This window comes from Kitasatospora phosalacinea, from assembly GCF_000716545.1.
GTDB classification, from domain to species: domain Bacteria; phylum Actinomycetota; class Actinomycetes; order Streptomycetales; family Streptomycetaceae; genus Kitasatospora; species Kitasatospora phosalacinea.
In genome coordinates this window covers 55,716-112,868 of record NZ_JNWZ01000002.1, presented here as the reverse complement: position 1 = coordinate 112,868, position 57,153 = coordinate 55,716, and the positions used below count along the sequence as shown (strand labels likewise).

46 protein-coding genes and 1 tRNA gene (1 of these 47 cut by a window edge) are annotated in these 57,153 nt (G+C 74.6%); 15 read left to right on the top strand and 32 right to left on the bottom strand.

Annotation, left to right across the window (positions count from 1 at the left end; all coding sequences use genetic code 11):
• The 6 genes from OO48_RS01620 to OO48_RS01595 all read right to left on the bottom strand — a co-directional run.
• Positions 1-488, bottom strand: the 5' end (the start) of a protein-coding gene (locus tag OO48_RS01620) for an HD-GYP domain-containing protein (protein WP_051731607.1). Its footprint begins 850 nt before the window's first position; the window shows 488 of its 1,338 coding nt (coding positions 1-488); the start codon lies at positions 486-488; its stop codon lies beyond the left edge, outside the window.
• Positions 485-1,843: an HD-GYP domain-containing protein gene (locus OO48_RS01615; RefSeq protein WP_245194487.1), complete on the bottom strand. Its 1,359-nt coding sequence runs from the start codon at positions 1,841-1,843 to the stop codon at positions 485-487. Before OO48_RS01615 ends, OO48_RS01620 begins: the two co-directional genes overlap by 4 nt.
• Positions 1,844-2,068: 225 nt before the next feature.
• Complete coding sequence (gene rsrA, locus OO48_RS01610) at positions 2,069-2,434, bottom strand: mycothiol system anti-sigma-R factor (protein WP_033212024.1); 366 nt, start codon at positions 2,432-2,434, stop codon at positions 2,069-2,071.
• Positions 2,431-3,177, bottom strand: coding sequence for a sigma-70 family RNA polymerase sigma factor (locus tag OO48_RS40540; protein WP_033212168.1), 747 nt, complete (start codon positions 3,175-3,177; stop codon positions 2,431-2,433). Before OO48_RS40540 ends, rsrA begins: the two co-directional genes overlap by 4 nt.
• 254 nt (positions 3,178-3,431) lie before the next feature.
• Positions 3,432-4,067 carry an alpha/beta hydrolase family protein gene (locus OO48_RS01600; RefSeq protein ID WP_033212022.1) on the bottom strand — a complete coding sequence of 212 codons (636 nt, stop codon included), beginning with the start codon at positions 4,065-4,067 and terminating at the stop codon, positions 3,432-3,434.
• Between the two features lie 36 nt (positions 4,068-4,103).
• Positions 4,104-4,841, bottom strand: coding sequence for an SOS response-associated peptidase (locus OO48_RS01595; protein ID WP_033212021.1), 738 nt, complete (start codon positions 4,839-4,841; stop codon positions 4,104-4,106).
• Between the two features lie 132 nt (positions 4,842-4,973).
• On the opposite strand from OO48_RS01595, the gene OO48_RS01590 reads away from it, so the two are divergent.
• The 5 genes from OO48_RS01590 (at position 4,974) to hisN (ending at position 9,340) form a co-directional block, all read left to right on the top strand.
• On the top strand, positions 4,974-5,678 hold the full coding sequence (locus tag OO48_RS01590; RefSeq protein WP_033212019.1) for a M50 family metallopeptidase: 705 nt from the start codon (positions 4,974-4,976) through the stop codon (positions 5,676-5,678).
• A 28-nt stretch (positions 5,679-5,706) separates the two neighbouring features.
• The gene (gene aroA / locus OO48_RS01585; RefSeq protein ID WP_033212012.1) at positions 5,707-7,041 is read left to right on the top strand and encodes a 3-phosphoshikimate 1-carboxyvinyltransferase; all 1,335 of its coding nucleotides are present in this window, start codon (positions 5,707-5,709) and stop codon (positions 7,039-7,041) included.
• Between the two features lie 14 nt (positions 7,042-7,055).
• On the top strand, positions 7,056-8,111 hold the full coding sequence (gene rsgA / locus OO48_RS01580) for a ribosome small subunit-dependent GTPase A (RefSeq protein ID WP_033212010.1): 1,056 nt from the start codon (positions 7,056-7,058) through the stop codon (positions 8,109-8,111).
• Between the two features lie 88 nt (positions 8,112-8,199).
• Positions 8,200-8,523, top strand: coding sequence for a DMT family transporter (locus tag OO48_RS01575; protein WP_033212008.1), 324 nt, complete (start codon positions 8,200-8,202; stop codon positions 8,521-8,523).
• A 19-nt stretch (positions 8,524-8,542) separates the two neighbouring features.
• Positions 8,543-9,340 carry a histidinol-phosphatase gene (gene hisN, locus OO48_RS01570; protein WP_033212007.1) on the top strand — a complete coding sequence of 266 codons (798 nt, stop codon included), beginning with the start codon at positions 8,543-8,545 and terminating at the stop codon, positions 9,338-9,340.
• Positions 9,341-9,345: 5 nt separating this feature from the next.
• Here the strand turns inward: hisN and OO48_RS01565 are convergent, their stop codons facing one another.
• The 4 genes from OO48_RS01565 to OO48_RS01550 form a co-directional block, all read right to left on the bottom strand.
• Positions 9,346-11,268: a tetratricopeptide repeat protein gene (locus tag OO48_RS01565; RefSeq protein WP_033212005.1), complete on the bottom strand. Its 1,923-nt coding sequence runs from the start codon at positions 11,266-11,268 to the stop codon at positions 9,346-9,348.
• Between the two features lie 353 nt (positions 11,269-11,621).
• Positions 11,622-13,631: a glycosyl hydrolase family 18 protein gene (locus OO48_RS01560; RefSeq protein ID WP_051731606.1), complete on the bottom strand. Its 2,010-nt coding sequence runs from the start codon at positions 13,629-13,631 to the stop codon at positions 11,622-11,624.
• A 273-nt stretch (positions 13,632-13,904) separates the two neighbouring features.
• Positions 13,905-13,978: transfer RNA gene (locus OO48_RS01555), tRNA-Met, on the bottom strand.
• Positions 13,979-14,035: 57 nt separating this feature from the next.
• Positions 14,036-16,972 carry a UPF0182 family membrane protein gene (locus tag OO48_RS01550; RefSeq protein WP_081951853.1) on the bottom strand — a complete coding sequence of 979 codons (2,937 nt, stop codon included), beginning with the start codon at positions 16,970-16,972 and terminating at the stop codon, positions 14,036-14,038.
• A gap of 163 nt (positions 16,973-17,135) precedes the next feature.
• Between OO48_RS01550 and OO48_RS01545 the strand changes: the two genes are divergently transcribed.
• Complete coding sequence (locus OO48_RS01545) at positions 17,136-17,696, top strand: PPA1309 family protein (RefSeq protein WP_033212002.1); 561 nt, start codon at positions 17,136-17,138, stop codon at positions 17,694-17,696.
• A gap of 42 nt (positions 17,697-17,738) precedes the next feature.
• On the opposite strand, the gene OO48_RS01540 is transcribed toward OO48_RS01545, so the two are convergent.
• From OO48_RS01540 to OO48_RS01530, 4 genes are all read right to left on the bottom strand, one after another.
• Entirely contained in the window at positions 17,739-18,821 is a 1,083-nt protein-coding gene (locus tag OO48_RS01540; RefSeq protein WP_033212001.1) for a YlbL family protein, read from the bottom strand.
• 77 nt (positions 18,822-18,898) lie between these two features.
• Positions 18,899-19,066, bottom strand: a complete 168-nt coding sequence (locus OO48_RS38775) for a hypothetical protein (RefSeq protein ID WP_167346414.1) — start codon at positions 19,064-19,066, stop codon at positions 18,899-18,901.
• A gap of 171 nt (positions 19,067-19,237) precedes the next feature.
• Entirely contained in the window at positions 19,238-19,678 is a 441-nt protein-coding gene (locus OO48_RS01535; protein ID WP_245194486.1) for a molybdenum cofactor biosynthesis protein MoaE, read from the bottom strand.
• An 87-nt stretch (positions 19,679-19,765) separates the two neighbouring features.
• Positions 19,766-20,863 (bottom strand): NAD-dependent epimerase/dehydratase family protein, encoded by a 1,098-nt coding sequence (locus OO48_RS01530; protein WP_051731605.1) that lies wholly within the window; start codon positions 20,861-20,863, stop codon positions 19,766-19,768.
• 242 nt (positions 20,864-21,105) lie between these two features.
• Between OO48_RS01530 and OO48_RS01525 the strand changes: the two genes are divergently transcribed.
• Together OO48_RS01525 and OO48_RS01520 are read left to right on the top strand one after the other, a co-directional pair.
• The gene (locus tag OO48_RS01525) at positions 21,106-22,773 is read left to right on the top strand and encodes a zinc-dependent metalloprotease (RefSeq protein WP_081951848.1); all 1,668 of its coding nucleotides are present in this window, start codon (positions 21,106-21,108) and stop codon (positions 22,771-22,773) included.
• A complete protein-coding gene (locus tag OO48_RS01520) occupies positions 22,770-23,333 on the top strand; it encodes an NUDIX hydrolase (RefSeq protein ID WP_033211998.1) in 564 nt (187 codons plus the stop codon). Before OO48_RS01525 ends, OO48_RS01520 begins: the two co-directional genes overlap by 4 nt.
• Before the next feature lie 95 nt (positions 23,334-23,428).
• Here OO48_RS01520 and OO48_RS01515 read toward each other — a convergent pair whose 3' ends face one another.
• A complete protein-coding gene (locus tag OO48_RS01515; RefSeq protein WP_245194485.1) occupies positions 23,429-24,160 on the bottom strand; it encodes a M48 metallopeptidase family protein in 732 nt (243 codons plus the stop codon).
• A gap of 218 nt (positions 24,161-24,378) precedes the next feature.
• On the opposite strand from OO48_RS01515, the gene OO48_RS01510 reads away from it, so the two are divergent.
• The 3 genes from OO48_RS01510 (at position 24,379) to OO48_RS39480 (ending at position 28,494) form a co-directional block, all read left to right on the top strand.
• Positions 24,379-25,488, top strand: coding sequence for a hypothetical protein (locus OO48_RS01510; RefSeq protein WP_033211997.1), 1,110 nt, complete (start codon positions 24,379-24,381; stop codon positions 25,486-25,488).
• Between the two features lie 351 nt (positions 25,489-25,839).
• Complete coding sequence (locus OO48_RS01505) at positions 25,840-27,180, top strand: ABC1 kinase family protein (protein ID WP_033211995.1); 1,341 nt, start codon at positions 25,840-25,842, stop codon at positions 27,178-27,180.
• Between the two features lie 153 nt (positions 27,181-27,333).
• Complete coding sequence (locus tag OO48_RS39480; protein ID WP_051731603.1) at positions 27,334-28,494, top strand: barstar family protein; 1,161 nt, start codon at positions 27,334-27,336, stop codon at positions 28,492-28,494.
• 48 nt (positions 28,495-28,542) lie between these two features.
• Here the strand turns inward: OO48_RS39480 and OO48_RS01495 are convergent, their stop codons facing one another.
• From OO48_RS01495 to OO48_RS01475, 5 genes are all read right to left on the bottom strand, one after another.
• Positions 28,543-29,613 carry an aminoglycoside phosphotransferase family protein gene (locus tag OO48_RS01495; RefSeq protein WP_033211994.1) on the bottom strand — a complete coding sequence of 357 codons (1,071 nt, stop codon included), beginning with the start codon at positions 29,611-29,613 and terminating at the stop codon, positions 28,543-28,545.
• A gap of 228 nt (positions 29,614-29,841) precedes the next feature.
• Positions 29,842-30,240 (bottom strand): hypothetical protein, encoded by a 399-nt coding sequence (locus OO48_RS40925; protein ID WP_342449621.1) that lies wholly within the window; start codon positions 30,238-30,240, stop codon positions 29,842-29,844.
• Between the two features lie 11 nt (positions 30,241-30,251).
• Complete coding sequence (locus OO48_RS01485) at positions 30,252-30,620, bottom strand: WhiB family transcriptional regulator (RefSeq protein ID WP_081951847.1); 369 nt, start codon at positions 30,618-30,620, stop codon at positions 30,252-30,254.
• A gap of 171 nt (positions 30,621-30,791) precedes the next feature.
• Positions 30,792-31,208 carry a hypothetical protein gene (locus tag OO48_RS01480; protein WP_033211992.1) on the bottom strand — a complete coding sequence of 139 codons (417 nt, stop codon included), beginning with the start codon at positions 31,206-31,208 and terminating at the stop codon, positions 30,792-30,794.
• Between the two features lie 159 nt (positions 31,209-31,367).
• On the bottom strand, positions 31,368-33,656 hold the full coding sequence (locus OO48_RS01475) for an ATP-dependent DNA helicase UvrD2 (protein ID WP_033211990.1): 2,289 nt from the start codon (positions 33,654-33,656) through the stop codon (positions 31,368-31,370).
• Between the two features lie 168 nt (positions 33,657-33,824).
• On the opposite strand from OO48_RS01475, the gene OO48_RS01470 reads away from it, so the two are divergent.
• Positions 33,825-34,076 (top strand): mycoredoxin, encoded by a 252-nt coding sequence (locus OO48_RS01470; RefSeq protein ID WP_033211988.1) that lies wholly within the window; start codon positions 33,825-33,827, stop codon positions 34,074-34,076.
• Between the two features lie 129 nt (positions 34,077-34,205).
• On the opposite strand, the gene OO48_RS01465 is transcribed toward OO48_RS01470, so the two are convergent.
• From OO48_RS01465 to OO48_RS01440, 6 genes are all read right to left on the bottom strand, one after another.
• A complete protein-coding gene (locus OO48_RS01465; RefSeq protein WP_033211986.1) occupies positions 34,206-34,997 on the bottom strand; it encodes a GntR family transcriptional regulator in 792 nt (263 codons plus the stop codon).
• A 224-nt stretch (positions 34,998-35,221) separates the two neighbouring features.
• Positions 35,222-36,163 (bottom strand): NAD(+) diphosphatase, encoded by a 942-nt coding sequence (nudC, locus tag OO48_RS01460; RefSeq protein ID WP_033211983.1) that lies wholly within the window; start codon positions 36,161-36,163, stop codon positions 35,222-35,224.
• A gap of 34 nt (positions 36,164-36,197) precedes the next feature.
• The gene (locus tag OO48_RS01455) at positions 36,198-37,595 is read right to left on the bottom strand and encodes a dipeptidase (RefSeq protein WP_033211982.1); all 1,398 of its coding nucleotides are present in this window, start codon (positions 37,593-37,595) and stop codon (positions 36,198-36,200) included.
• Positions 37,596-37,672: 77 nt separating this feature from the next.
• Entirely contained in the window at positions 37,673-40,501 is a 2,829-nt protein-coding gene (locus OO48_RS01450; RefSeq protein ID WP_033211980.1) for an FtsX-like permease family protein, read from the bottom strand.
• On the bottom strand, positions 40,498-41,262 hold the full coding sequence (locus OO48_RS01445; RefSeq protein ID WP_033211978.1) for an ABC transporter ATP-binding protein: 765 nt from the start codon (positions 41,260-41,262) through the stop codon (positions 40,498-40,500). The genes OO48_RS01450 and OO48_RS01445 overlap by 4 nt, the downstream gene beginning before the upstream one ends.
• A gap of 16 nt (positions 41,263-41,278) precedes the next feature.
• Entirely contained in the window at positions 41,279-41,893 is a 615-nt protein-coding gene (locus OO48_RS01440) for a PadR family transcriptional regulator (RefSeq protein ID WP_033211976.1), read from the bottom strand.
• A gap of 77 nt (positions 41,894-41,970) precedes the next feature.
• On the opposite strand from OO48_RS01440, the gene OO48_RS01435 reads away from it, so the two are divergent.
• A complete protein-coding gene (locus OO48_RS01435; protein ID WP_051731602.1) occupies positions 41,971-42,879 on the top strand; it encodes an endonuclease/exonuclease/phosphatase family protein in 909 nt (302 codons plus the stop codon).
• A gap of 6 nt (positions 42,880-42,885) precedes the next feature.
• Here the strand turns inward: OO48_RS01435 and OO48_RS01430 are convergent, their stop codons facing one another.
• The 4 genes from OO48_RS01430 to OO48_RS01415 all read right to left on the bottom strand — a co-directional run bounded on the left by OO48_RS01430 (position 42,886) and on the right by OO48_RS01415 (position 51,165).
• Positions 42,886-44,073: a PP2C family protein-serine/threonine phosphatase gene (locus OO48_RS01430; protein ID WP_051731601.1), complete on the bottom strand. Its 1,188-nt coding sequence runs from the start codon at positions 44,071-44,073 to the stop codon at positions 42,886-42,888.
• Positions 44,074-44,271: 198 nt separating this feature from the next.
• Positions 44,272-47,463 carry an ATP-dependent DNA helicase gene (locus OO48_RS01425; RefSeq protein ID WP_033211974.1) on the bottom strand — a complete coding sequence of 1,064 codons (3,192 nt, stop codon included), beginning with the start codon at positions 47,461-47,463 and terminating at the stop codon, positions 44,272-44,274.
• Positions 47,450-50,722 carry an ATP-dependent helicase gene (locus tag OO48_RS01420; protein WP_081951846.1) on the bottom strand — a complete coding sequence of 1,091 codons (3,273 nt, stop codon included), beginning with the start codon at positions 50,720-50,722 and terminating at the stop codon, positions 47,450-47,452. Before OO48_RS01420 ends, OO48_RS01425 begins: the two co-directional genes overlap by 14 nt.
• A gap of 113 nt (positions 50,723-50,835) precedes the next feature.
• The gene (locus OO48_RS01415; protein ID WP_081951845.1) at positions 50,836-51,165 is read right to left on the bottom strand and encodes an MGMT family protein; all 330 of its coding nucleotides are present in this window, start codon (positions 51,163-51,165) and stop codon (positions 50,836-50,838) included.
• 142 nt (positions 51,166-51,307) lie between these two features.
• On the opposite strand from OO48_RS01415, the gene OO48_RS01410 reads away from it, so the two are divergent.
• Positions 51,308-54,067, top strand: coding sequence for a lysylphosphatidylglycerol synthase transmembrane domain-containing protein (locus tag OO48_RS01410; protein WP_245194484.1), 2,760 nt, complete (start codon positions 51,308-51,310; stop codon positions 54,065-54,067).
• A 21-nt stretch (positions 54,068-54,088) separates the two neighbouring features.
• Here the strand turns inward: OO48_RS01410 and OO48_RS01405 are convergent, their stop codons facing one another.
• Complete coding sequence (locus OO48_RS01405) at positions 54,089-55,000, bottom strand: NAD-dependent epimerase/dehydratase family protein (protein WP_033211970.1); 912 nt, start codon at positions 54,998-55,000, stop codon at positions 54,089-54,091.
• Between the two features lie 153 nt (positions 55,001-55,153).
• On the opposite strand from OO48_RS01405, the gene OO48_RS01400 reads away from it, so the two are divergent.
• Positions 55,154-55,858: a TetR/AcrR family transcriptional regulator gene (locus OO48_RS01400; protein WP_033211969.1), complete on the top strand. Its 705-nt coding sequence runs from the start codon at positions 55,154-55,156 to the stop codon at positions 55,856-55,858.
• 81 nt (positions 55,859-55,939) lie between these two features.
• On the opposite strand, the gene moeZ is transcribed toward OO48_RS01400, so the two are convergent.
• Positions 55,940-57,118 (bottom strand): adenylyltransferase/sulfurtransferase MoeZ, encoded by a 1,179-nt coding sequence (gene moeZ, locus OO48_RS01395; protein ID WP_033211968.1) that lies wholly within the window; start codon positions 57,116-57,118, stop codon positions 55,940-55,942.
• Positions 57,119-57,153 lie beyond the last annotated feature (35 nt).

Sequence of the window (57,153 nt, the reverse complement as noted above, 5' to 3'; positions counted from 1 at the left end):
GCCCCGTACGCGGGCCCGGACATCCGGTCGGTGGTGCCGGAGCCGTACAGCGGCTGGAACAGCAGCGCGGCGAACGAGACGGTGACCAGCCGGCGGGCGGCGGCGTCCAGGCCGGAGAGCGGGGCGGGCGGCCGGTGCCGGGCGGCGGCCAGCAGGCGCTGCCCGGCGAACCGGACGCCCAGGCCCGTCAAGGTGCCGGCCGTGGTGACGACGGCGACCTGCAGCACCCCGTGCGCGGTGGGCAGCCCGTGCAGCGGCCCGAGCAGGGCGTACGCGAGCGCGACGGCGGTGGCGACGGGGGCGGGCTCGCGGTCGCCGGGCAGCGCGGGCCCGGCGCACTGGCCGAGCGCGACCAGCCCGGCGAAGGCCAGCGCCACGTTGCCCTGGGTGACGCCGTCGGTCAGGGCGTGCAGGACGGCGGCGGCGCCGAGCGCGACGGCCGCGACCAGCAGCAGGTCGGCCGGGACGGGGCGGCGGCGGGTGTTCACGCCGCTCCCCCGGTCGGCAGGCCGGTGCTGCCGGACTGCTGCGGCAGCCGGGCCGGCTCGGGCACGCCCAGCGGGATGTCCGGCACCTCGCCGTCCCAGCCGCCGGGCGGCGGCGGTTCGGGCTGCCAGCCGTGCTCGGCGACGGCCGCGACCAGCGCCGTGACCATCACCGGGTCGAACTGGCTGCCCGCGCAGCGCTCCAGTTCGGCGACCGCCTCGGGGACGGGTCGGCCGCGCCGGTAGGAGCGGGTGGAGGTCATCGAGTCGAAGGCGTCGGCGACCGAGATGATCCGGGCGAACTCGGGGATCCGCTCCCCCGCCAGCCCGTACGGGTAGCCGCGGCCGTCCATCCGCTCGTGGTGGTGCAGGATGCCCTCGCGGCCCTCGCCGAGGAAGTCCAGCTGCCGCACCAGCTCGTGCCCGAACACCGGGTGCACTTCCACCGCGCGCCGCTCGGCGTCGGTCAGCGGCCCGTTGCGGCGGAGCAGTTCGGTGGCCACGGCGAGCTTGCCGACGTCGTGCAGCGTCCCGGCGAAGTGCAGGGTGCGCACCCGGTCCTCGGCCAGCCCGAGCTGGCGGGCGATCAGCACCGAGGCCCGGCCGACGCGTTCGCTGTGGCCGCGGGTGTACGCGTCCTTGATCTCCACGGCCTGCACCAGCGCCTGCACGGTGGCCCGGTGCGCGACCCGCTCGCGGTGGCCCTGCGCGGACAGCCAGGCGGTGATGGTCAGCGGCAGCAGCCCGAGCACCGCGGCGAACGCCCCGTACGGGCCCTGCCACAGCACCGCGATCATCAGGCCCCCGGCGCCGTGCAGCAGCGCCGCGGGCGCGGCCCGGCGCAGGGCGCGCAGCGCGCCGGGGCCGGAGCGGGCGCAGGTCAGCCGGACCATGCCGGCCACCAGCACGCCGTTGACCAGGCAGAACGTCAGGATCGCGGCCAGCGCGCCGAGCGCGGCCCCGGGGAAGCGGGTGCCGAGCAGCAGTCGCACCCCGCCGAGCAGCCGGAACACCTCGGCGGCGGCCGCCGCGGCCAGCGCCAACTGGGCGCCGTTCCACGCCCGGCGCAGCCCGCGCGGGGGCACGGCGGGCCCGAGCAGCGCGCCCGGCAGGGCGACCAGGGCGGCGGCGGCGGGCGGCAGCATCAGCACGCCCGCGAACAGCACCGGGAAGAACCCGCTGCCGCGCGGGTCGGCGGGGGCCTCCTCGGCGGGGCGGCCGCGCAGCCGGCGCCAGACCCGCGCGCACGGGGTGCGGGCGCCCCGGGCCAGCGACTCCAGGCACATGTGCAGCAGGGCCAGCAGCCCGATCCTGGGCCAGTCCAGCTCCGGCCCGGCGACGGCCAGCGGCAGCAGCACCGCGGACGCGGCCGCCAGGACGGCGGCCAGGTAGCCCGCGGCCCGCCCCGGCAGGGCGGCGCGGTGCTCGCGTCCGCTGGAACTGGCGATCTCGGCCTCCCCCGCCCGTACCGGGCCCTCCGACGTGAGGACTCGTCAGAGGATAGGGCCCGCCCGGACGGACACGGCGCACGATCGCGCGTTGCCGCAGCCGGAGCAGCGACAGCTCACCCGATCGAGTGAGCGCTACTCGGCGGTCGCGACCGCCGAGCCGTGCCCGGCCGTTCCCTCGACCGACACTTCCACGCTCACCGAGGACACCTCGATCACCGAGGTGTCCACCTCCTCGCCGGAGCGCTGGGTGCGGATCGAGTCGATCCGGGCCAGCACCTTGGCCCGCAGGTCGGTCGGGGTGTCGTCGCACCCGCAGGAACGCTTGATCAGCGCCTTGATCGCCTGCTCCAGGCCGTACTTCTCCAAGCACGGCGAGCACTCGTCGAAGTGCACCCGCAGCTTGGCGCAGTCGCCTTCGGGCATCTCGTTGTCGAGGAATTCGTAGAGGTGGTCGAGCACCTCTCCGCACTCGGTCTCGTGCGGATCGCCGCAGCTCATGAGCCCGCGCCCTTCGCTTCCTGCCCTGCACCGGTACCGGCCGGGACCAGCCCCCGCTCGCGGGCGTAGTCCTCCAGCATGCCGCGCAACTGACGGCGACCACGGTGCAGTCGGGACATCACCGTACCGATGGGTGTACCCATGATGTCCGCGATCTCCTTGTACGCAAAGCCCTCGACGTCCGCGAGGTACACCGCGATCCGGAATTCCTCCGGGATCGCCTGCAGCGCGTCCTTCACGTCGCTGTCCGGCAGGTGGTCGAGCGCCTGCGCCTCGGCCGACCGCAGGCCGGTCGACATGTGCGACTCGGCGCGCGCCAGCTGCCAGTCCTCGATCTCCTCGGCCGCGGTGCGCTGGGGTTCGCGCTGCTTCTTGCGGTACGAGTTGATGAACGTGTTGGTGAGGATGCGGTACAGCCAGGCCTTGAGGTTGGTGCCCTCGCGGAACTGGTGGAACGACGCGTACGCCTTGGCGAACGCCTCCTGGAGCAGGTCCTCCGCGTCGGCCGGGTTGCGGGTCATCCGCAACGCCGCCGAGTACATCGGGTCCAGGTAGCCGAGCGCGTCGCGCTCGAAGCGCTCGCGCCTGGCTCCTTCGCTCTCGTTCTCGGACACCCGGAAGGTGTCCTCGCCGATCGCCTCGGCCAGTTCGTCGCCGGTGAGCTGTTCACCCTCCGGACGGCCCTGGTCGGCGCCAGCAGCGCCCGACACGGCCGCGTCATCGGTCCCGACGACCGGACCCACCTCCTCGGAAACCCGCACACGGCCCACCTCGGGCCGACCCGCAAGCGAGGATATCGGGCTGACCGGCTTCTCGCCCGCGACAACCCACTCCGACCAGTCCGGCAGGAGCGCGGACTGCGCTGCCCGCTCTTCCGGCCGCTCGCGGCACGCGATCGAACCCATGGGCGCTGCCTTTCCACCGGGGCATGTCCTGACGCCTCGTGCAACCCCGTCCGCCGCCCCGGCATTCCCCGCGCCGCGCCCTGAGGCGCAGCTCACCCTCCGGGTCGCGGGATCCAGTCGGCGACCGTTCCGGCGATCAGGTCCAGGGCGGCTTCCTGGGTCAGCGGGGCCCTCTTCGGGACCGCGAAGCCGTGCGAGGCGTGCGGGACCTCCACCAGGCGGTGGGTGGCCGGCAGGGCGGGGAACTCCGGCGGGGTGCCGAAGGTGTCCGCGCCGCCCTGGAGCACCAGCGTGGGCAGGCCGGTCTCCAGCAGTTCGCCGGTCCGGGCCCTTTCCGGCTTGCCCGGCGGGTGCAGCGGGAAGGCCAGCGCGAGGACGCCCGCCGCGCCGAGGGCGGCGGAGGTGCGGCAGGCGACCCGGGCTCCGGCGCTGCGGCCGCCCGCGTACACCGGCAGGCCCTCCTCGGCCGCGGCGGCGAACTGCGCGGGCCAGGACGCGTCGAGCGCGGCGGGGGCGGGGGCGAGCCGGCGGCCGGCCACCCGCCAGGGCTGCTCGGCGAGCACCACGGTGACGCCGCCGGCCGGCAGCGCGGCCGCGAGCGCCCGCAGGTCCCGCGCCTCGACGCCGCCGCCCGCGCCGTGGCCCAGGAGCAGGACGGCACGCGGCTCCGCGGCCCGGAACCAGTGGAGCCGGGCGTCCCCGGCGGGGGTGTCGACGGTCTGCTGCATGCTGCCGAGCGTATAGAGGCCCGGCGCCCGGGCGGCTCAGAACAGCGTGGTGCGGTCGTCCTCGGTGAGCGGCCTGGTCAGGCCGGGGTGGTTGTTGCGGATCTTCCCGACCTCGTCGGGGACGGCGTGGACGCGCAGGTCGCCGGGCGGGGGCGGGGTGAGGTCGGCGGTCCCGGCGTGCGGGTCGAGCCAGGCGTCCCAGCGGTCGGGGCCGAGGTAGAGCGGCATCCGCTCGTGGACGGGGGCGAGCAGCGGTTCGGCGGCGGTGGTGACGATGGTGCAGGTGACCAGCCAGGCGTCGGGGTGGCCGCCGGGGTGCTCGCGGTCGCGCCAGAACTCGTACAGCCCGGCCAGGGCGAGCGGGGCGCCGTCGGCGCGGTGCACGAAGTAGGGGCGGCGGGGCGGGCGGGAGAGGTCGTCGGTGGGGGCGGTCTGCCACTCGTAGTAGCCGTCGACGGGTATCAGGCAGCGCCGGGAGGCGTACGCCTGCCGGTAGGCGGGCTTCTCGTGGACGGTCTCCGCCCGGGCGTTGATCATCTTGACCGCGGTGTCGGGGCTGCTCGCCCAGCCGGGCACCAGGCCCCAGCGCAGGACGTGCAGTTGGCGCACGGGGCGGCGCTGTCCGCGCGGGACCCGGTCGAGGACCGCGTAGGTCCTGGCGGTGGGGGCGACGTTCCAGCTGGGGGCGATCGTCTCGGTCGGGTCCCACTGCCGGACGCCGAACAGGCGGACCAGCTCGGCGGGGTCGGTGGAGGAGGCGAAGCGTCCGCACATGGCTCCCAGCTTGCCAGAGCGGTGCGGGCCGGGCGGGCGGTCCGCAGAACCGACGGCTTCCGGCGGCCCGTCCTCCCGTGGGAGGCTGCCCGCCCGGGCAGGGGGGACGACGGTGATCGGAGGTCGGCGGCGATGGACTTCGCGCAACTGTGGGACCGGGTGACGGCCGTGCAGCCGGACCCGCCGCACTGGCTGGTGTGGGGCGCCGCGGCGGCGGCGCTGCCGGCGGTGGCGGTGCGCCCGGTGTGGGCGTGGACCCGCACGGTGGTGACGATCGCGCACGAGGGCGGCCACGGGCTGACCGCGCTGCTGACCCGCCGCCGGCTGTCCGGCATCCGGCTGCACTCGGACACCTCCGGGCTGACCGTCTCCTCCGGGAGGCCGACCGGCCCGGGCATGGTGCTGACCGCGGCGGCCGGGTACCCGGCGCCCTCACTGCTGGGCCTGGGCGGGGCGGCGCTGCTGGCGGCGGGGCGGATCACCGCGCTGCTGTGGATCGGGATCGCGCTGCTGGCCGCGATGCTGCTGACGCTGCGCAACCTGTTCGGCGTGGCCGCGGTGCTGGTGACCGGCGGGACGTTCGTCGCGGTGTCCTGGTACGGGACGGCCGAATGGCAGGGGGCGTTCGCCTACCTGGGGGTCTGGTTCCTGCTGCTGGCGGGGGTGCGCCCGATGCTGGAGCTGTGGGTGGCCCGGCGGCGCGGCGGCGCGCCCGGATCGGACGCGGACCAGCTGGCGCGGCTGACGGGCGTTCCGGGGGCGCTGTGGCTGGCGGTGTTCCTGGTGGTGGCGCTGGCCTGCCTGGGGCTCGGGGCGGCCTGGCTGCTGCCCCGGTAGCGGGGCGGTGCCTCATAGACTTGGCGCCATGACCGACTCCCTGTGGCCCGCTCCCGTCGCCACCGCCGCCGTGGACGCGACCGTGACCATCCCCGGCTCGAAGTCCGCGACCAACCGCGCGCTGGTGCTGGCCGCCCTCGCGGACGGCCCGGGCTGGGTGCGCCGCCCGCTGCGCAGCCGTGACTCGCAGCTGATGGCGGACGGCCTGCGGGCGCTGGGCGTGACGGTCGAGGAGACGGTGAACGCGGCGTCCGGGGGCACCGGCGGCGGCGAGGCGTGGCGGGTCATCCCGGCCGAGCGGCTGCTCGGCCCGGCACGGGTGGACGTGGGCAACGCCGGGACGGTGATGCGCTTCCTGCCGCCGCTGGCCACCCTGGCGGACGGCCCGGTGCACTTCGACGGGGACCCGCGCAGCCACGAGCGCCCGCAGCACGGCGTGATCGACGCGCTGCGCGCGCTGGGCGCGGTGATCGAGGACGGCGGCCGCGGCGGCTTCCCGCTGACCGTGCACGGCGCGGGCGGGCTGGACGGCGGGGCGGTGGAGGTGGACGCCTCGTCCTCCTCGCAGTTCGTCTCGGCGCTGCTGCTCTCCGGTGCCCGGTTCAACCACGGCGTGGAGGTCCGCAACACCGGCGGTCCGGTGCCCTCGCTGCCGCACATCCGGATGACGGTGGACATGGTCCGCAAGGCGGGCGGCCAGGTCGACGCGCCGGAGGACGGCGGCGAGAAGGACGTCTGGCGGGTCACCCCGGGCGCGCTGATCGGCCGCGACCTGGTGGTCGAGCCGGACCTGTCGAACGCGGCCCCGTTCTTCGCGGCGGCGCTGCTCACCGGCGGCCGGGTGACCGTCCGGGACTGGCCGGAGCACACCTACCAGCCGGGCGACCAGCTGCGCGAGATCTTCACCGCGATGGGCGGGTCCTGCGAGTTCGTCAACAAGCACAGCACCGACGAGGGGCTGCGGTTCACCGGCACCGGCAAGGTCCGCGGCATCGAGGCGGACCTGCACGACGTCGGCGAGCTGACCCCGGTGATCGCCGCGGTGGCGGCGCTGGCCGACTCCGAGTCCCACCTGTACGGCATCTCGCACCTGCGCCTGCACGAGACCGACCGGCTGGCCGCGCTGGCCAAGGAGATCAACGCCCTGGGCGGTGACGTCTCGGAGACCGAGGACGGCCTGCGGATCCGGCCCCGCCCGCTGCACGGCGGCGTCTTCCACACCTACGAGGACCACCGGCTGGCCACCGCCGCCGCCGTCCTGGGCCTGGTGGTCGACGGCGTGCTGGTGGAGGACGTGGCGACCACCGCCAAGACGCTGCCGGACTTCCCGCGGATGTGGGCCGACCTCCTCGGCCAGGGCTGACGGGGGAACACAGCATGCGCCGCTACGACAAGAACGCCGACGAGGACGACATCCGCAGCCGCCCGGGCCGCCGGGGCTCCCGCCCCCGCACCCGGATCCGGCCCAAGCACGAGGACGCCGCCGAGGCGATGATCCTCACCGTGGACCGGGGCCGGATGACCTGCCTGGTCGACGGCGGCACGAAGGACGAGCGCCAGGTCGTCGCCATGAAGTCCCGCGAACTGGGCCGCAAGGGCGTGGTCGTGGGCGACACCGTCAGCGTGGTCGGCGACCTGTCCGGCGAGCCGGACACGCTGGCCCGGATCGTCCGGGTCGAGGAGCGCAGCTCGGTGCTGCGCCGCACCGCGGACGACGACGACCCGTACGAGCGGATCGTGGTCGCCAACGCCCAACAGATGGCCATCGTCACCGCGCTGGCCAACCCGGAGCCCCGCCCCCGGCTGATCGACCGCTGCCTGGTGGCCGCGTACGACGCCGGGCTGGAGCCGCTGCTGGTGCTCACCAAGTCCGACCTGGCCTCCGCCGACGAGCTGCTGGAGTCGTACGCGCCGCTGGGCATCCGCTACGTGGTGACCCGGGCCGACGAGTTGGAGACGGCCGGCGCGGAGGCCGTCCGGGAGCACCTGCGCGGGCGCACCACGGTGTTCATCGGGCACTCCGGCGTCGGCAAGACCACCCTGGTCAACGCGCTCGTCCCGGAGCACCAGCGGTCCACCGGCCGGGTCAACGCGGTCACCGGCCGGGGCCGGCACACCACGGTCTCCGCGCTGGCCCTGCGGCTGCCCCCGCCGCCCGGTGCCAGGCCGGGCTCGAAGAAGGCGCTGGACCCGGGCTGGGTGATCGACACCCCGGGCTTCCGCTCCTTCGGCCTGTCCCACATCGACCCGTCCCGGGTCATCAACGCCTTCCCCGACCTGGAGCCGGGCACCGCGGACTGCCCGCGCGCCTGCTCGCACGACGAGCCGGACTGCGCGCTGGACGCCTGGGTCGCCGACGGACACGCGGACCCGGCCCGGCTGTACTCGCTGCGCCGGCTGCTGGCCACCCGCGAGGCGCCCGAGGTGGAGTGAGAATCAGCGCGATCACGAGTCGCTGGGGCCGATCCACTGGGTAACGATAGGAAGGTCACGCCGTCTTACCTGACAGGGAGTCAACCCGATGGCATGGGCCATGGTGATCCTCGCCGGTCTGCTGGAAACGGGATTCGCGGTCAACCTCAAACTCAGCCACGGCTTCACCAGGATCTGGCCCACCATCAGCTTCGCGCTCTTCGCACTGGGCTCCTTCGGGCTGCTCACCCTCTCCCTGAGGACGCTCCCGGTCGGCAGCGCCTACGCGGTGTGGACCGGCATCGGCGCGGCCGGCACCGCCGTGTACGGGATGGTCTTCCTCGGCGAGTCCTCCTCCACCCTGAAGCTGGTGTCCATCTCCCTGGTCATCGCCGGCGTGATCGGTCTGCAGCTCAGCGGCTCGGGACACTGAGTCCGCTAGGGTTTCGCGCATGGCCGATTACCACGACGACCTCCGACTCGCCCACGTCCTCGCCGACTCGGCCGACTCGATCACCATGGAGCGCTTCCGCGCGCTCGACCTGAAGATCGAGACCAAGCCGGACCTGACCCCGGTCAGTGACGCCGACAAGGCCGCCGAGGAGCTCGTCCGCTCCGTCCTGCAGCGGGCGCGCCCGCGGGACGCCGTGCTGGGCGAGGAGTACGGCCTGCACGGCTCCGGGCCGCGCCGCTGGGTGATCGACCCGATCGACGGCACCAAGAACTACGTCCGGGGCGTCCCGGTCTGGGCCACCCTGGTCGCCCTGCTGGAGGAGCAGCCCGACGGCGAGCACGTCCCGGTGGTGGGCATCGTCTCCGCCCCGGCGCTGGGCCGCCGCTGGTGGGCCGCGAAGGGCCTGGGCGCGTTCGCCGGGCGCAGCCTCGCCAAGGCCCAGCGGATCCACGTCTCCAAGGTCTCCCGCCTCGCCGACGCCTCGCTCTCCTTCTCCTCGCTCAGCGGCTGGGAGGAGCGCGCCCGCCTCGACGCCTTCCTCGACCTCACCCGGATCTGCTGGCGCACCCGGGCCTTCGGCGACTTCTGGTCCTACATGATGGTCGCCGAGGGCGCCGTCGACATCGCCGCCGAACCCGAGCTCTCCCTCTGGGACATGGCCGCGCCCTGCGTCATCGTCCAGGAGGCCGGCGGCCGCTTCACCGGCCTCGACGGCATCGACGGCCCCACCGGCGCGGACGCGGTCGCCACCAACGGCGTCCTGCACGAGGCGGTGCTGCGCTCGCTCAGCGTGTAGGACCCCTACGCCGAGAGCTCCGCGTTCAGCGCCCCCAGCAGCCGCCCCGCGCGTTCGGCGACCTCGGCCGGGCCGTACTCGGCGGCGCGCCTGCACCAGTTCTCGGCCTGGACGGCCTCGCCGCGCCGCAGGGCCAGCAGGGCCAGGCGCAGGGCGGCGCGGCCGTGGCCGGCGTCCGCGGCGCGGGTGTACCAGAGCATGGCCTCGGCCTCGCGGTCCTGGCGGGCCAGCAGCAGGCCGAGGTTGAACGCGGCGCTGCGGCTGCCGCCCTCCGCGGCGCGGCGGTACCAGCTCTCGGCGATCTGCGGGGCGCCGCGCTCGGCGGCGCGCACGCCCATCCGGACCTGGGCGCGGCGGTGGCCGGCGTCCGCGGCGGTGGCGTACCAGTGCTCGGCCTCGGTGTCGGCGTCGCCGCGGCGGTCGAGCAGCGAAGCGAGCCGGAAGGCGCCCTCCGCGGAGCCGCCGTCGGCGGCCTGCCGGTAGCGTTCCAGGGCGCCCGCCAGGTTGCCGCGCTGTTCCTGGGCGACGGCGAGCTGCAGGGCGGCCTCGCCGTGGCCCTCGGCGGCGGCGCGGGCGTACCACTCCTGGGCCTGCCCGGTCTCGCCGCGCCCGGCGTGCAGCACGCCGAGGTTGAAGGCGCCGTCGACCGAGCCGGCCTCGGCGGCCTTGGAGAACCAGGGCTCGGCCCCGGACTCGTCGCCGCGCTGGAGCAGCACGATGGCGAGCGCGTTGCAGGCTTCGCGGTGGCCGGCGTACGCGGCGCGGCGGTACCACTGCTCGGCCTGGGCCTCGCGGCCGGCACCGGCGCACAGCAGGCCGAGGTTGAAGGCGCCGTTGTGGTCGCCGGCGTCGAGCGCGGCGCGGTACCAGCGTTCGGCGACGGCGCTCTCGCCGCGGCCCGCGTGCAGGGCGCCGAGGGCGTTGGCGGCGGTGCCGTCGCCGGCTTCGGCGGCCTCCTGCCACCACTCGGCGGCGGCGGAGAGGTCTCCGGTGTCGCGGAGCAGGAAGCCGAGGGCGCAGGCGGCGCGGGCCTCGCCGTTCTGGGCGGACTGCCGGTACCAGCGGGCGGCCTCGTCGAGGTCGCCGCGGGCTTCGAGCAGGACGCCCAGGCGCAGGGCGGCGCGGGCGTGGCTGCGGGCGGCGGCGGTGCGGTACCAGGTCTCGGCGGTGTCCTTGTCGCCGGCGGCCTCGCGCATCCGGGCGAGCCGGTAGGCGGCCTCGCGGTGGCCGGAGTCGGCGGCGGCCTTGAACCAGCGTTCGGCGCGGACGTCGCGGCGGTGCTCCATCAGGTCGCCGAGGGCGTAGGCGCCGAGCGGGTGGCCCTGTTCGGCGGCGAAGTGCAGCCAGTACTCGGCGGCCTCCTCCTCGCCCTGGTCGCGCAGTTGCAGGCCGAGGGCGTGGGCGGCGGGGGCGGAGCCGGCCACGGCGGCCTGCCGCCACCACTGGGCGGCCTCGGTGCGGTGGCCCTGCTGGTGGAGCAGGACGCCGAGGTTGTTGGCGGCGGCGCGCAGCCCGGCGGCGGCGGCGGAGCGCAGGTACGGTTCGGCGTCGCGCAGGTCGCCGCGGCGCAGCAGCAGGGCGCCGAGCTGGCTGGCGGCGCCCGGGTCGCCGGCGTCGGCCGAGCCGCGGTGGCGGGCTTCGAGGGCGGCCTGTTCGCGGGCGGCGAGGGCGGTCTCGAAGCTGTCGTCGCCGTCACCGGTGTCCGGTTCGAGGTCGCGGGCGGAGGCGGCGGCGACCTGGTCGGCCGACAGGTGGACGAGCCGCTCCGGGCCGTAGCCGGTCACGTCGACGGCGCCGCCCGCGGTGGTGCGCTGGGCGGGCAGGCCCCCGCCGGTGGCGGGTTCGGTGGGCCGGGCGCCGGTTTCGGTGTCCGTGCTGGGGCCGGTGGCCAGTCGTTCTCCCGTCCCGTTGTTGCCGATGAGCTTCATGCCGACTCCCGCTCCCCCCGAGTGACGCGGCATTCGCCCCGGGCCGTCGGCCGGGGGCCAGTCCCCCAGGGGGCACGTCGGACCGGACGGCCCGTCAGCGGCACCGCCGCGTCCCCCTCGTGGTCCATCGTCGCATCACCCGCACACCGCGTACACCTGCTCCGTCCGTTTTGGCGGAGCGGGGCCGAAGCGCGGCGAGATCGCTTCGGCTCTTTGTCGATTTCCCGACACTTGAGCCCCACAAACCCCGGCCACGCATCGTACCGGAGTCGATCAACTCCGCGCGCCCGCAAGGGGGAAGGCCCGGAGGGGTCAACCCTCCGGGCCTTCCTGGAAAGGATGTTGACTCAGGATCAGCTGACGCTGAAGTCGTCGGCCTGGTAAGCGCCCTGGCCGTACCAACCGTGCACCCAGACGGTCACCGAGGTGACCGAGGCGCCGGTGGTGAACTTGGTGGACAACTGCGTCCACGCGCTCCCGCCGGGGGTCCAGGTCGAACTGTCCGCACCGGAGCCGGTGACGCCCAGGTAGGTGTAGTTGCCCTTGACCCAGGCGGACAGCGTGTAGGTGGTGTTCGGCTTGACCGTGATCACCTGCTGGCACTGCGCGGTGTCCCCGGCGCTGACGTTGCCCTGCAGGGCGTACGAGCCGGTGTGGCCGCCGCTGACCGCCGCGCCGCCGCTGCCCGCGCAGGTCCACGGGCTGAGCGCGCCGGACTCCAGGCCCGGGTTGGCGACGGTGCCGCCGCCGGGCGAGGTGGGCGAGGAGGAGGGGCTGGTCGACGGGCTGGTGGACGGGCTGGTGGACGGCGAGGTCGACGGCGAGGTCGACGGCGACGGGGAGGAGGACTTCGTCGGCGAGGCGCTGGCGCTCGGCGAGCCGGTCGGCGGGGCCGGGCAGGAGGCGGCCGAGCCGCCGGTGGCCGTCATCAGCGGGTTGAGCAGCGCCGCGTTCGGGTCGTCGTACAGCGAGAACACGAACGATCCGCCGAGTCCGTTGCAGTGCGCGTAGTCCATCTTGGCCTGGATGGACTTGGCGTTCTCACCGGACCAGAAGTTGTTGCCGTCGTAGAAGTACGCGGCCTGCGAGGCGGCGTCCCAGTACGTGTAGCCGGGGTTGTCCACCGTCCCGAGCAGTTCCTTGTACATCCGCACGCCGTTGACGTTGCCGGAGTTCGGCGCGCCCTGGGCCGGTCCGCCGGCGGGCTGGAACAGCCCGTGGTTGGCGCCGGCCGCCACGCCCGTCCAGCCGCGGTAGTACAGCGGGACGCCCATGTTCAGCTTGTTCGCCGGGAACCCGCCGGGGATGCCGTACGAGGAGTCGCCGACCGTGTACGCCTTGATCGCCTCGTCGATCGAGTACTTGGCGTTGCCCGGTGGCACGTTGTTCATCGGGTCGTTCGGGTTCTGGTAGACCGGCGTCTGGTGGTTGGTCGGGCCCTGGGCCTCCCAGCCGCCGTGCATGTCGTACGTCATCGGGTCCGCGAAGGTCAGGTACTGCCCGATCTTGTCGGTCTCGATGTACTGGATCTTGTCCTGGCCGGCCGGCAGCGCCGCGCTCAGCGCGTAGGTCCTGCCGTCCGCGCCGCCCTGGGTGTTGAGCTGGTTGCGGAACTCGGCGAGCAGGGCGGTGAAGTTCTGCTTGTCGTTCGGCGAGGCGTGGTTGCCGAGGTGGCCGCCGCCGCCCGGGTACTCCCAGTCGATGTCGAAGCCGTCGAAGATGCCCTTGCCGGTGCCGGGGCCGCCGTAGCCGCCCTGGGCGGGCAGGTTGCCCTTGATGAACATGTCGACGCAGGAGGAGACGAACTTCTTGCGCGCGGCGTCGCCGGCCGCCACGTCGGAGAAGTACTTGGAGTACGTCCAGCCGCCGATCGACATCAGGACCTTGAGCTTCGGGTACTTCGCCTTCAGCTCCTGGAGCTGGTGGAAGTTGCCGGCCAGCGGCTGGTTCCAGGTGTCGGTGGAGTTGTCGACGCTGTTGCCGTTGGCGAAGGTCTTGGCGTAGTCGGCGTAGTAGTCGCCCGCGCCGTCGCCGGCGTTCGGGTTGTTCTCGTCCTGGGAGGCCGCCGAGTTCGGCTCGAAGCAGGTCAGGTTGTTCGGGTCGATGTTGGCGAAGTCGTACAGCAGGTAGTCGAGCTTCCCGGCCATGCCGTTGGTGTCGACGTTCTTCAGGTAGAAGGCGTTCTGGTAGATCGACCACTGGTCGAAGTACGCGACCTTGATGCCGCCGCTGGTGGCGGGGGCCCCGGTGGTGTTGCCCGGTCCGGCGCTCGCGCTGGGGGCTCCCAGCAGCGACACCGCCCCGGCGAGCAGCGTGGCGGCCGCGGCCGTGACGGCCCAGGCCCTGCGGTTGTTCCGATGCATGCGGATGTGCCTCTCTCCTGTCACGTGGGGATGCAGGAACGCCGTCCGACACCCGGTCGGGGAGAGCGGCAGACGGAGCCAGAACGTGATCAACTCCCGTTACTGGCAAAGGACTTGCAGCGCATCAGGACGGGCGGTGGGGCCGCCCGCCATGGGCATGACTCAGGTTGGACTAGACCACATGACGTGTCAATCGACCGGACGCCCAAGGAATGGCAAAGGGAACGGCGAAGGCCCGGAGGCTGATGCCTCCGGGCCTTCGTTGCCACTGAGTAGCGGGGACAGGATTTGAACCTGCGACCTCTGGGTTATGAGCCCAGCGAGCTACCGAGCTGCTCCACCCCGCGTCGGTGAAACCACTGTATCACGATCACGGGGTGGACCAACAAACCGGTTCCCGCAGCTCAGCCGGTGGGCGAGGGCGAGGGCGATCCGCTCGGCTGGCCGCTCGGCTGGCTGCTGGGCGCGGGGGACGCCCCGCCGCCCTTCTGCTCGGCGGCCACCGCGTCGGCGATCGCCTTCTTCAGCGCCTCCTGGGCCTTGCCGTACGCCGCCCAGTCGCCGTTCTTCATCGCCGTCTGGCCCTCGTCGAACGCCTTCTGGGCGTCCGCGAGCGCCTTCTGCACGTCCGGGTTCTCCGTGCCGGGCGTCGTCGGACCCGTCGGGGTGCCCGGGTTGTCCGGCTGGGCCGGGGCGGTGGGCGTGGTGGCGCCGGCCGCCGCGCCGCCGAGCACCTTGGTCAGCACCTCGCTCAGGCTGTCCCCGATCGCCACGTTGCCGGTGCCGTACACGGCCAGCACCTTCTTCAGCGCCGGCACCTTGGCGCCGCGGGCCACCAGGTACACCGGCTCCACGTTGAGGATGCCGCCGCCGACCGGCAGGGTCAGCAGGTTGCCGTACACCAGGCCGGACTCGTTGTTGTTGCTCAGCAGGGTCAGCTGGTGGGCGACCTCGGAGTCGGAGTTGAACTTCGCCTGGGTCAGCTCCGGGCCGAGCGCGCCCGAACCGGACGGCAGCCGCAGGATCCGCAGCTTGCCGTAGTCCTCGCCCGGGTCGGCGTCCACCGTCATGAACGCGGCCAGGTTCTTGCGCCCCGAGGGCACGAAGGAGGTGGTCAGCGAGAAGCTGGCCGCCTTCGCGTCCGGCGTCCGCACCGTCAGGTAGTACGGCGGCTGGACCTCCTGGGTGTTGACCGTCGGGTCGAGCGGCACGTCCCAGATGTCGGTGCCGCTGAAGAACGCGGTGGCGTCGGTGATGTGGTACTGCCCGAGCAGGTCGCGCTGGACCTTGAAGAGGTCCTGCGGGTAGCGCAGGTGCGGCAGCAGGGTCGACGGGATGTCCGCCTTCGCCTTCACCGTGCCGGGGAACGCCTTCATCCAGGTCTTCAGCACCGGGTCGGCCTCGTCCCACTGGTAGAGCGTCACCTCGCCGGTGTACGCGTCCACGGTGGCCTTCACCGAGTTGCGGATGTAGTTGACCTGGTTGGCGGCGGTCAGGGTGCGCCCGCGCTGGTCGGTCATCGAGTCCTTGGTGGCGTCACCGAAGGTGGTCTTCGAGGAGAACGGGTAGCCGTCCGAGGTGGTGTAGCCGTCCAGCACCCACACCAGCCGCCCGCCCTGCACCACCGGGTACGGGTCGGCGTCGATCGACAGCCACGGCGCGACCTTCTCGACCCGCTCCTTGGGGGTGCGGTCGTACAGGATCCTCGCGCCGTCCTTGATCGCCCCCGAGTAGAAGATCTGCGGCTCGGCGAACTTCACCGCGTACGCGGCCCTGGTCAGCGGGTTGTCCAGCGAGACGCCGCTGCCGCCGTCGTACTTCCAGGTCTGGTCGGGCTGGCCGTCCCGGGTGTAGTCGATCTCGTCCATGCCGGGGCCGACGATCGAGTACATCGTGGACTTCTCGCCGTAGTACACCCGCTGCTGGTACTCGCCCAGGTCACCGGTGGTCGGCAGCGAGTGCTCGGTGTAGACCGGGTTGCCGTTGGCGTCGACCTGGTTGCCCTTGGCGGACACCACGCCGTACCCGTGGGTGTACTTGAAGTGGTCGTTGATGAAGTTGCGCTGCTGCACGCCCGACATGTCCAGCTCGCGCACGCCCAGCACGGTGTCCTGGTCGCCGTAGCGGTCCACGTCCAGGGTCTTCGGAAAGGCGTAGTAGTTGCGCAGCGCCTGGTTCTGCTGGAACGTCGGCGAGACCACGTTCGGGTCCAGCAGCCGGATGTCGGTGACAGTCTGCGCGTCCGGCTTGAGCCGGTCGGCGTCGGTGGAGTCGTCCGGCTCGTACTGCTGCACGGCCGTGTCCGCGATGCCGTACGCCTGCCGGGTCGCGTCGATGTTCTTCTGGATGTACGCGGTCTCCTTGGCCTGCTCGTTCGGCTTGACCTGGAACTGCTGCACCAGCGCCGGGTAGAGGCCGCCGACCAGCAGCGCCGACAGCGCCATCAGGCCGAAGCCGATCAGCGCCGGCGCCCAGGTCCGCCGGATCGGGGTCAGGAAGAACAGCAGCGCGCAGATGATCGCCACGAAGAACAGGATCGTCTTGGCCGGCAGGAACGCGTTCGCGTCCACGTAGCGCAGGCCGGTCCAGCCGTCGACCTTCTTGTACGACCCGCTCTTCACCGCCAGCGCGTACCGGTCCAGCCAGTACGCCACCGCCTTCAGCAGCACGAACACGCCCAGCAGCACGGCCAGGTGGCCCTGCGCCCCGGCGCTCGCCCGCCGCCCGGGCCCCTGCAGCCGCAGGCCCCCGTACAGGTAGTGCACGGCAGCCGAGGCCAGCAGCGAGACGAGCACCGCGCTGAACGCGAAGCCCAGCACGAACTGGTACCAGGGCAGGTCGAACGCGTAGTAGGAGACGTCCTTGTGGAACTGGCTGTCCTTCACCCCGAACGGGGTGCCGTTGAGCCAGAGCATCCACGTCCGCCACTGCGCGCCCGCGGCCGCGCCGGCCGCCAGGCCGACCAGCAGCGACAGGCCGACCAGCAGCCACCTGCGGTACGGCGCGACGCCCATCCGGTAGCGGTCCAGGCTCTGCTGCTCCACCGACATCGCGGCCAGCGGCGGCCGCAGCCGGTACGCCAGCCACAGGTTGGCCCCGACCACCAGCGCCATCAGCAGCCCGAACACCGCGAACAGGCCGATCTTGGCGCCCAGTTGGGTGGTGAACACCGAGCCGTAGTGCATCGAGTCGAACCACAGCCAGTCGGTCCACAGCCCCGCGAACAGCGCGAACAGCACGAACAGTGCGGCCAGCACGCCCGCCGTCAGCAGCAGCACCTTCGCCCGGCGCGACGGCGGGCCGACTCTCGCTCGGGAACCCGGACCTGAGCGGTCCGGCATCTGGAAGGTCAAGGCGCCACCTCAGCTGTCGTCGTTGCGAGTAGGTGCTGCCGCGCCGACGGCGGACAGCAATCTCCCATGCAACTTAATCAGTCTTTACCTGAGTTCCCGGAGACTGCGTCGGAGTTGGAGACGGCCCCCCGGGACGTGTGAGGATGACCCCATGTCCGACTCCCCTGACCTGACCGCCGGCGCCGCCGGCCTCCCCGCGGCCACCCCCCTCACCCGGGCCGCCCTGGAGATCGACGAGCACGCCGCGACCCTCGGCTGGGACCTCCCGGCCCGACTGTTCGCCCTGGTCGACAACGCACAGATGCGCAAGGCCAACCCGCGGCTCGCCTCGCAGCTCGGCCTGGACGACAACCCGACCGGTCTCACCCCGGTCGAGCAGGAGGAGATCCCCCCGGGCACCGAGCTCGACCGCTTCCTCGGCACCATCGCCTGGCCGGACGGCGTGGTCGGCTGCGCCCTGGTGGTCGAGCGGCTGATGCTCCCGCCCGTCGCGGAGGCCTCCCGGCCGAAGAACGCCACCGAGAAGGAGATCAACGACTGGGTGGCGACCCACCCGCAGCGCCAGGAGGTCCGGATCACCGCGGCCGTGCTGCGCGACGGCTCCAAGGAGGTCGCGCTGCGCCTGCGCGAGAAGGACGTCGCCCGCGAGGTCCTCACCGGCCCCGAGCTCGTCCCCAACCTGACGGACGCCCTGCTCGCGACCTTCTCCTGAACTCCCGGGGGCCGGCCGGGGCCGGGGAACCGCCCGGCCCGGCTACTTGCAGCTCGGCAGGGCCGCCTTGTCGCCGCTGCGGATGCCGTCCAGCGCCTTCATCGCCCCGTCCAGGTTCTCGACCTTGACCAGGGTGAGGCCGGACGGGGTGCCCTTGACTGCCTCGGCGCAGTTGTCCGCGGGAGTGAAGAAGTACTCGGCGCCCTTGTCGCGGGCGGCGATCAGCTTCATCTGGATGCCGCCGATCGGGCCGACCGCGCCGTCGTCGTCGATGGTGCCGGTGCCGGCCACGAACTTGCCGCCGGTGAGGTCGGTGGGGGTGAGCTTGTCGACGATGCCGAGGGCGAACATCAGGCCGGCGCTGGGGCCGCCGACGTCCTGCAGGCCGATGTCGATCTTGAACGGGTAGACGTGGTCGACGCTGGGCGTGATGCCCACCACGGCCCGCTCGGGGCCGTCGTCGTCGGACTTGGCGGTGACCACGGACACCTGGACCTCGTTCGCCGGGTCCGGCGTCGCACTGGACTTGGCCTGCGGGACGACGGTGAACACCACGCTCTCGCCCGGCTTGTGCTTGGTCACCTGCTCGGCGACCTGGAGCCGGTCGCCGATGGCGACGCCGTCCACCGCGACGATCTGGTCGCCGGCGTGCAGCCTGCCCTCGGAGGGCCCGCCGGCGGCCACCGCGGCGACGACGACCTCGGTGCCGACCGGGATGTCCAGCTGCTTGAGGGCCGCGGTCTTGGCGCTGTCCTCGGAGGAGGCGAACTGCTCGGCGTTCTCCTGCTGGGCCTCCTGGTCGGTCTGGCCCTGCGGGTAGACGTTGTCGTGCGGGACGACCAGCACGTCGTCCCGGACCCAGCCGACGATCGCCGAGACCAGGCTGGGCTGGTAGTTCGCCCCGGTGACCTGGACCGTGGTCATGTTGAGGTGGCCGCTGGTCGGGTAGGTCTCGTGGCCGGTGATGGTGATCACCGGGGTGCCCGTCTTCTCCTGCACGCCGAGGGTGTTGTACGTCGGCCCCGGGCTCATCTCGGTGAACGGCACCTTGAACAGGACCGAAGCGCAGAGCAGGCCTATCAGCAGCAGGGTGGCGGCGAGCATCGTCGCCGATCGGCGTGGCATGGCACGACAGTACGGGAAGTGCGGGGCCCGATGTAGCTCCGGTCCGGGCCCCGCACCGCCGATCGGGGCGGGGGCCGTCAGTCCCGGGCGCCGGTACTGCGCTCCATCGCGGCGCGGAACCGTTCGTGCTCGGCGAGCGAGCTCGGATCGGTCATCGCACGGGGCGGACGGGCCGCCCAGGTGGCCCACACCGTGGCCAGCACACCGGCCACCACGGGAATACTCAACCAGGCGAGCACAGCCATTTTCGAACTCCCCACAGGCTCGTCGTGCGTATCAGCAGATTAGCCGCCTGCCAGGGGAACGGCGCGGGCGGCATCCGGGTTACGGGCCGGGGCCCGGTCTCCACCGCCGGGGGTACCGCCGAACGGGAACGGACCCCGTCCGGGGGCGGTTCCGCAGCCGGTACCGGGGGCTCAGCAGGACCCCGCGCCGACCCACTCCTCCTCGCCGTCGGCGAAGACCTGGTGCTTCCAGATCGGCACCTCGTGCTTGAGGTCGTCGATCAGCCGCCGGGAGGCCGCGAACGCCTCGCCGCGGTGCGGGCAGGACACCGCGACGATCACCGCGACGTCGCCGATCTCCAGCCGGCCGGTGCGGTGCACCGCGGCCAGCGCCCGGACCGGGAAGTCCGCGCAGACCTTCTCGGCGATCCGGCGCAGCTCGCGCGGCGCGGTCGGGTGCGCGCTGTACTCCAGCGCGGCGACCGGCTTGCCGCCGTCGTGGTCGCGCACCGTGCCGACGAACAGGGTGGTGCCGCCGGCCGCGTCGTCGCCGACCGCGGCGTGGACCTCGTCCAGCGAGAGCGGGGTCTCGCGGACGGCGAGCAGGCGGATCGGGTCGTGGTTCTCGGACATGGCCACCATCATTCCGCATCCCCGCGGACGGACCGCAAGGACTTTCGTATCACGATGAGGTAATTCCGCGATGCGAAAGTCGGGCGGTCAGATCCGGCGGTGCTTGCGGGCCCGGCGCACCAGCGCGGCGGTGCCGATCAGCGCGACCGTCGCCCCGGCCGCGCCCAGGCTGGTGGCGGCCTCCTTGCCGCCGAGCCGGCGGCCGGCCACCGCGTGCTTGCCCGACACCTGGGCGAGCAGCTCGGCCAGCACCTCCTCGTTGGTGTGCCGCGGCCGCCAGCCCGCCTCGTGCAGCCGGCTGCCGGACACCACCCACGGGTACATCGTGTAGGCCAGGTCCCCGGCCGGGGCCGGGGTCAGGCCGAGCCGGTGCAGCCGGGCCGCGGTGCCCAGGGCCAGCGAGGCGGGCAGTTCCATCCGGCGGATCCCGGACAGCTCCTCCACGTCCTCCTGCTCCAGCCAGCCGTCGCAGCCGACCGTCACCTCGCCCTCCACCAGGCCCAGCGCCGCGTACTCCAGCGCCGAGGCCAGGTCGTCCAGGTGGCAGAACTGCCAGCACGGGCGGGAGCCCGCCACCACCAGCAGCCGCGGCGCCTCGAAGTGCCTGGTCAGCACGGTGTCGATGCCGGGCCCCACCACCACGGCCGGTCGCAGCACGGTGATCTGCAGCCCGGGGTGGGCGCGCGGGGCGCGCCGGGCGAGGCGCTCGATCTCCAGCAGGTCGCCGACCAGCGAGGCCTCCTCGGTGGCCCGCAGCTCGGAGTCCTCGGCCAGCGGGACGTCATTGTCGGGCAGCGCGCCGTAGACCATCGCGGAGGAGCACAGCACCACCCGGTGCACCCCGGCGGCCGCGGCGGCGGTCACCACCGTCTGCGCGCCGCGCACGTTGTACGCGCTGCGGGTGCGCGGGTCGGACTCCATGCCGAGGTCCATCGCCAGGTGGACCACCACGTCGACGCCGACCAGCCGCTCGGCCACCGCCGGGTCGCGCACGTCCAGCACCCGCCACTGCACGCCCGGGACGTCGCCGCGCCGCTCGTCCACCGCCAGCACCCGGCGCACGTGCGGGGAGTCGACCAGCCGACGCGCGACACGCTCACCGAGCACGCCCGCCGCGCCGGTGACCGCCACGGTCAGCGGCTTGCCGCCGTAGGCTGGAACCGGCGAAACGGCGTCGGTCGGCACGCCCTCGCCCTCGGTCAGCCCAGAGCGAACGTCCGAAGGCGGGGAACTCACCGGCCATCCTCCACGGTTAGCTTAAGTGCGGACGTACGAGTGTCACGCACTTGACCATCCTGCCCGAGGCTCGGCCCCGGCGGTGCACCCGGCGCGGTCGCCGCGAGACCATTGAAACCGCTCGGAGCCCCCGGGCGGCAGACTTTCCCGCCACACCACCCGCGTGACGGCCGATCAGATCGAGGACCCCCGTGAGCGACCTCCCCTTCGGATTCGGCGTTCCCCCCGAGGAGCCCGAGGACGGCGAGAACAAGGGCAAGAAGGACGGCGAGCAGGGCGACTCGACCCCGCAGTCGCCGTTCGGCTTCGGCACCGGAAACCCCTTCGGGGCGCTCTTCGGCATGGGCGGCCCCGGCGGCGGGCAGGGCGGGGACAACCCGTTCGCCGCGATGATGGGCGGCTTCAACCCCAACGACCTCGGCGCGGCGTTCCAGCAGCTCGGACAGATGCTCTCGTTCGAGGGCGGCCCGGTGAACTGGGACCTGGCCAAGAACATCGCCCGGCAGACCGTGGTCGCCGAGCAGCCCGAGGGGAAGACCAAGGACCGCTCGGTCGGCGCGGCCGAGCGCACCGCCGTCACCGAGGCCGTCCGGCTGGCCGACCTGTGGCTGGACTCCGCCACCGAGTTCCCGTCCACCTCCTCCGCGGCGGTGGCCTGGAGCCGCGCCGAGTGGATCGAGGCCACCCTGCCGGTCTGGAAGGACCTGGTCGACCCGCTCGCCGAGCGGGTCGGCAACGCCATGGGCGGCGTGCTGCCCGAGGAGATGCAGGCGATGGCCGGGCCGCTGATGGGCATGATGCGCTCGATGGGCGGCGCCATGTTCGGCACCCAGATCGGGCAGGCGCTCGGCGCGCTGGCCGCCGAGGTGCTCGGCTCCACCGACGTCGGCCTGCCGCTCGCCCCCGCCGGGAAGGCCGCGCTGCTGCCGCAGAACATCGCCGAGTTCGGCGAGGGCCTGAACGTGCCCGCCGAGGAGGTCCGGCTCTACCTGGCCCTGCGCGAGGCCGCCCACCAGCGCCTGTTCGCGCACGTGCCGTGGCTGCGGGCGCACCTGTTCGGCGCGGTCGAGGCGTACGCGCGCGGCATCAAGGTCGACACCTCGCGGATGGAGGAACTGGTCGGCCAGCTCGACCCGGCCAACCCCGAGGCCCTGCAGGAGGCGCTGGCCGGCGGCCTGCTGCAGCCCGAGGACACCCCCGAGCAGAAGGCCGCGCTGGCCCGGCTGGAGACCGCGCTCGCCCTGGTCGAGGGCTGGGTCGACGCCGTGGTGCACACCGCCGCCGCGCCGCACCTGCCGCACGCCGCCGCGCTGCGCGAGACGCTCCGCCGCCGCCGCGCCTCCGGCGGCCCCGCCGAGCAGACCTTCGCCACCCTGGTCGGCCTCGAACTGCGCCCGCGCCGCCTGCGCGACGCCTCCCGGCTGTGGGCCTCGCTCGCCGACGCCCGCGGCGTCGAGGGCCGGGACGCGCTGTGGAGCCACCCCGACATGCTGCCCACCGCCGCCGACCTGGACGACCCGGACGGCTTCGTGCACCGGGACACCGCGGCGGTGGCCGAGGGCGGCTTCGACTTCGACGCGCTCGACAAGCTGCTGGGCGAGGCGGCCGGCGGCGGCGGGGGCGGGACGGCCGGGGGCGCCGGCGGCGCGAAGGCGGACCTGAGCAAGGACGGCGGCGCTTCTCCGGAGGCCGCCGAGTCGTCCGACGCGCCCGAGTCGTCCGACGCGCCCGACGCGTCTGGTTCGCCCGACGGGTCCGGCGCCGAGTCCGAGTCCGGGTCCGAGGAGGACGGCAAGGGCGGCGACGGCAAGGGCGGCGAGCAGGGGCCCGAGCAGGGGCCGGAGGGCACCGCCAAGTGACCTCGCTGCACGCGGACGCCGTCCGCGCCCTGACCGACTGGGCGCCCGACGGGGACGGCCAGCACGAGCTGCGCCGCGACTACCTGGCCCACCTCGCCGAACGTCCCGACGGCATGTGGCGGGCCTGCCTGCCCGGGCACATCACCGCCAGCGCGCTGGTGGTCGACCCGGCGGGCGGGCGGGTGCTGCTCACCCTGCACCCGAAGGTCGGGCGGTGGCTGCAGATGGGCGGCCACTGCGAGCCCGGCGACGAGACGCTCGCCTCGGCGGCGCTGCGCGAGGCGGTCGAGGAATCCGGCATCGCGGACCTGGCGCTGCTCGCCGTCGACGGCCGCACCGCGCCCGTGAAGCTGGACCGGCACCAGGTGCGCTGCGCCGGCAAGGACCGGCCGGAGAACACCCACCTGGACGTGCAGTACGTGGCGCTGGCCCCGGCCGGCGCGCGCGAGCTGATCAGCGAGGAGTCGCTGGACCTGCGCTGGTTCGACTGGGACGGGTTGCCGGCCGACACCGACCGCTCGGTGCGCGACCTGGTGGCGCGGGCCCGCACGCTGGTCTGACCGTTCCGCCGCCGGGCCCCGGTCGTCCCCCTGCGGGGAGCGGCCGGGGTCCGGTGCGTTCCCCGGGCGTTCCCGGGCGTTCCGGCCGGGTCGCGTCAGGTGAGGCGGGCGGGCGGGATGTGCGGGAGCCGGGCGGCGGAGGCGACGCCCTCCAGGTAGCCGCGGGCCCGCTCGGTGCGCGGGTAGGCCTCCAGCAGGGCCCAGAACCGGGGGCCGTGGTCGGGGACGAGCAGGTGCGCGAGCTCGTGCAGCAGGACGTAGTCGACCACGTACTCGGGCATGCCCTGCAGGCGGTGGGAGAGCCGGATGGTGCGCTCGCTGGGGGTGCAGGAGCCCCAGCGGGAGTTCTGGTTGGTCACCCAGCGGACCTGCTCGGGGACGGCGCGGCCGTCCAGGTAGAGCAGCGAGAGCTCGCGGGCGCGGGACTGCAGCGCCTCGTCGCCGAGCATCCGGCGGCTCTCCTGCGCGGCCAGCTTGTCGAGCATCTGCGCCACCCAGCGCTGCTCCTCGGCGTGCGACATCCGGGCCGGGATCAGCACCACGGTGCGGTCGCCCTCGCGGTAGGCGGAGACGGTGCGGCTGCGGCGGGCGCTGCGGCGCACCTCGACCTTGCTGCGGTCGATGCCCGCCCGGTCGGCGCCGACGCGGTCGGACGCGCGGTTCGGGTCGGGGGTGCGGCGCGGGTCGGGCGCGTGCTCGCGGTCGGATGTGTACTCACGGCCGGCTCCGGCGCTGGCGTGCGCACCCGGCGCCGCGACCGCCGGTCCGGAGGCTGCCCGGGCACGCCGACGCGACGCCGACCGGAGGGAGTCCCGTTCGGCTGCCATGGCACAGGACGTTACCCCGTCCCCGTGACAGAAGTCCGGCACCGTGGCCGCGCGGCACCGGGGACCACCCGGGCGCGTTGTCCACAGGCTGTGCACAGTGATGAGCAGATCGTCCTACCGGGGCTGTGGACAACGGATTTCCGCCCGCCGGGAGGGGCGGGCAAGCTGCGGTCACCAGCGATCCCGACGCCGGGATCCCGACCGTGGGAGGTACCCGCATGCGCCCAGTGATCAAGCCCGCCCTGTCCCGGCTCTGGCGGGAGAAGCAGACCCTGCAGTTCGGCACCGTGCGACGGCACGCCCGGGTGATCGAGGGCGTCGACCGCAGGCTGGCCGGCTTCCTGGAGCTGGTCGACGGCAGTCGGGACGGCCCCGCGGTGATCGCCGCCGGGCAGAAGCTCGGGCTGAGCGCCGAGTACTGCCGGGCGGTGCTCGACTCGCTCGGCAGCAGCGAACTGCTGGACGACGCCCAGGCCCTGCGGGACGTACTGGAGCTGTACCCGCCCGCCCGGCGCGAGTTGCTGGGCCCCGACCTGGCCTCGCTCTCCCTGGTGCACCCGGCGCCGGGCGAGGCGGCGGCCGTGCTGCGGGGGCGGGCTGGGGCCCGGGTCGAGGTGCGCGGGGCCGGGCGGATCGGGGCCGCCGTCGGGGCCGCGCTGGCGGCCGGCGGGATCGGCGAGGTCGCGGTGCTGGACCGCGGCCGGGTCACCGCCCGGGACTGCGCGCCCGGCGGCCTGCCACCGGGCGACATCGGGCGGCTGCGCACCACCGCCGCCCGCGAGCTGGTCCACCGCGCCGCCGGCGCCCCGGTCGGCGAGCGCTACCGGCGCCCGCCCGCCGCTCCCCCACCGCCCACCCTGGTGGTGCTCGCCCCGAGGGACGGCTCCGCCGCGTACACCGGGGCCGCCGTCGACGCCCAGGAGCTGATGCGGGCCGGCATCCCGCACCTGTACACCGGGGTGCTCGAACACCTCGGCGTGGTCGGCCCGTTGGTCGTCCCCGGCGCGTCCGCCTGCGGCAGCTGCGCGACGCTGGCCCGGCGGGACGAGGACGAGGCCTGGCCGCGGCTGCTGGCCCAGCTGATCGACGGGGGCCCGGGCCGGGCCCGCCAGCCGGCCTGCGACGGCGCGGTGGCCGCCGCCGTCGCGGGGCTCGCCGCGCTGCACGTCCAGCTGTACCTGGACGGGTCACCGCCGCCGAGCGTGGACGGCTGGTGCGAGCTGTCCGCCGCCGACGGCATGGTGCGGCGGCTGCGGCTGCGCAGCCACCCGGACTGCGGTTGCCTGTGGCAGTCCTCCGCACCGGGACGAGCGGGCACAATGGCCTAGGGCGGGTCTGACGGTTCCCGCCGCGCCGCTGATGCGACGCGGATCGTCAGACGAACCCCAGGACGCGCCCGGGGCCCGTCCGGCAGCCCCCGCCCGCCCCCGCCCAGCCACCCGCCCGGTGCACCGCCTCCGGGTCGGCGGCCGGCGGGCGCCGACGGGGCGGGCCGGGCTGGTGCCGGGGGCACCGCTGCACCGACCGCCGGCGGGGCGCCGGTCGGTCCGGAGGATCAGGAGGTCCGGTGAGCGATCTACCGCGCAAGGCAGGAACCGGCACGGCTCGGCCGGTCGCCCACCCGCGAGCCGGGGCGGCCCCGGCCGGCACCGGCCGCGCCGTCCGGACGGGGGCGGCCGATGTCTGAGATGCCACGCAAGGCGGTCTCCCGGACGGCCCGGCTGGCGGCCCTGCCGCTGAGCTTCGCCGGGCGGGCCACCCTCGGCCTGGGCAAGCGCCTGGGCGGGCGGCCGGCCGAGGAGGTCGCGGCCGAACTGCAGGCCCAGACCGCGGAGCAGCTCTTCGCGACGCTCGGCAAGCTGAAGGGGGGTGCGATGAAGTTCGGGCAGGCCATGTCGGTCTTCGAGTCCGCCCTCCCGGAGGACGTCGCGGGCCCCTACCGGGCCGCGCTCACCAAGCTCCAGGAGTCCGCCCCGGCGATGCCGACCCGCACCGTGCACTCGGTGCTCGCCAGCGACCTCGGCCCGGACTGGGCCGACCGCTTCCGCTCCTTCTCCGACCAGCCGTCCGCCGCCGCCTCGATCGGCCAGGTGCACCGCGCCGTCTGGCAGGACGGGCGGGACGTCGCGGTCAAGATCCAGTACCCGGGCGCGGGCGACGCCCTGCTCAGCGACCTCGGGCAGCTCTCCCGGCTGGCCCGGGTGCTGGGCCCGCTGATCCCGGGGGTGGACATCAAGCCGCTGATCGCCGAGCTGCGCGAGCGGGTCACCGAAGAGCTGGACTACCGGCTGGAGGCGGAGTCCCAGCAGCTGCACGCCGAGGAGTTCACGGGGGACGCCGACATCCTGGTGCCCCGGGTGGTCGCCCAGTCCGGGCGGGTGCTGGTCACCGAGTGGCTGGGGGGCAAGCCGCTCTCCCAGGTCATCTCGGACGGCACCCGCGCCGAGCGCGACCGGGCCGGGCAGCTGCTGGCCCGCTTCCTGTTCGCCGGCCCCGCCCGCACCGGCCTGCTGCACGCCGACCCGCACCCCGGCAACTTCCGGCTGGTCAAGACCGGCCGCGCCGCGGCGAGCTGGAAGCTGGGCGTGCTCGACTTCGGCACCGTCGACCGCCTCCCCGGCGGTCTGCCCCGGCCGATCGGCACCTCGCTGCGCCTGGCCCTGGCCGGGGACGCGGCGGCGGTGTACGACCTGCTCCGGCAGGAGAACTTCGTCCGCTCGGGCATCACCCTCGACCCGGACGCGGTGCTCGACTACCTGCTGCCGATCATCGAGCCCACCCGCGCCGAGCAGTTCACCTTCAGCCGGGAGTGGATGCGCACCCAGGCCGCCCGGATCGCCGACCCGCGCTCCCCCGCGTACAACCTCGGCAAGCGGCTCAACCTGCCGCCCTCCTACCTGCTGATCCACCGGGTCACCCTCTCCACCATCGGCGTCCTGTGCCAGCTCGGCGCCACCGTCCGCCTGCACGAGGAACTGCTCCGCTGGCTGCCCGGCTTCGCCGGGCCGGAGGCCGACTGACCCGGCGGGCCACAGCGCCACAGCGCCCCAGAGCCCGGGCCCGGGCATGGGCCTGGGCCTGGGCCTGGGCCCGCAAAACGCTTTGCCCGAGCCGGGGCGCCCACGGCACGCTGGGCGCCCCGGAGGGGGCGGCGGTTGTCGGATGGGGTGCGGATGGACGACGTGCGGATGGACGACGTGCGGGCGGAGCGCCACGCCCGGTGGGAACGACCGTTCCCGGTGCGGTACTTGATCGTCGGGGAGGACCAGGACGACGGCCGCGAACTCCTGCTCGGCCGGTGCGCGGCCGCCGAGGGGCTGTTCACCGACCCGCCCCCGCCTCCCCGTGAGGTGCTGGTCATGCGCGGGTGTGCGCCGGGGGTGGTGGCCGGGTGGATCGGACCGGCCCGCGTCGAGGGGCGGACCGGCTCCGGGCGGAACCACTGGTGGGAGTTGCTGGACGCCGAGGTGCTCGCGGTCGGGCCGCACGCCGCCGATCCGGCGCTGGTCGACGTGGTGCTCGGGGCGGCGTTCGGCGAGGTGGAGGTCTTCCGGCCGGCGCAGCACCCCTGCGAGCGCTTCGAGTTGACGACGGGACGACCCATCGGCGAACCGCTGGCGGTGTGCGCGGAGGTCACGGGGCTGCCGGTGGAGCGCGATCAGCCGCAGCAGTTGCCGGTGCGGCTGATCGGCTGCGAGCCCACCGGGCCGCTGCGGGCCCGACTGGCCGCCGGTCACCGGAATTGGCCGACGTACACCCGGCTGTGGGCGCTGGACGACCACGGGCGGGTGCTGGACCGCGTCCCCACCGGGCTGTTCGCCGAGCGCGTCGGGCCGTCGGTGCTCGGCGGCGGGCTGTTGGACGTGCTGCTGTCGGTCTCCCCCGAGCAGTTGCCGGGCTCGGCGGCCCGCGGGGTCTGGTGGAGCTGGCAGGCCGGTCCGCCGCGGCGGCCGGGCAGTTGGCGCGGGTTGAGCACCGCCGCCAAGGGGGCCTGGCAGTCGCTGGCGCTGCACCTCCGCGGGCCCGGGCCGGACCGCTCCGGTGGCGAGTACCACCTGGACGGCAGGGGCGTGGAGGACGCGACGGGCCTGCACTGTGCGATCGGTGAGGCGGTGAACGGCCCGGGCGGCTACTACGGGCAGGAGTGGAACGGCCTGCGCGACTGCCTGGGCGGCGGCTTCGGGGTCGTCCCGCCGTTCACCCTGGTCTGGCATGACTTCGCCGCCACCGAACGGGAGTTGGCCGAGGAGACCGACCCGGCCACCGGCCTCCGTCTCCCGGAGGACGTGGCCCGGATGCTGGAGCAGCGCGGCGTGACGGTCATCCGGGCCTGACGGGCGAGCGGGCCCGACGGGCGAGCGGGCCTGGCCGGCCCGGGGCCGTCAGGTCCGTTCGGCGGGGAGCGGGCCGGCGGCGGGCCAGGTGGCGCGGGCGCGGGTGGCGAGGGTCGCGCAGAAGCGGCCGAAGACCGGGAGCGCGGTGTCGGGGCCGGCGAGTTCGGCGACGACGCGCAGGCGGTGCAGGAGGCGGCGGCGGGCGGTGGCGTTGCCCCAGGTCCAGTCGCCGTGGTGGAGGCGGGCCAGGTGGTCGGCGGTGCCGCGTTCGGCCTTGGGGACGAGGGCGTCGCCGCGGATCAGCCAGCCCGCGCAGGCGTCGGCGAGCTCGGCGGTGGTGGGGGCCGCGGTGCCGGTGGCCGCGTGCCAGGCGGTGCGGTAGGCGGCCTCGGCCTCGGCCAGGGCGGCGGCGGGCTGGGCGGTGGAGCACCAGCAGGTGGGGAAGCCGACCCGCAGGTAGGCGAACTCGACCGCGCCGGGGCCGAGGGCGGACTGCTCGAAGTCGACGAACCGGACGCCGTCGGCGGTGTGCAGGTCGTTGCCGGGGCAGGGGTCGCCGTGCAGCAGCGAGTGCCGGACGGGGGTGGCGGAGAGCCGGTCGATCAGCGCCTCGGCCTCGGCCCGGGCACCGGGCGGGGCGGGCACGTCGAGGATCCGGGCCAGTGCGATGAAACAGCCGAGGTCGCGCCCGGTCGGGCCGGTCCAGGCGGGCAGGTCGGTGCCGGGGGCCGTCCCGGCCAGGTCGTCGAGGTCGGCGGGGGCGCTGGCGTGCAGCCCGGCCAGTGCGGTGGCGTAGTCGGTCTGCCATCCGGGGCCCGGGGTGCGGTCCTCCAGGCGTTCCATCACCAGCAGGCGGCGGCCCGGGTCGGTGCCGAGCAGGGCGGGCACCACCGTCCGGCCGGGGCGGCCGGGCCGGGCGGCGAGGGCCAGCGCGGCGGCCTCGCGGGCGTACCGTTCGTCGGCGCCGGGCGAGTCGACCAGTTGCTTGACCACCACCGGTCGGCCGGAGAGTTCGGCCCGCCAGACCCGGGAGCGCGGGCTGCTGACCAGGCGGCGGACCTTGCGCGGCGGGCCGAGGACGGTGCGCAGCTTCTCGCCGAGCGGGAGGGGGGGCCACATGGGGCCATCCTTGCACGACCTGTTCGAGGGGCGAACAGTGGTGCGGGCACGCGGAATTGGGCTCGTGGAATGAATCCGGCAGAACGGGGCAGAGGGTACCGGGGCAACGCCGGGAGCCCCGGAAACACGCCGACGGCCGACTGCCCGGGGGCGGGAAGTCGGCCGTCGGCGTTCAAGGGTGACTCACCGGCGGGGCCGCGCGGCCGACCGGCTGGGGTGGAGCTTCCGTCACATCAGGGCGACGGCGAGGGCCTTGCGGGCGCGCAGGGAGGCACGTTCGGCCTTGCGGCGCAGCCGCGCCGCGCGCATGACCCGCAGGCCGAGGCGTTGCTCCTCGGCCTCGTGGAGGCGTTGCTGCATATGCGCGCGCGCCAGGGATTCTTGGAGGAGATTCATCTCGAGGGTCCTGTTCTGGATCTGGAGTTCGGTGGTCTGCTCGGAGCGGACGGTCGGGTCGATGCCGGCGGGGTTCATGTGGTGGTCCTGCTCGTGGTGCGTGGTCGGGAAGGGACGGGTCAGTTCTGCGTCGGCCTTGGCGGCCGCGATGCGTACCGAGTGGCGCAGAGCGGTGTCCAGCGGGGGCTGCTCTCCCCTGCGGACGGCTCCGGTGCCGCTGCGGTTGGTCATGGCCGCGGGGTTCACGCCATGACCTCGGTCTTGCGCGGACGGCCACGCGGACGCTTCCGGGCGACGACGACGCCCTGGACGAAGAGCTCGCCGCCCCAGACGCCCCACGGCTCGCGGCGCTCGATGGCGCCGGTGAGACAGGCGGCCTTCACGGGGCAGGTGCCACACAGGGACTTGGCGTACTCGACATCGGCCGGGGTCTCCGCGAAGAAGACCTCCGGGTCGAAGGCCCGGCACGGGATGGGGAGCCCGAGCGAGTCAGCCTCGTCGATGGCGGTGAGCTGCATGAGTGTTACCTCCGGGGGGTCGGCCTGCTTGGCCTTGACGGTCTTGTCGGTCGGTACGGACGGGAGGGGCGGCGGTGTGATGACCGTGGACACTGTGGGCGTCTTCCTCGTCTTCGATGTGGATCCGGCCGTTCCGCGGTGCGGATCGGGCCGGAGGCCCCGTGGGGCCTGGGTAGGTCTTGCGTACCGGACAAAACAGAAGGGCCGCGGAACCCGGTTACTGGGTTTCCGCGGCCCTGGAGGCACCGCCCGTGACTGGCTCAGTCAGGGTCGTTCGCTCCAGGGTCCAGGCCCGCGGAAAGCCTGCTGCCGGCCGGCCTCGGCGCCGCGAACGGCGACCTCGGCCAGGGAGATCTGCTGGTCCTGCTTGTCGGTTCCGGCACCGATGACGGCCGCATAGCGCCCATGGCGGGCTTCTGCCGCTACTGCCTTCGATGCCTTGGTCGGTCGCTCGTCGGACAGCGAAATGCCGTCGACAAACGTCGCCCAGTCACGGGAGAGACCTGCCTCGACACGGGTGCCCACAGCATTGCCGAGATCACTGACAAGGCAGTGCGCGGACAGCGGGGCTCCGGCGTTGCCGCCGGCCGTACCGAGACCCAGACCCGAAGCGCTGACGCGCGAGGGCATGGCGAGGGTGGTCGTCATTTCGGTCACTTTGGTGATCATCTTGGTCTCCACTGAACTCGCCTCCTCTCGGCGTCTCGCGGCTCCCGGTCGCCCGGGCTCCGATATCTGGTTGATGGTCAGCGCACGCAGAAACAGGCCCTCTGCGAGCTTCGCGGTCTCGTCCCCTTGACCGCTCCGGCAGGCTATTGCGCCGTACACGCGGCGCGCAAACTATTTTTCCGGCGAGTTCTCAGGTGAGTTCTCGGCCCCGTTCTCGGCCTCGCCCTCGGACGGGGCGGCCTCCGGCTCCCGCTCGGTCTCCCCCACCGGCTCCGGACTCTCCCCCGCACACAACAACAGCACGTCGGAGCCGTACTTGTCCAGCTTCATGGCGCCGACCCCGGAGATCCTGGACAGCTCCGCGAGGCTGCCCGGCACGTCCTCCGCGATGGCGGTCAGCGTGGCGTCGGTGAACACCACGTAGGCCGGGGCGCCCTGCTCCTTGGCCTTGACCGAGCGCCACTCGCGCAGCCGCTCGTACAGCGCCTCGTCCATCGTGGAGGGGCAGCCCTCGCAGCGGCGGAGCTTGCGTTCGACGGCGTCGGTCAGGGTGCGGTCGCACACCCGGCACTTGACCGGGCCGCGCGCCCGGCGCGCGGCGGAGCGCTCCGCGCCCGGCTCGACGCCCCCGCGCCCGCCCCGGGTGCGCGCGCCGGGGGCGGAGGAGCCGGGCCGCAGCCCGTCCAGGAAGCGGGTGGGCTTGCGGGAGGCGCGGCCGCCCGGGGAGCGGGAGAGCGACCAGGAGAGGGTCAGGAAGCGGCGGGCCCGGGTGACGCCGACGTACAGCAGCCGGCGCTCCTCCTCGATCTGCTCGTCGGTCTTGGCGTAGATGATCGGCAGCGTGCCCTCGCTCAGGCCGACCAGGAACACCGCGTCCCACTCCAGGCCCTTGGCGGCGTGCAGCGAGGCCAGCGTGACGCCCTCGACGGCGGGGGCGTGCTGGGCGGCGGCCCGCGCGTCCAGCTCGGCGACGTAGGCGGCGAGGTCGGCGCTCTCGCCGGCCGCGGTGCGGGCGGCCTCGAACTCCTCGGCGAGGCGCACCAGCGCGTTCAGCGACTCCCAGCGCTCGCGGACGGCGCCGGAGCCGGCCGGCGGGGTGGCCGCGAACCCGCGGGTGGCGAGCACGGCGCGGACCTGGGCGGCGAGGTCGGGCGCGCCGGAGGTCAGCGGGTCGTCGGCGGCCCGGGCGGCGCCCTTGAGCAGGACGCCGGCCTCGCGGACCTCGGGGCGCTCGAAGAACCGCTCGGCGCCCTTGAGCTGGTACGCGATGCCGAGGTCGGCGAGGGCCTGCTCGTACACCTCGGACTGGCTGTTGGTGCGGAACAGCACGGCGACCTCGCTGGCCCGGACGCCGGTGCCGAGCAGGTCGCGGATCAGGCGGGCGGTGGACTCGGCCTCGGTGGGCTCGTCCTGGTACTCGCGGTAGACCGGCTCGGGGCCGGCCTCGCGCTGCGAGACGAGCTCCAGCCGGTGCTGGGCGGCCTGGCCCCGGGCCTGCGCGAGCAGCCCGTTGGCCAGGTGCACCACCTGCGGGGTGGAGCGGTAGTCCCGGACCAGCTTGACCACGGTGGCCTCGGGGTGCCGGTGCCGGAAGTTCAGCAGGTGGTCGGGGGTGGCGCCGGTGAAGGAGTAGATGGTCTGGCTGGCGTCGCCCACGACGCAGAGGCTGGCGCCGCCGTCCTCGCCCGTCCACTGCTCCAGCAGGCGCTGCTGGAGCGGGGAGACGTCCTGGTACTCGTCGACGGTGAAGTGCCGGTACTGGGCGCGGACCTGGGCGGCGACCTCCGGCCGCTCCTCCAGGATGGCGGCGGTGAGCAGCAGCACGTCCTCGAAGTCGATCAGGCCGCGCTGGCGCTTGAGGTCGTCGTAGGCGGCGTAGACCCGGGCGGTCTCCGCCGGGTCGCGCGGGGCCTCGCGGCCGGACTTGGCGAGGGCGGCCGGGTAGTCGTCGGGGACGACCTGGGTGACCTTGGCCCACTCGATCTCGGCCGTCAGGTCTCGCAGTTCGGTGCGCTGGACGCGCAGGCCGCTGCGGCCGGCCGCCTCGGCGACCAGTTGCACCTTGCGCTCCAGCAGCCGGGGGAAGTCGCCGCCGACGGCGCGCGGCCAGAAGTACTGGAGCTGGCGCAGCGCGGCGGAGTGGAAGGTGCGGGCCTGCACGCCGTCCGCCCCGAGCTGGCGCAGCCGGCCGCGCATCTCGCCGGCCGCGCGGGCGGTGAAGGTGACGGCGAGCACCTGCGCGGGGTGGTAGACGCCGCTGCGCACGCCGTAGGCGATCCGGTGGGTGATGGCCCGGGTCTTGCCGGTGCCGGCACCGGCCAGCACGCAGACCGGGCCGTGCAGGGCGGTGGCGACGGCGCGCTGCTCGGGATCGAGCCCGGCCAGCACCGCGTCCGCTCCGACGGGGGCGTGGCCGTACTGCGCGTGGGGGTCGTCGAACCCGAGGAGGTCTTCCTGCATGCCTCCATCCTCGCAGGCGGGCCGGACAGTTCGGACGGGCTTGTCCACAGACCGCCCGTGATGATCGGATCGTCGCACCACCACCCGCTCCGGAATGGGCCCGGGCCGCCGGACGTTGCACCGGGCGGCCGCCCGGCCACCGTCCGTCGACCGAAGGAGTCCCTCGCCATGTCCGGCACCGTCACGATGTACAGCACGACCTGGTGCGGCTACTGCAACCGCCTCAAGAGCCAGTTGGACCGCGAGGGCATCGCCTACAGCGAGATCAACATCGAGCAGGACCCGGCCTCGGCGTCCTACGTGGAGTCGGTGAACGGCGGCAACCAGACGGTGCCGACGGTCGTGGTGGTCTCCGCCTCCGGCGAGCAGAGCGTGATGACCAACCCGAGCCTGCGCCAGGTCCAGGCCGCGCTGGCCTGACCCGTCCCGAGCGGACCCGCCCCGAGCGGACCCGTCCCGAACGGACCGGGCCCGATCGGAACCGGCCGGAATCGACCGCTTCCGATCGGGCCCGTCCGCGTTCCGGTCGGAATGCACCACTCGGGCCGGTCAGCCGACGGCCGCGCCGTCGCCGAGTTCGTAGAGCAGCCGGGCCCGGTCGGCGGCGTAGCGGGTCTCCACCACCCGGATCGGCCCGCGCCGGTCGCTGCTGATCCGGGTGTTGACCAGCAGCGGCACCCCGGGGCCGAGCCCGAACCAGGCGGCCTCGGACGGGTCGGGCATCCGGGCGGTGAGGTGGTCGGTGGCGGTGGTCTCGGTCCGGCCGAGCTGCGCCAGTATCCGCTCGTCCCCGCCCGGCACCGGCCGGTCCTGCATCAGCGGGGTACCGGCCGCCAGCCCGGCCCGGTAGTGGCTCTCCTCGATGGCGTACGGCTCCTGGTCGACCCGGCAGAGCTGACGGCGCATCATCACGGTGTCCTCGGGGCGCAGCCCGAGCCAGGCGGCGATGTCGCGGCGGGCCCGGACGGCGGCCACCTCGAAGTCGACGGTGAGCTGCCGCCCGGCGGCCTCGGCCTCGGCGGCGTACACCTCGCCGCTGGGGGTGAGCGGCCCGCGGCGGGCGGGGCGGACGGGCGGGCGGGCGTGCACCCGGTGGTCGTGCCGGCAGGGCTCGCGCAGGAAGGTGCCCTTGCCCTGGATGCGCACCACCCGGCCCTCGTTGACCAGGACGTCCACCGCCAGCCGGACGGTGTTGCGGGCCACCCCGTACTGCTCCTCCAGCTCGGTCTCGACCGGGAGCCGACCGCCGCCCGCCCACTCGCCGGACGCGATGCGTCGGCGCAGGTCGGCGGCGAGTCGCTGGTACTTGGGCGGGTGCGCGGAGCCGTGGTGGATCGTCACGCGAGTGAATGTAGCCAGTGGGCTCGCGCGGTTTCAGCGGAATCCGCCAACCGCGTCCCGGATCGGAACCCGGGGAACCCCGGCGGAACGCCCCGGAGGCGCCGGAACGTTTCCGACCGACCCGCCCGCACCGTCCGGTGGACGCACCACGGGGGCGCGCGAAGGAATTCGCACGCCCCCGTCACCGGTCGCGGGCGGTGCGCGTCACCGGCGGGCGGTGCGCGTCACCAGCGGGCGGCCGCCGGCAGCGGTTCGCCGTACCAGAGCTCGACCAGGTACCTGGCGATCGAGATGCCGGACGGCGGCAGGATCTCCCCGGCGGCCATTCCGGCCCGCAGCTCCTCCCGGGTGAACCAGCGGGCCTCGGACAGCTCCTCGCCGTCCACGGTGATCCCGGTGCCGTCGGGGAGGGCCCGGCCGAGGAAGCCGAGCATCAGGCTGGACGGGAACGGCCAGGGCTGGCTGGCCACGTACTCGACCTCGCCGACCCGGACGCCGGCCTCCTCCAGCACCTCGCGGACGACCGTCTGCTCGATGGACTCGCCGGGCTCGACGAACCCGGCCAGCGTGGACCAGCGGCCCTCCGGCCAGAGCGCCTGGCGGCCCAGCAGGCAGCGGTCCTCGGCGTCGGTGATCAGCATGATCACCGCCGGGTCGGTGCGCGGGTAGTGCTCGGCCGCGCAGGAGGTGCAGCGGCGCAGGTGGCCGGCCCCGGCCTTCTCGGTGGGGTGGCCGCAGCGGGAGCAGAAGGAGTGCAGCCGGTGCCAGTGCTCCAGGGCGACGGCGTGCACCAGCAGCCCGGAGTCCCGGTCGCTGAGCGTGCCGCCGACCTCGCGCAGGCCGGCCGGGCGGGCGTCGCCGTCGAGCCGGCCGGGCAGCGACTCGCAGTCCAGCGCGAAGTAGTGGGTGCCGTCCTCGTCGGTGCCCAGGAAGTACCGGTCGCCGGTCTGCGGGGCCTCGAAGGAGGGCAGCAGCACCAGTTCGCTGCGGTCGGCGGTGTCCACCACGAAGGCCTCGCCGCCGGCGATCGGCAGCACCCGGGTGGTGGGGTGGCTCCAGGCGGCGGCCAGCCAGGGTTCGTCCAGTCGGCGGTGCGCCGCCCGGTCCACTCCGGCGCGGGCCAGCGCCAGGTGCTTGGTGTCGGGTGCGCTGCTCAACTCGTCCATCCCCGTTCGCGTTCGGTACGGCAGTCGTGGGGGTTCATCGCCGGAAGTTCTCCCCGAGGTCCTCCCACAGGTGGGCGGAGGTCTCGACGCCCTTGCGCAGCAGGTCGAGCTCCACCTTCTCGTTGATCGAGTGCCAGCCGTCCGAGGGCACCGAGATGCCGAGGAACAGCACGGGCGCCCCCAGGACGTCCTGCAGGTCGGCGGCCGGGCCGGAGCCCCCCTCGCGGGTGAACAGGACCTCCTGTTCGAAGGCCCGCTCCATCGCCCGGACGGTGGACCGGAGGGCGGGGTGGTCCAGCGGCGTCAGGCAGGGGCGGGTCGCGCCGGGGAAGGCGATCTCGTACCGGATGCCCTCCGGGACCCGCTCGGAAACCCAGGCGGCCACCGACTCCCGGACCTTCTCCACCTCCTGGCCCGCGACCAGCCGGAAGGACAGCTTCAGGTGCGCCTCGGCGGGGACGATGGTCTTGCCGCCGGGGCCGGTGTAGCCGCCCCAGACGCCGTTGACCTCGGCGGTCGGCCGGGCCCAGACCCGCTCCAGGGTGGTGTAGCCGGCCTCGCCCCGGGTGCCGTGCGACTTGGCGACCCGCAGCCACTGCTCCTCGTCGAAGGGCAGTCGGGCGAAGAGCGCCCGCTCCTCGTCGGTGAGTTCGACCACGCCGTCGTAGAAGCCGGGCACCGCGACCTTCCGGTCGGCGTCGTGCAGGCCGGCCGCGAGCTCGGCGGCCACCGCGGCCGGGTTGGGGACGGCGCCGCCGAAGGAGCCGGAGTGGATGTCGCTGTCCGGGCCGTACAGGTCGATCTGGCAGTCGGCCAGGCCGCGCATGCCGGTGCACACGGTCGGGGTGGTCTCGGACCACATGCCGGTGTCGGAGATGATCACCACGTCGGCGGCCAGCCGCTCGGCCTCGCGGCGCACCAGGGCGGCGAAGTTCGGCGAGCCGGACTCCTCCTCGCCCTCGACCAGCAGCTTGAGGTTGACGGCGGGCGCGGTGCGGCCGGTGGCGGCGAGGTGGGCGCGCACGCCCAGGGTGTGGAAGAAGACCTGGCCCTTGTCGTCGGCGGCGCCGCGCGCGTACAGCCGGCGGCCGACCACGGCGGGCTCGAACGGGTCGGTGTCCCAGCCGTCCTCGCGGGCGGCGGGCTGCACGTCGTGGTGGCCGTAGACCAGCACGGTCGGCGCGCCCTCGTCGCCGGAGGGCCACTCGGCGAACACGGCGGGCAGCCCGTCCGTCTCCCACACCTCGGCGACCGGGAAGCCGGTCGCGCGCAGCCTGTCGGCCAGCCACTCGGCGGAGCGGCGGACCTCGCCGGCCCGGTCCGGGTCGGCGGAGACCGAGGGGATGCGCAGCCAGTCGGAGAGGTCGGCCAGGAAGGCGTCCTCGTGCCGGTCGATGAAGGAGCGGACGGCGCTGTCCGGCGTTTTCGTCATACGGACGACTTTAGTTCGCCCGGACGGGTGCGTGCCCACGGCCTCCCCCGGCCGTGAGCACGGTCACCCGCCGCGGGTCAGCCGGCCCGGCGGGTCAGCCCGACCCTGGAGCGGGTGAGCAGCGCGGCCAGCAGGACCGCCACCACCGGCAGGCCGATCAGCAGGGCGGCCAGGTCGGCCCACGGGACGGCGATGACGGCGTCCTCGTGGCCGATCGGCGTGCCGTCGATCCAGACCTGCGCGTTGCGGGCCTCCAGCAGTCGCAGCGCGACCGCCGGGACGGCGCCGCAGAGCAGGCCGAGCACCGATCCCATCGCGGCGATCACCCCGCACTGGAAGCCGGACAGCCGTCGCCGGATGCCGCCGGAGGCGCCGACCGCGGCCAGCGTGGCCAGGTCCTGCTGGGAGTCGGCGGCGGCCAGGCCGGTGGCGATGCCGGCCGCGCCGAGGGCGACCAGGGCGGCGAAGGCGGTCAGGCCGACCGTCATGGCGCTCCGCTCGGCCTTGAAGCCCCGCTCGACGTCCAGGTAGACGGTGTCGTCGAGCTTGCCCAGGTGGGCGCTGGCCTTCTGGACCCGGCCGTCGGAGGGCTGCGCGGCGGACTTCCACAGCGATCCCTCGGCGCGGGTGCCCAGCCCGGCCCGCTGCGCGGCCTCCCTGCTCATCACGACCGTGGCGAACGGGAGCGGCGAGCGCACCTCCACGGCGTCCAGTTCGACGTCCCGGGTCCTGCCCCGGTAGACGCCCGCGTCGGTCTGGGCCCGGGTGGGCTGTTCCTCGGCCCGTAGGGTGACCTTGCCGCCGGTCACCCGGTCGGGGCGGAACACCAGGGCCTTGCCCGCGGCCAGCGCCTGGTCGGCGGCCGGGTCGCGCACGTCGAGCAGGTTGTGCAGCAGCGCCGGGTCGCCGACCAGGACATCGCCGAACATGCTGCTCAGCTCGGTGGGCATGCTCCGCATGGAGGCGCACCGGGGGTCGCTCGACGCCCGCTCGCGCTCCTCGTCGGTGGTCGCGTCGACGGCCGGGCAGCGCTTGTCCGGTGTCTTCAGCGCCTGGACGTACCCGCACCGGTAGCTGGTCCCGCAGTCTCCGGGGAGGGCGGTCGGGCTCAGCACGTCGGCGCGCTCGCCGAGGGTGCCGAAGTCCTTCTCGACGGCCTCGCGCAGGGAGGCGAAGCCGGCCGGGTCGGCGTCCGAGCGGCCGCCCTGGAACAGCGCGACCGCTCCGGCCGGCAGGCCGGGCCGGTAGTCCTGGCGCTGCTTCTCGACGTTGCTGGCGTCGTAGATGCCGACCGCGACGGCTCCGGCCACGGCGGCCATCACGGCGGCCACGGCGGGGGCGGTGCGGCCGCGGTTGCGCATCGAGTCGCGCAGCGCCAGGCGCGGGCTGAGCGGCAGGTGGCGGCCGAGCCGTCCGAACAGGCCGATCAGCAGCGGCGTGCACAGCAGCATGCCGAGTTCGGCGATCACCGAGCCGCCGAGCAGCCCGGGCACGGGGGCGGTGTTGGTGACCGCGCAGAGCAGGGCCAGCCCGGTGCCGCCGGCCACCATCACGGCGCCGAGGACGGCGACGAGCCGGTTGGCGGGCTTGCTGCCGCCGCGGCCGGTGAGCGCCTCGACCACGTCCTGCCGGGAGGCCTGGACGGCGGGGACGACGGCCGCGAGCAGGCCGGTGACCAGGCCGATCAGGGCGACGGCGAGCAGGTCGAGGGGCTGCACGTCGAGGTGGCCGAAGCGCTGCCCGCCGTACTCCTCCAGGGGGCCGCGCAGCAGGGTGACCAGGCCGACGCCGCCGAGCAGGCCGAGCACGGCGCCGCCGGTGCCGAGCACCGCGCCGCCGGCCAGCACCACGGCCCGGACGTGCGAGCGGTCGCCGCCGCCGGCCGCGAGCAGGCCGAGCTGGCGGCGCGAGCGGCGGGCGCCGACCGCGAAGGCCGGTCCGGCGAGCAGCACGATCTCCAGCAGGGCCATGCCGGGCACCAGCGCGGCGAGGGCCAGCACGCTCTTGTTCACGTACCCGGTGGAGTACTTGGCCTCCTCCGCGTAGAAGGGCACCTCGCCGCGGGCGGGCGGGTGCAGCAGGACGGCCCGGGAGGTCACCGTGAAGCCGTACTCGTTGAGCTCCTTCACCTTCGGCCAGTCGACCTGCCCCGCGGCGGGCAACTTGACCAGCCAGGTCGTGGAGTTCTGCGGTCCGCTGTCGGCGGACTCCGGGTCGGTCCGGGTCAGCGGTTCGACCACCGCTCCGGGGCGGCCGTACAGCGCGTTCGCGTCGAGGCGTCCGGGGTCCTCGGCGACGGCGGTGATGGTGTAGGGCCGGGCGGGCAGGCCGCGGAGGGCGGTGCGGTCGCCGATCCGCAGGCCGGAGCGGTCCAGGAAGCTCCGGGTGGCGGCGACCTGGTCGGGCTGGGTGGGGGCGGTGCCGTCGACCACGTCGAGCCTGCCGCGCCACACCGGGTCGGTCAGGTCGGCCTCCTCGACGCTGACCGTCATCCGGCCCTCCGCGGTGGTGGCCGAGGCGCTCTTCTCCTGCCCGGTCGGGACCAGCACGGCGCCGGGCAGCAGTTCGGTGAGCAGCTGCGCGGGGTCGGTCGAGGCGCTGCGCTGCTGCGCGGGCGTCCTCGGCTGGTCCTTCTCCGGCACCTTGCTGGTGGTCTTCTCGCCGTCCGGGCTCTGCAGGACGGTGCCGCCGGGCGTCGACACGGTGACGGACGCCTGGGCGGTGCCCATCGCCCGGGCGGCCTGCTCGGCCGGGTCCAGCTGGGTGCTGCGGGCGATCACGTCCACGCCGGCCACGCCGAGCACCGGCAGGGCGATCATCGCCAGGACGAGGGCGCTGCGGCCCTTGGCGCGGACGGCGTCGCGGCGGGCGATCCGCAGGGCGGCGCGCCAGGCGCTCGGCTTCACGGCTGCCCGTCCTTCCGCGCGTTGGCGGCGGCGGTGACGAGCAGGCTGCCGGCGTCCTGCCGGGCGGTCTCGTCGACCAGCAGGCCGTCGCGCAGGAACACCACCCGGTCCGCCCAGGCGGCGTGCCGGGCCTCGTGGGTGACCATCATGGCGGCGGCGCCGGCGTCGCAGCGGGCGCGCAGCACGGCGAGCACGGACTCGCCGGTGGTGGAGTCCAGGGCGCCGGTGGGCTCGTCGGCGAGCACCAGGCGGCGGTCGCCGATCAGGGCGCGGGCGATGGCGACGCGCTGCTGCTGGCCGCCGGACATGTCGTCGGGGAAGCGGTCGGCGAGCTCGGCGATGTTCAGTTCCTCCAGCGCGGCGAGCGCCTCGCGGCGGGCGGCGCGGGCGGAGACGCCGTCCAGTTCGCGGGGCAGCGCGATGTTCTCGGCGGCGGTGAGCGCGGGTATCAGGTTGTAGTCCTGGAAGACGTAGCCCACCGAGCGGCGGCGGACAGCGGCCAGCTTCTTGCGGTCCAGCTCGCCCAGGACGGTGCCCTCGACGACCACCCGGCCGTCAGTGGGGCTGTCCAGGCCGCCCGCCAGGGTCAGCAGGGTGGACTTGCCGGAGCCGGAGGGCCCCATCACGGCGACCAGTTCGCCGGGGTAGACCCGCAGGTCGACGGCGCGCAGCGCGTGCACCTCGGCGGCGCCGTGGCCGTGCGTGCGGCTCACCCGGTCGAGGTGCAGGACGGGCTCGGCCGGCTTGAGTTGTTCGGTCATCGCTCCCCCAGGAGGTTCAGGTGCGGCCGCGGTCGCGGCTCTTGGCGGCGCGCCGGGCGGGCGGCGCGGCGGCGGGTGCGGGCGGCTCCGCGGCGGTGCGTTCGGCGTGCTGGGCGAGCCGGGACTCGCAGTGGTCCAGCCAGCGGATCTCCGCCTCGGTCTGGAAGATCAGCTGTTCCAGCACCAGCAGCCAGGCCAGGTCGCCGCCGGAGCCGCTGTCGGCGGCCAGGGCCCGGCCCTTGAGCCGGGTGTAGTCCTGGAGCGCCTGCATGCTGTGCCGGCGCTGGCCGTGCACCACCGCGGCCACGTCCACGCCCGGGATGGTCACCGCCATCGCCAGCTTGATCGCCAGCTCGTCGCGCGGCGGGTTGGTGCGCGGCACCGGGGTGTCGAACCAGCGGCGCAGTTCGGCGCGTCCCTCGTCGGTGACCGCGTAGAACTGGTGGCCCTCGTCGTCCTCGCCGGCGGCCTCCACCAGCCCGTCGCGCTCCAGGCGGCCCAGCGTGGTGTAGACCTGGCCGACGTTCAGCGGCCAGGTCGCCCCCGTCCTGGCCTCGAACTCGGATCTCAGCTGGTAGCCGTAGCGCGGACCCTGGTCGAGCAGGGCGAGCAGGCCGTGACGGATCGACATACCGAGTATGTATACCCGGTATGGCCCCTCCGCTCAAGCCGCCGCCGCGTTCACCCCGGCCCGGTACGGTCGACGGCGTGACCACACTGCGGATCGCCACGTACAACCTGCTGCACGGCCAACCGCTCGCCCCCGACGGGAGCCCCACGCCCTACCCCGGCGAGCCCGGCGCCCCGCTGGCCGACGCCGTCGCCTCCCTCGACGCCGACGTGCTCGCCCTCCAGGAGGTCGACCGCCACCAGGGGCGCTCCGGCCGCACCGACCAGGCGGCCGTCGCCGCGAAGGCCATGGGCGCCGCCGACTGGCGCTTCGCCGCCGCGGTGCACGGCGTCCCGGCGCCCGGCGCGGGCTGGATCACCGACCCGGACCGGCCCGGCCTGGCCGTCTACGGACCCGGCGACCCGGACGACGAGTCCCGGCCCTCGTACGGCACCGCGCTGCTCACCCGGCTGCCCGTGCTGCACTGGCGGGCCCGCCGGTTCGCGCCCGCGCCCTTCGGCCTCCCGCTGCGGGTGGCCGGGCGGCGCGGGCTGACGCCCGTCCCGGACGAGCCGCGGGCGGCGCTCGCCGCGGTGCTGGCCGGGCCGGGCGGGGAGTTCACGGTGGTGGCCGCGCACCTGTCCTTCGTGCCGGGGTGGAACGTCGGGCAGCTCGCCGCGATCCGGCGCTGGATCGCCGACCTGCCGCAGCCCTACCTGGTGCTGGGCGACTTCAACCTGATCGGCGCGGTGCCGCGCACCGTGCTCGGCTCGGCGCACGCGATCCAGCGCACCGCGCGGCGCGAACGCGTCCGCACCGCCCGGCGCACCCGGCTCCAGGGCTGGTACGACCTCGCCCGCACGCCGACCTACCCCGCGCACCGCCCGACCGTCCAGTTCGACCACATCCTGGGCATCGGCGTCCCCCGCAGCAGCGTCGGCTCGGTCTCGGCCCCGCGCACGGGGGTGTCGGACCACCGGCCGCTGGTCGTGGACATCGAGGTGTGACGCCCCCTAGATCCGCGCCTCCCGGCCCTCCGGGCACTCGCCCTGCGCCGGCAGCACGACCGGGTCGAACTGGAGCAGGAGCATCGCCGCGTCGTCGCCGAGCTTGTGGCCGACGTGGCGGACGACGTCGTCGTGGAGGCGCTGCAGGACTTCGACCGGGCCGCCGTCGGCGAGCAGCGGGAGGCGGTCGGTGAGGGGGTAGAACGCGCCGCGGTGGTCGCGGGCCTCGATGACGCCGTCGGTGTAGAGCAGGATGCGGTCGCCGGGCTCGGCCTCCAGGAGCCGGAGCGGGGGGCACACGTCGGCGGGGTCGAGGACGCCCAGCGGGGGGACGGTCTCCTCGGCGGCGAGCAGCCGCGGCGCGTCCTCGCCGCGGAGCAGGACGGGCGAGGGGTGGCCGCAGTTGGCGATCTCCAGGACGCCGTCGGGGCGGACGCCGATCAGCACCAGGGTGACGAACTCCTCCTCGACGCCGGGATGGTCGTTCTCGTGCAGGGCCCGGTCGAGGCTGACGGCGAGCCAGCCGGCGACCCGGTCGAGGGCGGCCTCCTGGTGCGCGGCCTCGCGGAACGCGCCGAGCACGGCGGCGGCGGTCTCGACCGCGGCGAGGCCCTTGCCGCGGACGTCGCCCATCACGGCGCGCACGCCGTGCCGGGTGTTGACGACCTCGTAGAGGTCGCCGCCGATGGAGGCGTGGGCCGCGGCGGCGGCGTAGCGGACGGCGGCGCGGACCGGCCCGACCCGTTCGGGGACGGAGCGCAGCAGCACCCGGCGGGCGATCTCGGCGACCAACTGGGCCTCGGCCAGGGCGAGTTCCTGGCGCAGACGGAGGTTGGCGCTGAGGTGGCCGATGGCGGCGATGATGACGATGGCGGCGACCGTGGCGGTGTGCACGGACTGGCCGAGGATGTCGTGGTACCAGGCCATGCCGAAGGCGCTGACCTCGGCGAGGGCCCCGGTCAGCAGCGGGTACCAGGTCCGGCGGGAGACCACGGCGGCGAGGGCGGGGACGGCGGTCAGGGCGGGTTCGACGGTGACCTGGCTGTCGGTCAGCAGGTCGAGGGAGAGGATCAGCGCCATGCCGATCAGCGGCAGGGCGTGCGAGGTCTTGGGCCAGGTGCCGGTGACGGTGCCCGGTACCGGGCCTGGGGTGGGGCCGTGGAGGACGTCCCTGATCCATCCGGTCGCGCTCAACGTCGGTCTCTCCAGCGGAAGGTGCGGGTGCTGCTCGGCACCTGCGGGTCTGACGGGAGGTCAGGGGGTCGGGAGCCCTGACGGCGGCCGGAGTACGAGGGATGACCGGTTACCGACCCCACAATAGGCGCGAAACGTGCAGGGCGCACAGGTTTCGCGTGATCTCGTGACGGGTTGGATGCTCTGAGTGACTCTTTTCTACCTATTCCCGATCAGAAGATCGCTCAACTCTTTTCGGCCGGGGAGTCCTGACGGAGTCTCGACCCGGCCGGAGCGCACGTAGCAGAACGAGGCGGCGACCCGCTCCGGCGGGACGCCGGCCTGCTCGGCCCAGGCCAGCCGGTAGATGGCGAGTTGCAGCGGGTCGCCGCTCTCCTCCCGGCCGGTCTTCCAGTCGACCACCTCGTAGCGCGGTGACCCTGCGCCACCGTCGGCGTCCCGGTAGACCGCGTCGATCCGGCCGCGCACCACCCGCCCCGCGAGCACCAGCTGGAAGGGCGCCTCGACCCGGTGCGGGGTGCGGCGGGCGTAGGGACCGCGCAGGAAGGCCTCCTTGAGCCGTTCCAGGTCGCGCTCGTCCTCGATCTCCTCGGCCTCCAGGCCGGGCAGCGCGTCGGGGCCGAGCAGCAGCGGCTGGTCGTAGCGGGACTGCACCCAGGCGTGGAAGCGGGTGCCGCGGCGGGCGGCGGGCGCGGGCGGGCGGGGCATCGGGCGGGCCAGGTCGCGGGCGAAGCCGTCCGGGTCGGCGGCCAGCCGCATCAGCTGGGAGGCGGACAGCGAGGCGGGCAGCGCGACGTCCCGGGTGGTGCGCCGGGAGCGTTCCAACTCGCCGAGCAGCGCGGTCAGGTCGCGGTCCCAGGAGGCCAGCAGCCGCTGGTCCTCGACGCCCATCGGCTCGGGCCCGGCGGCGGGGGCGCCGGCCAGCCGGTGCCGCACCACCCGGGCGACCCGGCGGCGGGCATGCTGCGCGGCCGGGTCGAGCGGCAGCGGCCAGGGGGTCTCCACCGAGACGTCGAACGCCGGGTTCTCCGCGTCCGCCGCGGGCTCCTCGGCCCAGTGCTCGACCTCGCCGGTGCCGGGCCGCTCGCAGTGCCCGCGCAGTTGCAGCAGGAACTCCGACGGCCCGCGCCGGCGCTTCTGGGTCGGCCCCCACCAGTGCCCGGAGGCCAGCAGCAGCGAGCGCGGCCGGGTGAACGCGACGTAGCCGAGCCGGAGTTCCTCGACCTCGCCGTGGTGCGCCGTCTCCTTCTTGAACAGGCCCATGCCCTTGGCGGTCCAGTCCGGGTCGGCGGGCAGCGTGGCGGCGTCACCGCGCAGGGCGTGCGGCAGCACCTTGCGGGTGGAGGTCCAGCGCTCGCGCCCCTGGCCGGACGGGAAGCCGCCCTTGACCAGGCCGGGGACGGCGACCACGTCCCACTCCAGGCCCTTGGACTTGTGCGCGGTGAGCACCTTGACGGTGTCCTCGCCGCCGGGCAGCCCGGCGTCCAGGCCGCGTTCGTACTCCTGGGCGGCCCGCAGGAAGGCCAGGAAGGCGGCCAGCCCGGGGTCGCCGTCCAGGTCGGCGAAGGAGGCGGCGATGTCCAGGAAGGAGTGCAGCGTCTCGCGGCGGCGGGCGGCCAGCGCCAGCGGGGAGGCGGAGAGCTCGACCTCCAGGCCGGTGACGGTCAGCACCCGGTGCAGGACGTCCATCAGCGGTTCGGCCAGCGCCCGGCGCAGCTCGCGGATCTCCCGGGCGAAGCGGGCGAAGCGGACCCGGGCCTCGGGCGAGAACGGCAGGTCGTCGGGCTGCTCGGCGTCCACGAAGGTCTCCAGCGCGTCGGCCAGCGAGACCACCTCGGTCGGGTCGGTCTCGGCGACGGCGGCGGCCAGCGCGTCCTGCTCGCCGGGGCGGGCGGTGCGGACGAGTTCGGCGGCGCGGCGGCCGAGCAGCGCCAGGTCGCGCGGGCCGGTGCGCCAGCGCGGGCCGATCAGCAGCCGGACCAGGGCGGCGTTCGCGGTCGGGTCCTGGAGCACCTCGCAGACCGCCACCAGGTCGGCCACCTCGGGGAGTTGGAGCAGCCCGCCGAGGCCGACCACCTCGACCGGGACCTTCCGGGCGACCAGCGCGGCGTGGATGTCGGGGAAGGAGCTGCCGGCCCGGCAGAGCACGGCGATCCGGCCGGGCGCGGTGCCGGTGCGCACCAGGTGGGCGATCGAGTCGGCCAGCCAGTCGACCTCCTCGGCGTGGGTGGGCAGCAGCGCGACCCGGGCGTAGCCGTCGAGTTCGGCGCCGGGGGCGGCCCGCAGCGCCTCCACGCCCTCGTGCATGGCGCGCAGCGGGGCGGCGAGCCGGTTGGCGAAGTCGAGCAGCCGACCGCCGCTGCGGCGGTTCTCGCTGAGCGCGAAGCGGTGCGCCGCGCTGCCGTCGGCGCGCGGGAAGTGGCGGGGGAAGTCGTCCAGGTTGGCGACCGAGGCGCCGCGCCAGCCGTAGATCGCCTGGCAGGGGTCGCCGACCGCGGTGACGGGGTGCCCGGCGCCGGCCTCGCCGCCGAACAGGCCCGCCAGCATGAGGCGCTGGGCGACGGAGGTGTCCTGGTACTCGTCCAGCAGCACCACCCGGTACTGCTCGCGCAGCAGCCGGCCGACCTCGGGGCGCTGTTGGGCGAGCCGGGCGGAGGCGGCGATCTGGTCGCCGAAGTCGAGCAGGCCGAGCTGCTGCTTGCGGGCCCGGTAGTCCTCGACCAGGCGCAGCAGCTCCTGCCGGCCGCGGGCGGCCTTCGGGACGGCCCGCAGGTCCTCGTTGGTGAGTTTGACGCCGGCCAGCCGGTCGAGCAGTGCCTCGTCGTACGCGCGCAGCCGCTCGGGCTCCACCAGGTGCTCGGCCAGTTCGGAGTCCAGCGCGATGATCTCGGCGACCAGCGCGGAGAAGGTGCCGGTGAGCGCCGGGAAGGGGCCGCGGGCCTGGCGCAGCACCCGGGCGGCGAGCTGGAAGCGGGTGGCGTCGGCGAGCAGCCGGACGTCGGGTTCGATGCCCAGGCGCAGGCCGTGCTCCTTGAGCAGCGTCCCGGCGAAGGCGTGGTAGGTGGAGATCTGCGGTTCGCCGAGGGCGTCCTCGTCGTCCTCCTCGCGGACGCCGGCCCGCAGCAGGGCGGCGCGGACGCGCTCGGAGAGCTCGCCGGCCGCCTTGTTGGTGAAGGTCAGGCCGAGCACCTGCTCGGGGCGCACCGCGCCGGAGCCGACCAGCCAGACCACCCGGGCGGCCATCACGGTGGTCTTGCCGGAGCCCGCGCCGGCCACGATCACGCCGGGTTCCATGGGCGCGCCGATGGCCGCCAACTGCTCGTCGTTGAACGGGATCCCGAGCAGTTCGCGGAGCTGGGCCGGGTGCCTGAGCGGCTCAGTCGACGACATGCCGCCCGTCCCGCTGCGCGGAGCAGCTGCCGCGGAAGGCGCAGCGGCCGCAGCGCTCGCCCGGGGTGGGGGTGAACTTCTCGGCGAGCACCTTCCCGGCGGTCTCCACCAGCAGGTCCTCGATCCAGGGGGTGCTCTCCTCGGGCAGCTGCCGCTGCACCTTGGGCGCTTCCGGGTCCTTCTTGTCCGGCTCGCGCAGGTGCACCAGCTCGGCCCCGCCGGGGGTGGCACCGCCCTCGAAGCCGGGCAGCGGGTCGAGCGCGCCGCGGCCGACCGCCAGCTGGTAGACGGCGAGCTGGCGGTGCTCGGGCAGCGACTTGTCGCTCGGGACCTGCTTGCCGGTCTTGAAGTCGACGACGTACGCCCGCCCGGCGGCGTCGGTCTCCACCCGGTCCATCGAGCCGCGGATGCGCACCGCGACGCCGCCGACGTCCAGCGTCAGGTCGAAGCCGTGCTCGGTGGCGACGGTGGTGCGCTCGCGCTCCAGCACGTGCCAGCGCAGGAAGCGCTCCAGGGCGGCGCGGGCCTCGGTCTTCTCCTGGGCGGACTTCCACGGCGCGTCGAAGGCGAGGGCGTCCCAGACGGTGTCCAGCCGCTCCATCAGGACGGCCAGGTCGGCGGGGGTGCGGCCGGAGCCGACCTCGTCGGCGAGGGCGTGCACCACGTTGCCGAAGCCCTGGGCGGCGGAGGCGGTGGTGCCGGCCTTGACGTCCTTCTCCAGGAACCACTGCAGCGTGCAGGACTCCAGCTGCTCCAGGCCGCTGCCGGAGAGCCGGACGGGCTGCTCGGGCTCGCGCAGCGGCTGCGGGGCGGCGGTGGGGTCGTCCAGGCCCCACCACTGGTCGGGGTGGGCGGCGGGGACGAGCGGGCGGCCGTCCTCGTCGAGGGCGGCGGCGAGGGTGGCGAGGCGTTCGGCGGCGGCCCGGCGCAGCTGCGGGGAGCGGGCCGGGTCGACGGTGACGGCGCGCAGCTCGGCGACCAGCGCGGGCACCGACAGCGGGCGGCGCGGCCGGGAGGCGACCTCGGCGACCTTGACCGGCGGGGTGCGCTCCAGCACCTTGCCGGTGCGCGGGTCGAGCGTCTCGCGGTAGAGCTCGCGCAGGAAGCGGGAGGGCTCGTCGCCGTCCTCGGCGGGGGCCTTGACGGCGGTGACCACCAGCCGGTCCTTGGCACGCGTCGCGGCGACGTAGAACAGCCGGCGCTCCTCGGCGAGCAGCGCGGCCGGCGAGAGCGGTTCGGCGAGGCCGTCGCGGCCGATCCGGTCGGCCTCCAGCAGCGAGCCGCGGCGGCGCAGGTCGGGCCAGAGGCCCTCCTGGACGCCGGCCACGACGACCAGGCGCCACTCCAGGCCCTTGGAGCGGTGCGCGGTCATCAGCCGGACGGCGTCCGGGCGCACGGCGCGCACGTGCAGGGTGTCGGCGGCGATGTCCTGGGCCTCGATCTCGGCGAGCAGGTCGAGCGCGCCGCGGTGGCCGCTGACCCGCTCCTCGGCGCGGGCGGCGGTCTCGAACAGGGCGCACAGCGCGTCCAGGTCCCGGTCGGCGTTGCGCCCGGCGGGGCCGCCGCGCAGGGCGGCCCGCTCCAGGCGCTCGCGCCAGCGCCGGGAGCCGTCCCACAGCTCCCACAGCGCGTCCTCGCCGCCGGCGCCGCCGGCCAGCAGTTCGCGGACCTTGCGCAGCAGCACGCCGAGCTCGTAGGCCCGGCGGGCGTGCGGGGCGTCCAGCAGGGCGAGCAGTTCGGGCTGCTCCAGGGCCTCCCGGATCAGCTCCTCGGCGGGGCGGACCACGCCGGGCGCGCCGTCGGCGGCCAGCGCCCGGCGCTCCTCCTCGCGCAGGGCGCGGCCCAGGCGGCGCAGGTCGGAGCCGTCGAGGGCGGCGAGCGGGCCGGTGAGCAGGGTGTGCGCGAGGTCGGCGGTGAGCGCGCCCTCCCCCTCGGCGCACACCCGCAGGGCGAGCAGCAGCGGGACGACGGCGCTCTCCTCGCGCAGCGGCAGGTCGTCGCCGTCGATCTCCAGCGGGACGCCGGCGGCGGCCAGCGCGCGGCGCACCGCCGGTATGGTCCGGGAGCCGGCCCGGACCAGCACCGCCATCTCGCCCCAGGGGACGCCGTCCTCCAGGTGGGCGCGGCGCAGCAGGTCGGCGACCGAGTCGAGTTCGGCGCCGGGCGTCGGGTAGGTGTACACCTCGACGGCGCCGCCCTCGCGGGTGGGCAGCAGGGCGCGGTGCGCGGCGAGCTTGTCGGCGGGCAGCCGGCCCATCGGCATCCGGCGGGCCAGCTCGCGGGAGGCGGCCAGCAGCACCGCGCCGGAGCGCCGGGACCGGCGCAGCACCCTGACCTCGGCGGGCCGGCCGTCGGCGCGCCGGAAGGCGTCGGGGAACTCCAGGATGCCGTTCACGTCGGCGCCGCGGAAGGCGTAGATCGACTGGTCGGGGTCGCCGACGGCGACCAGGTCCCGCCCGTCGCCGGCCAGGTGCCGCAGCAGCCGGACCTGCGCCGGGTCGGTGTCCTGGTACTCGTCGACGAAGACCGCGTCGTAGCGCCCGCGCAGTTCGGCCCGGACGTCCGTCCGCCCGGCGAGCAGCACGGCGCGGTGGACGAGCTCGGCGTAGTCGAGGACGCCGCGCAGGTCCAGCACGTCCAGGTACTCGGCCAGGAAGTGCGCGGCGGCGGCCCAGTCGGGGCGCTCGACGCCCTGCGCGAAGCGCTCCAGCTCCTCCTCGCCCAGGCCGAGCTCGCGGCTGCGGGCGAGCACGGCGCGCACCTCGTCGGCGAAGCCGCGGGTGGTCAGGCAGGCCCGCAGGTCCAGCGGCCAGCGGATGGTGGCGGTGCCCGCCTTGGCGTCCTCGGCGCCGCCCGCGAGCAGTTCGCGGACCATCACGTCCTGCTCCGGTCCGGACAGCAGGCGCAGCGGCTCGGCGTACTCCTCGGCCGGCTGGTGGGCGCGCAGCAGGGCGTAGCAGAACGAGTGGAAGGTGGTGGCCTGCGGGGCGGTGGCGCCGATCCGGGCGGTCATCCGGTCGCGCAGCTCCATCGCGGCCTTGCGGCTGAAGGTCAGCACCAGGACGCGTTCGGGCGCGGTGCCGTCGGCGACCCGCCGGGCGACCGCCTCGACCAGGGTGGTGGTCTTGCCCGTCCCGGGGCCCGCGAGCACCAGCAGCGGCCCCGCGGCGTGCTCGACGACCGCCTGCTGGAACTCGTCCAGCTGGGGCGGGTCGGGCTGGGCGAGGGGGCTGCGCACCAGGCGGAACGGTGAGGTCACTGCGGTCCAGGGTCGTACGGCGGTTCGGTGGCGGGCCGCGGGTGGCTCGCCGCGACGAGCCTACGATGGTGCACCCACAGACCCCTCCGGCGCACCCCCCGGTCGGCGACCGGTCAGGACGCGCCGTCCCAGCGGGCGGCCCGCAGGTCCACCCGCGGCTCGCCGCCGACGGTGCGCAGCGGGGTACCCTCGGCCCGGTACTCGGGCAGCGCGCGGTGCTCGTGGCCGGGCAGCGGCCGCCCGTCCGCCCGGATCACCCGCCACCAGGGCACCGGCGCCCCGTACAGCGCCATCACCCGGCCGACCTGCCGGGGGCCGCCGCGGCCCAGGTACTCGGCGACGTCCCCGTACGTCATCACCCTCCCGGGCGGGATGCGCTCGGCGAGGTCGAGCACGGCCTCGGCGTACGGCGGGATCCCGGGAACGTCCTCGGAGTCGGTCATCCGCCGCATTCTTCCCCATCCGGTCGATTTCCAGCACCCCGTGCGGGCGACCCGGCGCGCGGGATGCCGCCCCTGGACCGCACCCGGGTGGCGGGCATGGCAGCATCTTCGGGGCAGTGCGACACACGAGGATGAAGACCAGATGACCGGGACGGCCGAATTGAACGTGGACGAGGGCTCCGAGCAGCCCGCCACCGACGGTTCCGCCCGGCGGCCGGTCGACCTGCGCCACCGGCGACGGGACGCGCACCACACGGGGGAGGGAACGGTGGCCGCACAGCTGCCGCCGGGCGGCGGGCCGGACCGGCCACCGGACGCGGACCCGCCGGAACCGGCCGCGCCGGGACCGGAGCACGGGCCGGAACCGGAGCCACAGCACGGAACCGGGCCGGAGCCCGGCCGGCCGGCCGAGGAGCCGGCCGGCGAGTACCTGGCCGTCGACGAGCCGCTGCTCGCCCCCCGCGCACACCGCCCGTCCGACCTGCTGAAGTTCCTGGGCGGGCTGCTCCTGATCATCCTGGTGTTCGTGCTGGCGCAGGTGGCGGTCTCCACCACCACCGGCATCGAGAAGGACATCACGGTCAACGCCGACCGGATCCCCGGCGTGCTGTCCAAGATCTCCGCTCTGGTCTCCTCCATCGCGGTGCTCACCGTGCCGCTGGCCTTCGCCGTCGAGCGGCTGATCAAGCGCGACGGCCTGCGGGTCGCGGACGGCGTGCTCGCCTCGGTGCTGGCGTACGGCGTCTCGCTGGGCGTCGACTGGTGGGTGGCGGCCGGCGCGCCCGAGGAGATCCGCAACGCGCTGACCCAGTTCCCGCCGGGCGGCGGCGAGACGCTCACCGACCCGGTGCACGGCTACCTGGCGCCGGTGATCGCCTACATGACGGCGGTCGGCATGTCGAGCCGACCGCGCTGGCGGGTCGCCCTGTGGGTGGTGGTGGTCCTCTCCGGCACGGCCGAGCTGATCAACGGCAACACCACCCCGCTGTCCCTGGTGCTGACCGTGCTGATCGGCTGGTCGGTGGCCTACGGCACGCTGTACGCGATCGGCTCGCCGAACATCCGCCCCACCGGGCAGCACCTGATGATCGGCCTGCGCAAGGTCGGCTTCGCCCCGTCCGCCGCGCACCTGGCCCCGCCCGCGCCCGGTGGCACCCGCCGCTACCTGGTCACCCAGCAGACCGGCCCGCTGCTCGACGTCCACATCATCGACCGCGAGCAGCAGGCCTCCGGCTTCTTCTACCGCGCCTGGCGCCGGCTGCGGCTGCGCTCCGTCGCCGTCCGCCGCAGCCCCCAGTCGCTGCGCCAGGCCCTCGAACAGGAAGCCCTGATCGCGTACGCGGCGGCCGCCTCCGGGGCCGGCGCCCCGCAGCTGGTCGCCACCTCGGAACTGGGCCCGGACGCCGCGATCCTGGTGTACGAGAACGTGGCCGGCCGGACGCTCGACGACCTGGCCGACGAGGAGGTCACCGACGCGGTGATGGCCTCGTTCTGGGCCTCCGTCTCCACCCTGCACGAGCGCCGGATCGCCCACCGCCGGCTCACCGGCGAATCCCTGCTGGTGGTCGACGAGCGCACCGGCTGCCTGGTCAACCTCTCCGGCGGCGACATCGCGGCCGGCGACCTGACCCTGCGCATCGACGTCGCCCAGCTGCTCACCACCTTCGCCCTGCGGATCGGCCCGGAGCGCGCGGTGGCCACCGCCACCGGCGTCCTCGGCCCGACCCGGGTCGCCGAGGCGCTGCCGCTGCTGCAGCCCGTCGGCCTCAGCCGGCAGACCCGCGGCGACCTGCAGCGGATGACCAAGGAGCGGAAGGCCGCCGCCCAGGCGCTCGCCCTCAAGCAGGTCGCCGCCGGCGAGCGCACCCAGCAGCAGGCCGAGGAGGACATCGCCAGGGCCGGCGAGGACCTGCTGGCCCGGATCCGCGCCCAGATCCTGCAGATCGCCCCCGAGGCCCCGCTGGCCCCCGCCAAGCTGGAACGCCTCAAGCCGAAGACCCTGATCATGGTGGTGGCGCTGGCCTTCGCCGCCTACCTGGCCCTGACCACCATCCGGCCGGACCAGTTCAAGGTCTCCCAGATGAACTGGGCCTGGGCCGCGGTCGCCCTGGCCGCCTCGGCCTTCTCGTACGTGGCCGCCGCGATGAGCCTGACCGGCTTCGTCCCGGAGCGGCTCCCGTTCTGGCGCACGGTGGCCGCCCAGCTGGCCGGCTCCTTCGTCAAGCTGGTCGCCCCGGCGGCGGTCGGCGGCATCGCCCTGAACACCCGCTACCTGCAGAAGGCCGGCATCCGCCCGGTCCAGGCCGTCGCCTCGGTCGGCGCCTCCCAGCTCGCGGGCCTCGGCGGCCACCTGCTGCTGCTGTTCGCCTTCGGCCTGATCACCGGCTCCCAGACCAACGGCGACCTGGGCGCGTCCCGGGCCGTCATCATCGGCGTCCTCACCGCGGCCGTCCTGGCCCTGGTGGTCGCCGCGGTCGCCCCGCTGCGCCGCTTCGTGGTGACCCGGGTCCGCTCGCTGCTGTTCGGCGTCATCCCGCGGATGCTCGACCTGATGCAGACCCCCCGCAAGCTGGTCACCGGCTTCGGCGGCATCCTCCTGCTGACCCTCTCCTTCACCGCCTGCCTGGACGCCTCCGTGCACGCCTTCGGCGGCGGCGCCAACGTCACCTACGCGGCCGTCGCCGTGGTCTTCCTCACCGCCAACGCGGCCGGCTCCGCCGTCCCCACCCCCGGCGGCATCGGCCCCGTCGAGATCGCCCTGATCACCGCCCTCACCGTCGCCGGCGTCCCCGCCACCGCCGCCACCCCCGCCGTCTTCCTCTACCGCCTGCTCACCTTCTGGCTCCCGGTCATCCCGGGCTGGGTCGCCTACAACGTCCTCCAGCGCAGGGGCGCCCTGTAGCGGGCGCGGAGCCGGGGCCCGCTACGGGAGCAGCTCGGCGACGATCCGTTCCCACGGCACCGGCGCCAGCCCGAACGCCTCCCGGGTCGCGGTGTCGTCGATGACGAAGGGCCGCTCGAACTGGTACGCCGTCTCGCGGACGGCGCGGACCGTGGGGTTGGCCAGGCCGAGCAGGGCCAGCACCGGGCGGGGGATCGCGGTGACCTTGGGGGCGGGGCGCCCGGCGGCCGCGCAGAGGTCGGTGACGACCTGGCGCTGGCTGCGCGGCGGGTTGCTCGGGACGTGCCAGGCGCGGCCCCAGGCGCGTTCGTCGGCGGCGGCGGTGACCAGCAGCCGGGCGGCGTCCTCCGGGGAGGTCCAGCTGTGCGGGGCGTCGGGGTCGCCGAGGACCTGGACGGTGCGGCCGGCCAGCGCGCGCCCGAAGGCCCGGCCGTCGAGGGCGCCGACCACGCCGCGGCCCAGGTAGTCGGAGCCGCGGACCTCGGTGGCCCGGACGCGTCCGGCCCGGTGCGCGGCGAGCGCCTCGCGCCACATCGCGGCGCGGACCCCGCCCTTGGCGGAGTTGGGCCGCAGCGGGCTGTCGGGGCTCATCGGGCCGTCCACCGCGCCGTAGCCGTACAGGTTGGAGACGGTGGCGAGCACGGCGCCGGCGCGCTCGGCGGCGGTCAGCAGGGACGCGGCGAGCGGCGGCCAGACCTCGGTCCAACGGTGGTAGGGCGGGTTGGCGCAGTTGTACAGCGCCGTCGCGCCCTGCGCGGCGGCGCTGAGCGCGTCGGTGTCGGCGGCGTCCAGGTGCAGGCGGCGGACGCCGTCGAGCGGGTGGGCGGTGGCGGCGGTGCGGGTGACGACCACGACCTCCTCGCCGCGCTCGGCGAGGAGCCGGGCGGTGGTGGAGCCGACCGGTCCGGCGCCGACGACCAGGTGCTTGCTCATGGGAACGCTCCGCTCGGAGTCCGGGAGAACGGTGTTCTCGCTCGCTCCCCAGCCTGGCGCCTCGCCGCACCCCCTGTCAAGAACGGTGTTCTCCATCGAGAACGACGTATCCGAATGTTGCGCCCGTTCTCGCCCGCTGGGAGGATGACCGGCATGCCGAAGGCCCCCACCCCCCGCGAGCGGGTCCGCGCCGAGTTCACCCGCGAGATCAAGGACGCCGCCCGCCGCCACCTCGCCGAACACGGGCCCGCCGGTCTCTCCATGCGCACGCTGGCCAAGGACGTGGGCCTGGTCTCCGCCTCCGCGCTGTACCGCTACTACCCGGGCCGGGACGCCCTGCTGACCGCCCTGATCGCGGACGCCTACGACGCCCTGGGCGCCGCCGCGGCCGCCGCCGCGGACCCGTTCGACGGCACCGACCACGCGGGCCGCTGGCTGGCCGTCTGCCGGGCCGTCCGCGGCTGGGCGCTGGCCCACCCGCACGAGTTCGCGCTGGTCCACGGCTCCCCCGTGCCCGGCTACACCGCCCCCGAGGACACCACCGGGCCCGGCACCCGGCTGCCGCTGCTGATCGGCCGGCTCTTCCAGGAGGCCGCCGCCGCGGGTGCCTACCGCCCGCTCGGCGACCCCGCCGTCCCCGCCGCGGCCCGGGCCGCGCTCGCCCCGCTGCTGGACCGGCTGCCCCCCGGCACCCCCGAGCACCTGGCGGTCTCCGCGCTGGCCGCCTGGAGCGACCTGCTGGGCGCGCTCGCCCTGGAACTGTTCGGCCACCTCGCCCGGATCACCACCGACCCGGAGGCGTACTTCGACCACCTGATGCACCGCACCGGCACCCTGCTCGGCCTCGCCTCCCCCTGACCGCGCGGAGAACGCACGGGACCGCCCGGCCGGAGAGTGGTTCCCCGACCGGGCGGTCCCGGCCCCGCACGCGCCCGTCCGTCAGTAGACGGGCTTCTCCGGCTCGATCTGGTTGACCCAGCCGATCACGCCGCCGCCCAGGTGCACCGCGTCCGCGAAGCCCGCGGACTTGAGGACCGCGAGGACCTCGGCGGAGCGCACACCGGTCTTGCAGTGCAGCACGATGCGCCTGTCCTGCGGCAGGTCCTGCAGGGCGTTGCCCATCAGGAACTCGTTCTTCGGGATCAGGCGGGCGCCCGGGATCGAGACGATCTCGTACTCGTTGATCTCGCGGACGTCGATGATGTCGATCGGCTCGTCGTTGTCGATCCACTCCTTGAGCTGCTTGGAGGTGATCGTGGAGCCGAGCGCCGCGGCGGAGGCCTCCTCCGAGACGACACCGCAGAACGACTCGTAGTCGATCAGCTCGGTGACGGTCGGGTTCTCGCCGCAGACGGCGCAGTTCGGGTCCTTGCGGACCTTCACCGAGCGGTACTGCATCTCCAGGGCGTCGTAGATCATCAGCCGGCCGACCAGTGGCTCGCCGATGCCGGCCAGCAGCTTGATGGCCTCGTTGACCTGGATCGAGCCGATCGAGGCGCACAGCACGCCCAGCACGCCGCCCTCGGCGCAGGACGGGACCATGCCCGGCGGCGGGGCCTCCGGGTAGAGGCAGCGGTAGCAGGGGCCGTGCTCGGCCCAGAACACGCTGGCCTGGCCGTCGAAGCGGTAGATCGAACCCCACACGTACGGCTTGCCGAGCAGCACCGCGGCGTCGTTCACCAGGTACCGGGTGGCGAAGTTGTCGGTGCCGTCGACGATCAGGTCGTAGCCGGAGAAGATCTCCATCACGTTGTCGTTGTCCAGGCGCTCCTCGTGCAGGACCACCTCGACCAGCGGGTTGATCTCCTTGACCGAGTCGCGCGCGGACTCGGCCTTGGAGCGGCCGATGTCGGACTGGCCGTGGATGATCTGGCGCTGCAGGTTCGACTCGTCGACGGTGTCGAACTCGACGATGCCGAGCGTGCCGACACCGGCGGCGGCCATGTACATCAGGGCCGGGGACCCGAGGCCACCGGCGCCGACGCACAGCACCTTGGCGTTCTTCAGCCGCTTCTGCCCGTCCATGCCCACGTCGGGAATGATCAGGTGGCGGGAGTACCGGCGGACCTCTTCGACGGTGAGCTCGGCGGCGGGCTCGACCAGGGGTGGCAGCGACACGGGGACTCCGATGGTCGTCAGGTTCTCTTCGACTA

Coding starts and splice junctions, on each gene's coding strand:
- rsrA (WP_033212024.1), bottom strand. CDS start 2,434: ATGAGCTGCGGCGATCCGCACGAGACCGAGTGCGGAGAGGTGCTCGAC.
- OO48_RS01600 (WP_033212022.1), bottom strand. CDS start 4,067: ATGCAGCAGACCGTCGACACCCCCGCCGGGGACGCCCGGCTCCACTGG.
- OO48_RS01595 (WP_033212021.1), bottom strand. CDS start 4,841: ATGTGCGGACGCTTCGCCTCCTCCACCGACCCCGCCGAGCTGGTCCGC.
- OO48_RS01590 (WP_033212019.1), top strand. CDS start 4,974: ATGGACTTCGCGCAACTGTGGGACCGGGTGACGGCCGTGCAGCCGGAC.
- aroA (WP_033212012.1), top strand. CDS start 5,707: ATGACCGACTCCCTGTGGCCCGCTCCCGTCGCCACCGCCGCCGTGGAC.
- rsgA (WP_033212010.1), top strand. CDS start 7,056: ATGCGCCGCTACGACAAGAACGCCGACGAGGACGACATCCGCAGCCGC.
- OO48_RS01575 (WP_033212008.1), top strand. CDS start 8,200: ATGGCATGGGCCATGGTGATCCTCGCCGGTCTGCTGGAAACGGGATTC.
- hisN (WP_033212007.1), top strand. CDS start 8,543: ATGGCCGATTACCACGACGACCTCCGACTCGCCCACGTCCTCGCCGAC.
- OO48_RS01565 (WP_033212005.1), bottom strand. CDS start 11,268: ATGAAGCTCATCGGCAACAACGGGACGGGAGAACGACTGGCCACCGGC.
- OO48_RS01560 (WP_051731606.1), bottom strand. CDS start 13,631: ATGCATCGGAACAACCGCAGGGCCTGGGCCGTCACGGCCGCGGCCGCC.
- OO48_RS01550 (WP_081951853.1), bottom strand. CDS start 16,972: ATGCCGGACCGCTCAGGTCCGGGTTCCCGAGCGAGAGTCGGCCCGCCG.
- OO48_RS01545 (WP_033212002.1), top strand. CDS start 17,136: ATGTCCGACTCCCCTGACCTGACCGCCGGCGCCGCCGGCCTCCCCGCG.
- OO48_RS01540 (WP_033212001.1), bottom strand. CDS start 18,821: ATGCCACGCCGATCGGCGACGATGCTCGCCGCCACCCTGCTGCTGATA.
- OO48_RS38775 (WP_167346414.1), bottom strand. CDS start 19,066: ATGGCTGTGCTCGCCTGGTTGAGTATTCCCGTGGTGGCCGGTGTGCTG.
- OO48_RS01535 (WP_245194486.1), bottom strand. CDS start 19,678: ATGTCCGAGAACCACGACCCGATCCGCCTGCTCGCCGTCCGCGAGACC.
- OO48_RS01515 (WP_245194485.1), bottom strand. CDS start 24,160: ATGGCAGCCGAACGGGACTCCCTCCGGTCGGCGTCGCGTCGGCGTGCC.
- OO48_RS01510 (WP_033211997.1), top strand. CDS start 24,379: ATGCGCCCAGTGATCAAGCCCGCCCTGTCCCGGCTCTGGCGGGAGAAG.
- OO48_RS01505 (WP_033211995.1), top strand. CDS start 25,840: ATGTCTGAGATGCCACGCAAGGCGGTCTCCCGGACGGCCCGGCTGGCG.
- OO48_RS39480 (WP_051731603.1), top strand. CDS start 27,334: ATGGACGACGTGCGGATGGACGACGTGCGGGCGGAGCGCCACGCCCGG.
- OO48_RS01495 (WP_033211994.1), bottom strand. CDS start 29,613: ATGTGGCCCCCCCTCCCGCTCGGCGAGAAGCTGCGCACCGTCCTCGGC.
- OO48_RS40925 (WP_342449621.1), bottom strand. CDS start 30,240: ATGACCAACCGCAGCGGCACCGGAGCCGTCCGCAGGGGAGAGCAGCCC.
- OO48_RS01475 (WP_033211990.1), bottom strand. CDS start 33,656: ATGCAGGAAGACCTCCTCGGGTTCGACGACCCCCACGCGCAGTACGGC.
- OO48_RS01470 (WP_033211988.1), top strand. CDS start 33,825: ATGTCCGGCACCGTCACGATGTACAGCACGACCTGGTGCGGCTACTGC.
- nudC (WP_033211983.1), bottom strand. CDS start 36,163: ATGGACGAGTTGAGCAGCGCACCCGACACCAAGCACCTGGCGCTGGCC.
- OO48_RS01455 (WP_033211982.1), bottom strand. CDS start 37,595: ATGACGAAAACGCCGGACAGCGCCGTCCGCTCCTTCATCGACCGGCAC.
- OO48_RS01445 (WP_033211978.1), bottom strand. CDS start 41,262: ATGACCGAACAACTCAAGCCGGCCGAGCCCGTCCTGCACCTCGACCGG.
- OO48_RS01440 (WP_033211976.1), bottom strand. CDS start 41,893: ATGTCGATCCGTCACGGCCTGCTCGCCCTGCTCGACCAGGGTCCGCGC.
- OO48_RS01425 (WP_033211974.1), bottom strand. CDS start 47,463: ATGTCGTCGACTGAGCCGCTCAGGCACCCGGCCCAGCTCCGCGAACTG.
- OO48_RS01415 (WP_081951845.1), bottom strand. CDS start 51,165: ATGACCGACTCCGAGGACGTTCCCGGGATCCCGCCGTACGCCGAGGCC.
- OO48_RS01410 (WP_245194484.1), top strand. CDS start 51,308: ATGACCGGGACGGCCGAATTGAACGTGGACGAGGGCTCCGAGCAGCCC.
- OO48_RS01405 (WP_033211970.1), bottom strand. CDS start 55,000: ATGAGCAAGCACCTGGTCGTCGGCGCCGGACCGGTCGGCTCCACCACC.
- OO48_RS01400 (WP_033211969.1), top strand. CDS start 55,154: ATGCCGAAGGCCCCCACCCCCCGCGAGCGGGTCCGCGCCGAGTTCACC.